The organism is Aquirufa antheringensis (assembly GCF_023921165.1).
Classification (GTDB): Bacteria; Bacteroidota; Bacteroidia; order Cytophagales; family Spirosomataceae; genus Aquirufa; species Aquirufa antheringensis.
The window spans coordinates 272,672-330,342 of record NZ_CP049835.1 but is presented as its reverse complement, the minus strand read 5'-3'; the positions used below and the strand labels follow the sequence as shown (position 1 = coordinate 330,342).

At 43.2% G+C, this 57,671-nt stretch carries 56 protein-coding genes, 1 tRNA gene and 1 riboswitch (2 of these 58 running past the window's edge); of the genes, 31 read left to right on the top strand and 26 right to left on the bottom strand.

What is annotated here, in order from left to right; all coding sequences use genetic code 11:
• Positions 1–654 carry the 3' portion of a mannose-1-phosphate guanylyltransferase gene (locus G9X63_RS01580; protein ID WP_252623557.1) on the top strand. Its footprint begins 408 nt before the window's first position, so 654 of the gene's 1,062 nt are visible here — the last part of the coding sequence; its start codon lies beyond the left edge, outside the window; it ends in the stop codon at positions 652–654.
• On the opposite strand, the gene G9X63_RS01575 is transcribed toward G9X63_RS01580, so the two are convergent.
• The 10 genes from G9X63_RS01575 to G9X63_RS01530 all read right to left on the bottom strand — a co-directional run bounded on the left by G9X63_RS01575 (position 651) and on the right by G9X63_RS01530 (position 8,437).
• Positions 651–1,532, bottom strand: a complete 882-nt coding sequence (locus G9X63_RS01575; protein ID WP_252623555.1) for a MerR family transcriptional regulator — start codon at positions 1,530–1,532, stop codon at positions 651–653. The genes G9X63_RS01580 and G9X63_RS01575 overlap by 4 nt on opposite strands.
• Before the next feature lie 31 nt (positions 1,533–1,563).
• Positions 1,564–2,202, bottom strand: coding sequence for a carotenoid biosynthesis protein (locus tag G9X63_RS01570; protein ID WP_252623552.1), 639 nt, complete (start codon positions 2,200–2,202; stop codon positions 1,564–1,566).
• Positions 2,203–2,211: 9 nt separating this feature from the next.
• Entirely contained in the window at positions 2,212–2,838 is a 627-nt protein-coding gene (locus G9X63_RS01565) for an NYN domain-containing protein (RefSeq protein ID WP_130894856.1), read from the bottom strand.
• Between the two features lie 158 nt (positions 2,839–2,996).
• Positions 2,997–3,070: transfer RNA gene (locus tag G9X63_RS01560), tRNA-His, on the bottom strand.
• Positions 3,071–3,161: 91 nt separating this feature from the next.
• On the bottom strand, positions 3,162–3,773 hold the full coding sequence (locus G9X63_RS01555) for a superoxide dismutase (protein ID WP_252623549.1): 612 nt from the start codon (positions 3,771–3,773) through the stop codon (positions 3,162–3,164).
• Between the two features lie 92 nt (positions 3,774–3,865).
• The gene (locus G9X63_RS01550) at positions 3,866–4,306 is read right to left on the bottom strand and encodes a nucleoside deaminase (RefSeq protein ID WP_130894849.1); all 441 of its coding nucleotides are present in this window, start codon (positions 4,304–4,306) and stop codon (positions 3,866–3,868) included.
• Positions 4,303–5,394, bottom strand: a complete 1,092-nt coding sequence (gene aroC / locus G9X63_RS01545) for a chorismate synthase (RefSeq protein ID WP_252623546.1) — start codon at positions 5,392–5,394, stop codon at positions 4,303–4,305. Before aroC ends, G9X63_RS01550 begins: the two co-directional genes overlap by 4 nt.
• 4 nt (positions 5,395–5,398) lie before the next feature.
• A complete protein-coding gene (locus G9X63_RS01540) occupies positions 5,399–6,772 on the bottom strand; it encodes a BatD family protein (RefSeq protein WP_252623543.1) in 1,374 nt (457 codons plus the stop codon).
• Between the two features lie 36 nt (positions 6,773–6,808).
• Positions 6,809–7,555, bottom strand: coding sequence for a transporter (locus G9X63_RS01535; protein ID WP_130894846.1), 747 nt, complete (start codon positions 7,553–7,555; stop codon positions 6,809–6,811).
• Positions 7,556–7,591: 36 nt separating this feature from the next.
• Positions 7,592–8,437: a hypothetical protein gene (locus G9X63_RS01530; protein WP_252623540.1), complete on the bottom strand. Its 846-nt coding sequence runs from the start codon at positions 8,435–8,437 to the stop codon at positions 7,592–7,594.
• 151 nt (positions 8,438–8,588) lie between these two features.
• Between G9X63_RS01530 and G9X63_RS01525 the strand changes: the two genes are divergently transcribed.
• Positions 8,589–9,416, top strand: a complete 828-nt coding sequence (locus G9X63_RS01525; protein ID WP_252623537.1) for a phytanoyl-CoA dioxygenase family protein — start codon at positions 8,589–8,591, stop codon at positions 9,414–9,416.
• A gap of 34 nt (positions 9,417–9,450) precedes the next feature.
• On the opposite strand, the gene ruvX is transcribed toward G9X63_RS01525, so the two are convergent.
• On the bottom strand, positions 9,451–9,864 hold the full coding sequence (ruvX, locus tag G9X63_RS01520) for a Holliday junction resolvase RuvX (protein ID WP_130894843.1): 414 nt from the start codon (positions 9,862–9,864) through the stop codon (positions 9,451–9,453).
• 1 nt (position 9,865) lies between these two features.
• Entirely contained in the window at positions 9,866–10,414 is a 549-nt protein-coding gene (locus tag G9X63_RS01515) for a YcxB family protein (protein ID WP_252623534.1), read from the bottom strand.
• A gap of 97 nt (positions 10,415–10,511) precedes the next feature.
• Here G9X63_RS01515 and G9X63_RS01510 point away from each other — a divergent pair, with 97 nt between their 5' ends.
• Entirely contained in the window at positions 10,512–11,015 is a 504-nt protein-coding gene (locus G9X63_RS01510) for a phosphoribosyltransferase family protein (RefSeq protein WP_130894842.1), read from the top strand.
• Here the strand turns inward: G9X63_RS01510 and G9X63_RS01505 are convergent.
• Genes G9X63_RS01505 through G9X63_RS01495 form a run of 3 tightly spaced genes read right to left on the bottom strand, consistent with a single transcriptional unit; the run spans position 11,012 to position 13,168 of the window.
• A complete protein-coding gene (locus G9X63_RS01505; RefSeq protein ID WP_252623531.1) occupies positions 11,012–11,770 on the bottom strand; it encodes a shikimate dehydrogenase family protein in 759 nt (252 codons plus the stop codon). The two genes, G9X63_RS01510 and G9X63_RS01505, sit on opposite strands and share 4 nt — an antisense overlap.
• 1 nt (position 11,771) lies before the next feature.
• Positions 11,772–12,401, bottom strand: a complete 630-nt coding sequence (locus G9X63_RS01500) for a VTT domain-containing protein (protein ID WP_252623528.1) — start codon at positions 12,399–12,401, stop codon at positions 11,772–11,774.
• Between the two features lie 5 nt (positions 12,402–12,406).
• Positions 12,407–13,168, bottom strand: a complete 762-nt coding sequence (locus tag G9X63_RS01495; protein WP_130894839.1) for a phosphosulfolactate synthase — start codon at positions 13,166–13,168, stop codon at positions 12,407–12,409.
• A 180-nt stretch (positions 13,169–13,348) separates the two neighbouring features.
• Here G9X63_RS01495 and G9X63_RS01490 point away from each other — a divergent pair, with 180 nt between their 5' ends.
• Both G9X63_RS01490 and G9X63_RS01485 read left to right on the top strand, forming a co-directional pair.
• On the top strand, positions 13,349–13,768 hold the full coding sequence (locus G9X63_RS01490; RefSeq protein WP_130894838.1) for a DUF2147 domain-containing protein: 420 nt from the start codon (positions 13,349–13,351) through the stop codon (positions 13,766–13,768).
• Between the two features lie 19 nt (positions 13,769–13,787).
• On the top strand, positions 13,788–14,237 hold the full coding sequence (locus tag G9X63_RS01485; RefSeq protein ID WP_130894837.1) for a PaaI family thioesterase: 450 nt from the start codon (positions 13,788–13,790) through the stop codon (positions 14,235–14,237).
• Here the strand turns inward: G9X63_RS01485 and feoB are convergent.
• Positions 14,234–16,360, bottom strand: coding sequence for a ferrous iron transport protein B (gene feoB, locus G9X63_RS01480; protein ID WP_130894836.1), 2,127 nt, complete (start codon positions 16,358–16,360; stop codon positions 14,234–14,236). The two genes, G9X63_RS01485 and feoB, sit on opposite strands and share 4 nt — an antisense overlap.
• A gap of 3 nt (positions 16,361–16,363) precedes the next feature.
• A complete protein-coding gene (locus G9X63_RS01475) occupies positions 16,364–16,591 on the bottom strand; it encodes a FeoA family protein (protein ID WP_130894835.1) in 228 nt (75 codons plus the stop codon).
• A 101-nt stretch (positions 16,592–16,692) separates the two neighbouring features.
• Here G9X63_RS01475 and G9X63_RS01470 point away from each other — a divergent pair, with 101 nt between their 5' ends.
• The 7 genes from G9X63_RS01470 to G9X63_RS01440 are packed head-to-tail and all read left to right on the top strand — an operon-like array spanning position 16,693 to position 22,734.
• Positions 16,693–17,361, top strand: a complete 669-nt coding sequence (locus G9X63_RS01470) for a heme exporter protein CcmB (protein WP_130922748.1) — start codon at positions 16,693–16,695, stop codon at positions 17,359–17,361.
• Positions 17,349–18,017, top strand: a complete 669-nt coding sequence (ccsA, locus tag G9X63_RS01465) for a cytochrome c biogenesis protein (RefSeq protein WP_130894833.1) — start codon at positions 17,349–17,351, stop codon at positions 18,015–18,017. Before G9X63_RS01470 ends, ccsA (G9X63_RS01465) begins: the two co-directional genes overlap by 13 nt.
• Complete coding sequence (locus tag G9X63_RS01460) at positions 18,017–18,217, top strand: CcmD family protein (protein WP_130894832.1); 201 nt, start codon at positions 18,017–18,019, stop codon at positions 18,215–18,217. The genes ccsA (G9X63_RS01465) and G9X63_RS01460 overlap by 1 nt, the downstream gene beginning before the upstream one ends.
• Positions 18,214–18,657 (top strand): cytochrome c maturation protein CcmE domain-containing protein, encoded by a 444-nt coding sequence (locus G9X63_RS01455; RefSeq protein WP_130894831.1) that lies wholly within the window; start codon positions 18,214–18,216, stop codon positions 18,655–18,657. The genes G9X63_RS01460 and G9X63_RS01455 overlap by 4 nt, the downstream gene beginning before the upstream one ends.
• 1 nt (position 18,658) lies before the next feature.
• A complete protein-coding gene (gene ccsA / locus G9X63_RS01450) occupies positions 18,659–21,208 on the top strand; it encodes a cytochrome c biogenesis protein CcsA (protein ID WP_252623525.1) in 2,550 nt (849 codons plus the stop codon).
• A 1-nt stretch (position 21,209) separates the two neighbouring features.
• Positions 21,210–21,428 carry a hypothetical protein gene (locus G9X63_RS01445; RefSeq protein WP_130894829.1) on the top strand — a complete coding sequence of 73 codons (219 nt, stop codon included), beginning with the start codon at positions 21,210–21,212 and terminating at the stop codon, positions 21,426–21,428.
• Entirely contained in the window at positions 21,415–22,734 is a 1,320-nt protein-coding gene (locus G9X63_RS01440) for a hemolysin family protein (RefSeq protein ID WP_252623522.1), read from the top strand. The genes G9X63_RS01445 and G9X63_RS01440 overlap by 14 nt, the downstream gene beginning before the upstream one ends.
• Here the strand turns inward: G9X63_RS01440 and G9X63_RS01435 are convergent.
• Positions 22,723–23,811 (bottom strand): chorismate-binding protein, encoded by a 1,089-nt coding sequence (locus tag G9X63_RS01435; protein WP_252623520.1) that lies wholly within the window; start codon positions 23,809–23,811, stop codon positions 22,723–22,725. The two genes, G9X63_RS01440 and G9X63_RS01435, sit on opposite strands and share 12 nt — an antisense overlap.
• Entirely contained in the window at positions 23,811–24,230 is a 420-nt protein-coding gene (locus tag G9X63_RS01430) for a hotdog fold thioesterase (RefSeq protein ID WP_252623517.1), read from the bottom strand. Before G9X63_RS01430 ends, G9X63_RS01435 begins: the two co-directional genes overlap by 1 nt.
• A 45-nt stretch (positions 24,231–24,275) precedes the next feature.
• Here G9X63_RS01430 and G9X63_RS01425 point away from each other — a divergent pair, with 45 nt between their 5' ends.
• From G9X63_RS01425 to G9X63_RS01415, 3 genes are read left to right on the top strand one after another with little or no spacing between them, the layout of a single operon-like run.
• Positions 24,276–24,929 carry a histidine phosphatase family protein gene (locus G9X63_RS01425; RefSeq protein ID WP_130894825.1) on the top strand — a complete coding sequence of 218 codons (654 nt, stop codon included), beginning with the start codon at positions 24,276–24,278 and terminating at the stop codon, positions 24,927–24,929.
• Positions 24,929–25,978, top strand: coding sequence for a sensor histidine kinase (locus G9X63_RS01420; RefSeq protein ID WP_252623515.1), 1,050 nt, complete (start codon positions 24,929–24,931; stop codon positions 25,976–25,978). Before G9X63_RS01425 ends, G9X63_RS01420 begins: the two co-directional genes overlap by 1 nt.
• 7 nt (positions 25,979–25,985) lie before the next feature.
• Positions 25,986–26,723 (top strand): LytR/AlgR family response regulator transcription factor, encoded by a 738-nt coding sequence (locus tag G9X63_RS01415; protein ID WP_130894823.1) that lies wholly within the window; start codon positions 25,986–25,988, stop codon positions 26,721–26,723.
• On the opposite strand, the gene G9X63_RS01410 is transcribed toward G9X63_RS01415, so the two are convergent.
• Complete coding sequence (locus G9X63_RS01410; protein WP_130922742.1) at positions 26,701–27,783, bottom strand: AI-2E family transporter; 1,083 nt, start codon at positions 27,781–27,783, stop codon at positions 26,701–26,703. The genes G9X63_RS01415 and G9X63_RS01410 overlap by 23 nt on opposite strands.
• Before the next feature lie 67 nt (positions 27,784–27,850).
• On the opposite strand from G9X63_RS01410, the gene G9X63_RS01405 reads away from it, so the two are divergent.
• From G9X63_RS01405 to G9X63_RS01385, 5 genes are read left to right on the top strand one after another with little or no spacing between them, the layout of a single operon-like run.
• Complete coding sequence (locus G9X63_RS01405; RefSeq protein ID WP_130922741.1) at positions 27,851–28,552, top strand: response regulator transcription factor; 702 nt, start codon at positions 27,851–27,853, stop codon at positions 28,550–28,552.
• A 30-nt stretch (positions 28,553–28,582) separates the two neighbouring features.
• On the top strand, positions 28,583–30,076 hold the full coding sequence (locus G9X63_RS01400; protein ID WP_252623511.1) for a glycoside hydrolase family 10-like protein: 1,494 nt from the start codon (positions 28,583–28,585) through the stop codon (positions 30,074–30,076).
• Positions 30,024–31,124, top strand: coding sequence for a ferredoxin--NADP reductase (locus G9X63_RS01395; protein ID WP_252623479.1), 1,101 nt, complete (start codon positions 30,024–30,026; stop codon positions 31,122–31,124). The genes G9X63_RS01400 and G9X63_RS01395 overlap by 53 nt, the downstream gene beginning before the upstream one ends.
• A 1-nt stretch (position 31,125) precedes the next feature.
• Positions 31,126–32,829 carry a M3 family oligoendopeptidase gene (locus G9X63_RS01390; protein ID WP_252623476.1) on the top strand — a complete coding sequence of 568 codons (1,704 nt, stop codon included), beginning with the start codon at positions 31,126–31,128 and terminating at the stop codon, positions 32,827–32,829.
• Between the two features lie 51 nt (positions 32,830–32,880).
• Complete coding sequence (locus G9X63_RS01385) at positions 32,881–33,129, top strand: hypothetical protein (RefSeq protein WP_252623474.1); 249 nt, start codon at positions 32,881–32,883, stop codon at positions 33,127–33,129.
• 73 nt (positions 33,130–33,202) lie between these two features.
• Here G9X63_RS01385 and G9X63_RS01380 read toward each other — a convergent pair whose 3' ends face one another.
• Both G9X63_RS01380 and G9X63_RS01375 read right to left on the bottom strand, forming a co-directional pair.
• Positions 33,203–33,649, bottom strand: coding sequence for a hypothetical protein (locus tag G9X63_RS01380; RefSeq protein WP_130922737.1), 447 nt, complete (start codon positions 33,647–33,649; stop codon positions 33,203–33,205).
• A complete protein-coding gene (locus G9X63_RS01375) occupies positions 33,649–35,646 on the bottom strand; it encodes a protein-disulfide reductase DsbD family protein (RefSeq protein ID WP_252623470.1) in 1,998 nt (665 codons plus the stop codon). The genes G9X63_RS01380 and G9X63_RS01375 overlap by 1 nt, the downstream gene beginning before the upstream one ends.
• A gap of 150 nt (positions 35,647–35,796) precedes the next feature.
• Here G9X63_RS01375 and G9X63_RS01370 point away from each other — a divergent pair, with 150 nt between their 5' ends.
• The 6 genes from G9X63_RS01370 (at position 35,797) to G9X63_RS01345 (ending at position 43,024) form a co-directional block, all read left to right on the top strand.
• A complete protein-coding gene (locus G9X63_RS01370; protein ID WP_252623467.1) occupies positions 35,797–37,086 on the top strand; it encodes a serine hydroxymethyltransferase in 1,290 nt (429 codons plus the stop codon).
• Positions 37,087–37,092: 6 nt separating this feature from the next.
• Positions 37,093–37,959 (top strand): twin-arginine translocase subunit TatC, encoded by an 867-nt coding sequence (gene tatC, locus G9X63_RS01365; protein WP_130922734.1) that lies wholly within the window; start codon positions 37,093–37,095, stop codon positions 37,957–37,959.
• A 22-nt stretch (positions 37,960–37,981) separates the two neighbouring features.
• The gene (locus tag G9X63_RS01360) at positions 37,982–39,847 is read left to right on the top strand and encodes an ABC-F family ATP-binding cassette domain-containing protein (protein WP_130894813.1); all 1,866 of its coding nucleotides are present in this window, start codon (positions 37,982–37,984) and stop codon (positions 39,845–39,847) included.
• 377 nt (positions 39,848–40,224) lie between these two features.
• Complete coding sequence (locus G9X63_RS01355; protein WP_130894812.1) at positions 40,225–40,458, top strand: hypothetical protein; 234 nt, start codon at positions 40,225–40,227, stop codon at positions 40,456–40,458.
• 1 nt (position 40,459) lies between these two features.
• Positions 40,460–41,107, top strand: coding sequence for an ATP-binding cassette domain-containing protein (locus tag G9X63_RS01350; RefSeq protein WP_130894811.1), 648 nt, complete (start codon positions 40,460–40,462; stop codon positions 41,105–41,107).
• A gap of 1,377 nt (positions 41,108–42,484) precedes the next feature.
• Positions 42,485–43,024 carry a DUF4199 family protein gene (locus G9X63_RS01345; protein ID WP_252623464.1) on the top strand — a complete coding sequence of 180 codons (540 nt, stop codon included), beginning with the start codon at positions 42,485–42,487 and terminating at the stop codon, positions 43,022–43,024.
• Between the two features lie 88 nt (positions 43,025–43,112).
• Here G9X63_RS01345 and G9X63_RS01340 read toward each other — a convergent pair whose 3' ends face one another.
• A complete protein-coding gene (locus tag G9X63_RS01340; protein ID WP_252623461.1) occupies positions 43,113–46,481 on the bottom strand; it encodes a ThuA domain-containing protein in 3,369 nt (1,122 codons plus the stop codon).
• A gap of 85 nt (positions 46,482–46,566) precedes the next feature.
• Between G9X63_RS01340 and G9X63_RS01335 the strand changes: the two genes are divergently transcribed.
• Entirely contained in the window at positions 46,567–47,403 is an 837-nt protein-coding gene (locus G9X63_RS01335; RefSeq protein ID WP_130894808.1) for a dienelactone hydrolase family protein, read from the top strand.
• A 123-nt stretch (positions 47,404–47,526) separates the two neighbouring features.
• Here G9X63_RS01335 and G9X63_RS01330 read toward each other — a convergent pair whose 3' ends face one another.
• Positions 47,527–48,321, bottom strand: coding sequence for a phytanoyl-CoA dioxygenase family protein (locus tag G9X63_RS01330; protein WP_252623458.1), 795 nt, complete (start codon positions 48,319–48,321; stop codon positions 47,527–47,529).
• Positions 48,322–48,435: 114 nt separating this feature from the next.
• On the opposite strand from G9X63_RS01330, the gene G9X63_RS01325 reads away from it, so the two are divergent.
• Positions 48,436–49,305, top strand: a complete 870-nt coding sequence (locus tag G9X63_RS01325) for an AraC family transcriptional regulator (RefSeq protein WP_130922727.1) — start codon at positions 48,436–48,438, stop codon at positions 49,303–49,305.
• On the opposite strand, the gene G9X63_RS01320 is transcribed toward G9X63_RS01325, so the two are convergent.
• Positions 49,302–50,357, bottom strand: coding sequence for a TerC/Alx family metal homeostasis membrane protein (locus G9X63_RS01320; protein ID WP_130894805.1), 1,056 nt, complete (start codon positions 50,355–50,357; stop codon positions 49,302–49,304). The genes G9X63_RS01325 and G9X63_RS01320 overlap by 4 nt on opposite strands.
• Positions 50,358–50,409: 52 nt before the next feature.
• On the opposite strand from G9X63_RS01320, the gene G9X63_RS01315 reads away from it, so the two are divergent.
• Positions 50,410–51,147: a glycosyltransferase family 2 protein gene (locus G9X63_RS01315; protein ID WP_130894804.1), complete on the top strand. Its 738-nt coding sequence runs from the start codon at positions 50,410–50,412 to the stop codon at positions 51,145–51,147.
• 45 nt (positions 51,148–51,192) lie between these two features.
• Here the strand turns inward: G9X63_RS01315 and G9X63_RS01310 are convergent, their stop codons facing one another.
• The gene (locus G9X63_RS01310; protein WP_252623455.1) at positions 51,193–53,562 is read right to left on the bottom strand and encodes a TonB-dependent receptor; all 2,370 of its coding nucleotides are present in this window, start codon (positions 53,560–53,562) and stop codon (positions 51,193–51,195) included.
• Between the two features lie 94 nt (positions 53,563–53,656).
• Positions 53,657–53,751: riboswitch (TPP riboswitch) on the bottom strand.
• Between the two features lie 67 nt (positions 53,752–53,818).
• Between G9X63_RS01310 and mfd the strand changes: the two genes are divergently transcribed.
• Together mfd and gldJ are read left to right on the top strand one after the other, a co-directional pair.
• Positions 53,819–57,163 (top strand): transcription-repair coupling factor, encoded by a 3,345-nt coding sequence (gene mfd / locus G9X63_RS01305; RefSeq protein WP_252623454.1) that lies wholly within the window; start codon positions 53,819–53,821, stop codon positions 57,161–57,163.
• Between the two features lie 41 nt (positions 57,164–57,204).
• Positions 57,205–57,671, top strand: the 5' end (the start) of a protein-coding gene (gldJ, locus tag G9X63_RS01300; RefSeq protein ID WP_130894801.1) for a gliding motility lipoprotein GldJ. The gene runs 733 nt beyond the window's last position; only the first 467 of its 1,200 coding nucleotides appear in the window; it begins with the start codon at positions 57,205–57,207; the stop codon falls past the right edge of the window.

The window sequence follows — 57,671 nt, the reverse complement described above, 5'->3', positions numbered from 1 at the left end:
CCTGTTTTAGTGACCTTGGGCATCGTTCCTACCCGACCTGACACCGGTTATGGCTACATTCAATACCAAGAGTCGAACGAAACAGCGAAAACGGTGAAAACCTTTACGGAAAAACCTAACGTAGAATTAGCTGAGGCTTTTTTAGAGAGCGGCGATTACGTATGGAACGCTGGATTATTCGTTTTCTCGATTCCTACTTTTAAACACGAGTTAACAAAACACCTTTCCCGCTTAGCAGAGCAATTCGAAGAGGGTCGCGCCTTTTATTATACCGAACAAGAGCCTGAATTTATTCGGAAGGTTTATGCCGTTTGCAAGAGCATTTCGATGGATAACGGCGTGATGGAGAAAGCACGCGAGGTGAAAGTGATTTTAGCGGACATCGGTTGGTCTGATTTAGGCACCTGGAAATCCTTGCACGAAATCAATGAAAAAGATGAGTTGCAAAACGCTGTAGATGCCCAAGTGATGCTATATGAAACGAACGATTGCATCATCAAGGCGCCTAAGGATAAATTAGTGGTGATTCACGGCTTATCGAATTACATCGTAGCGGAACATGGAAATGTGTTGATGATTTGTCCCAAAGATCAGGAGCAGCAAGTGAAACAATTCGTGGAAGATGCGACAAAGCTAGATCCGAACTTCAGCTAGGACTCAATCAACTGAATCAGGGAATTGAAGTCGCTTATCAATTGAATTCTAGCTGGAATGGGCTCAGGTGAATGCAGCACATTATATCCCGTTAACATAATCGTAGCCTCTGGTAGGTGCTTATCTAGGTCTGCCACGTAAGTGGGCAAGACATCTTGGGAAGGTTCGGTCGTAAAAACGCTGAATACATAATCCGGCTGATGTATTTCGTAGGCCAAACACAATTCATCGAAGGGTAAAGATTGTCCTAAATAAACCGCTGAATGCTGTCGTGCACGGATTAAATAACTCGCAAAAAGCAAGCCAATTTCATGCAATTCCCCTTCTGGAAGGTATAGTAAGAATTTCTTGGCATTCGCCTTCGGTTTAGCCATTTGAGAATCGATGGCTGCGATGATTTTTTGGCGAATTAAATGCGTAATGAAGTGCTCTTGCGCTGGACCCACAGAACCAGAAAGCCACAAAGTGCCTAGACGCGTTAAGAACGGGTAAATCACTTTTAGCATGAAGTTCTCAAAACCATAAGCCTTGGTAATGGACTTCGCCAATTCCTGAAAACGGTACTCATCTAAATCCATCATGGCCACCGTAATGGCCTGAATGTGCTCCGGATAATCTAAATCACCCCCTGAAAGCTGTAAAATTTTCTCGGAAATTTCCGCTTCGGATAATTCGGCAATCTTGGAAATCTTGATTCCTCCTTTATTTTGGAGGGTTGCAATATTTAAAATTCGCTTTAACTCTACATCAGAATAGGTCCGTATGCCGGTCTCAGTACGCACAGGACTCAGCAAATGGTAGCGCTGCTCCCAAATACGTATGGTATGGGCCTTGATACCACTGAAATTCTCTAAATCCTTTATGGAGTATACGTTCATTATAGTGGTAACACCAGGTTAATGAAAATGTTTAGAAATTAAATTGCAAAAATAGCCAATGTCCTAAAAAGAACAAAAATTGCAGGGCAGCAATGAGTCTAAATAGGCTAGATTTCGACGGGAAGGGCGTATTTTGATAGGCCAAATGAAAAACAAAAGAGGCAAACCACCAGGCAATAAAATTTTGGGTGGGCACTTGGACTCCAGCCCAGGTCCAAAAGTCAAAATGCACAGCCACTGGCTCAATTAAGAAATCCAAAGCCGTCATTAATCCCGCGCCTAAGGCTGCTTTACTGATTTTCCCGGCTATGTTCCACTCTTCTACCAGCGCATTCGTTGCTACTACCAGCACTAACCAATTCAAACCAATTGTAATAGGCACATTCAATACTTGAAAACCTAAGGTCTTACCATAAGAGTACTGACCAAAAATTTGACCCGTTCTCACACCCTGCACCTCTAAATACCAAGCCGCAATCGCCAATACACCTAGAAAAAGGTAGGCTTGAAAGGAAGGTTTGGGAAAATACACCAGACAAATGAAGGCCGTAAACCAAAGGGTCAATGGAACGAGTGACGTAAACAAGGCCGCTGTTGCATGTAAATGCATCCCGATTAAACCGGCCGCATACAAGACAATCAAAAAACGTTTCAGAAATACAGGATTCATAGGATTAATTTACCAGCCTTCCGGCTTTTCTAAGACATATCCATCTACTTTCACCACTTTAGGGGGAAATTGACTTTCAACTAATTTAGGGCGGCCAATGATTTGATTTGCCCGAGCGACCTCTGCCACTGAATTATTGTGCCGTCCCGGAGGAAAAAATACGACCACCGACTTATCTAAAAAGGTCGTATTCACGGCCTCGATGCAGGGGACAAAGTCACTATCCCCAGAAACAACAATGGCTATATCGTACACATCTAAATGCGCGTCCATGATCAAGTGAGTCGCTAAATTCACGTCCGTCATCTTCTCAGAAGGTACGACCCATTGATGCCCGCATTCCCTGCAATCCTCGAATTTCGCGTGATAAGAACCATAAATCAGCTCTACACCTGTCGATTCAAGCGCTTCTAAGTAAGTGGTTTGACGCTTCTCTTTGGGCGGATTATGGGTAATTCGACTGGTAAAAAACTTCACCCCCACTAGTTCTTGATTCGAACGAACAAAGCTCTTCATCAATTGATAGACATTTAACCACTTGCATTTGCGAGCGCCGGATTCAATCATCCCAAAATACAAGTTAGACCCATCTACATAGGCCATTACTCGTAATTTTTTCTTTTCATCTGCTTGCATTCGCCTGTGCTTAAATTTATCTTTGTGTTGAGCTCCCCCAAAGATAGCATCTTTGGGCCGATGCCCCGCCTCGGTGGGGCATTTACTATTTTAAGAGCATTCTAATATAAGAAAAAAAACCACAAAAAATGCCCCAGTATTTCTACTGAGGCATTCTGGGCGGATGATGGGATTCGAACCCACTACCCCTGGTACCACAAACCAGTGCTCTAACCGAGTGAGCTACAACCGCCATTTGGGACTGCAAAAATACGCAAAGCTTCCAATATTGCAAAAGAAAGCCGAAAAAAACGGGAGAATTTTCATCCTCCCGTCCAATTGTATTATTTCTGAGCCGCTTGGTAACGCGCTTCTGCTTTGTTCCAATCCACTACACTCCAGAATGCATCGATGTAATCAGGACGCTTGTTTTGGAATTTCAAATAGTAAGCATGCTCCCAAACGTCTAATCCAATCACAGGGAAGCCTTTTACATCAGCCACATCCATCAATGGATTGTCTTGGTTAGGCGTGCTTGAAACCGCTACTGAACCATCTTTCTGCGCTACTAACCACGCCCAGCCTGAACCGAAACGCGTTAAACCCGCTTTCTTAAACTCTTCTTTAAAGGCATCAAAAGAACCAAATTTCGCATCAATCGCTTTCGCTAAAGTGCCTACTGGAGCTCCACCACCGTTTGGCGATAAGATATTCCAGAATAAATCGTGGTTAAAGTGACCACCACCGTTGTTACGAACTGCCGGAGATAAGGTAGAGATAGAAGTGAATAATTCTTCCAAAGACTTTCCTTCTAATCCCGTTCCAGCTACCGCTGCGTTCAAATTCGTCACGTACGCATTGTGGTGACGATCATGGTGGATTTCCATGGTTAATGCATCGAAATGCGGCTCTAACGCATTGTTTGCATAAGGTAATGGGGCTAATGTAAATGACATAATAGTATAATTTAAATGGTGAATGGTAAGTGGTAAATGGTGAATGTTTTGGCTTTTTATTTACCATTAACCATTCACCATTTACCATTTTATTAGCGTCGCATCGAAAAGAACTCCTTTAATAGTTGTTCTGATTCGTTTGCCAAAACCCCGCCAACAATCTCTGTCTTCGGGTGTAAAATGCCTGTTCCTAGTTTTTCAAAGCCGCGCTTCTCTTCTGAAGCACCGTACACTAATCGCCCTAACTGTGACCAATAAATGGCCCCTGCACACATGAGGCAAGGTTCCAGGGTCACGTAAAGCGTGCAATCTTTCAAATACTTAGCGCCGATTGTTTGGGCGGCAGAGGTGATCGCAATCATCTCTGCGTGTGCCGTTACGTCGGTCAAAATTTCCGTTTGGTTATAGGCCTTTGCCACAATTTTTCCTTGGCAAACGACCACTGCTCCTACCGGAATTTCTTCGTCCTCTAAAGCCCGCTCCGCTTGTTTCAGCGCAAGGCTCATATAATATTCATCCTCGTTTGGAATCATAAAACGTCCGATAATTTTGTCAAACGATGACGTAAATAGAAATCTAATAATACGATCGCAGACATCGCCTCCACAATAGGCACGGCGCGTGGCACGACACAAGGATCGTGACGACCTTTGCCTGATACAACAATCTTTTCTCCGGAATTGTTCAAACTATCCTGATCCTGCATAATCGTAGCCACCGGCTTGAATCCTACGCGGAAATAGATGGGCTCGCCATTCGAAATCCCTCCTTGAATACCGCCTGAATGGTTGGTAACCGTGCTTACTTTTCCGGCTTCGTCTTTGACGATGATATCGTTGTGCTGAGATCCGCGGAGTTCAACTCCATCAAATCCAGAACCGTATTCAAAGCCTTTTACGGCATTTATGCTTAACATCGCCTTGCCTAATTCAGCGTGTAATTTATCGAAAACAGGTTCGCCTAAACCCACCGGGCAACCCGTGATGTAGGCAGAAACGACACCTCCCACGGAATCCCCTTGCTTGCGGATTTCATCGATATAGGAGAACATTTCTTCGGCTAATTGGGTGTCAGGACAACGCACGGCGTTTGTTTCTGCAACCGCTAAATCCAGTTGCTCTACAGGCGTTGCTAATTTTAAGGTTCCTACTTGTGAAACGTAGGCGGTAATTTTAACCCCTAATTGGTTTAATACTAATTTTGCCAAAGCCCCAGCAGCCACCCGCGCCACCGTTTCTCTCGCCGAGCTACGGCCGCCTCCACGGTAATCGCGAACACCATATTTTTCTTGGTAGGTAAAATCGGCGTGCGAAGGACGGAACTGATCCGCGATGTGCGAATAGTCCTTCGAACGCTGGTCTCCATTCCAAACGAGCATCGCGATGGGCGTACCCGTCGTTTTACCTTCGAATACACCAGAAACTACTTCCACTGAGTCCGCTTCTTTACGTTGCGTCGTGATGCGCGATTGACCCGGTTTGCGGCGATCTAATTCCGATTGAATAAAATCCAAATCGAAATCAACTCCCGCCGGACAACCTGTCACTACCACTCCTACCGCGGCGCCATGCGACTCACCAAAGGTGCTAATTTGAAATATCTTACCGTATATACTGCCCATACTATTATTTTTTGGCCTTAATTATCAAAATAAGAAGCCAGAGTAAAACCAGCCCTAAAAAAGCATTAAAAATCTGTTTCCAATCAATCCAGCGATAGCCAATCACTTTGTCTGCCGCTAATTTCTCTAGTCCCCGATACAACAACATCGTTTCCGATTGTGTATTTAAAAGGCGATCCGAAGGTTGACCACTCACCGCAAGCGTAATGCCAGAGCGCAAGGTATCATAGCTCGCCGTCCGCGTGTTAAAATAGATCCATTTAAAATAGGATTTAAATGCAAATTTACCCGGTTGCGATGGAATAATCAGTATTTTCTCTGTTTTATTGCCTAACATTTTATCGCCATAGGGATAAACGGAACTTTGAGTCCCCACGGGAAAGAAATTCAAGAAATAATCGGACTCGATTAACTTCGAATCCCACAGAATACTATTCCCATCACCCACCACACTCGAAACATAAACAACCGTGTCTCCTGTCTGAACCTGCTCCCGTGATAAGGTTTCGATTAATCGAAAATCCCCCACAGGTACCTTTCCCTTTAAGGGATGGTTAGGCAATTCTTTAGGCATAATAACGATAGGCTTCGAGCTAAAAACAACCTTATCCGCATTTTTTAACAGCTGCAAACTCACCGATGGAATCACTCTTTTTTGATTGTCTAAAGCGAAATAGGTCGATTGAAAGAATCGGTATTCCGTATATTTTTTATTCTTATAAACCACTTTCGAAACCTTCACTTCTTGCAAGCCAAAACTCTCTTCCCAGCAGTTTTTAGGGCGAATTTTCTGAATTAAGGCTGGAATTTGAATATCATTTCGATCAAAGCTATAGCGTGTCGAATTATCGTCTGGAATAAATAGGGAGAACTTAAGGGTAAACCCTTGGCCCACGAAAGGCTGTAACTGAGTGGAGGTTAATGCCAAAAATACAGAGTTTTGACCCTTAAAAAGTTCTTCAATTTGCGCTTTAGTTTCTTCAACAATCTCTTCTTTTTGTTCTGAAGCACTCACTTGCAGCGCAAAACCATCCATTTTTAAGGACTGCTGATTCACAATGATTTCGGCTGCAGGAATAAGTAGGGTCCCCGGATTAGAGGCTTGGTAATATTGCGAGAAGGTAAAAGAATACACCGGTTCTCCGTTTTGAATATCGGTAGCTTTCGAACGAGAAACCCCTAGTTTTCGCAGACCTGGAAGTTCTGGGAATTTATAAGTAGGCGTTTCCACATTTGCATTAGCTGATTTGAGCACAAAGGATAAAGCGAAATTCTCCTCTAGGGTGATGCTTTTCTCCCCCACTAGTAAGCTAGCTTGTGCGCGCAACTCGGTGAAGGCGAGTAAAAAGACCCAAAAGAAAATGAAAATCCGTCTCATTACTGCAATTTAAGAAATCCTGATTCATTGACCGCATTATCGGGCAATTCGAAGTCGAAAAGATAAGCCAATCGCTATATACTGATCTTCGGGGTGGAGAAAACTTTGGCCTGCCGATATATCTAATTTCAAGTCATCGTTTACATAATAGGCAAAACCGGCATCATAGGAATGATCCGCAAATTCTGACGCAGGAAATCTTCCAAAAACCTCTACATAGGCATAACCCCTCTTACCAATCAACACATTGGGTGCTACCCGATATATCCCTTCAAATGATCCATTCGAATGCATTTCTGTTCCAATATTGTACCCTATGCCGGAACGCTCATTGAAATCATTTTGCATCGTAAAAACCACGTCACCTATCGAGTGTCCACGCAAATTTTTCTCGGAGAAATCCCGATTTTGGTGATCCCAGTTATAATGAACAATCACCGAGGTGCGGGGGATCCAACCTGATGACTGAACTCCGGAAGGCTGAAATATAGCCCATTTAAATCCAAAAGCCTCGGTCTGAAAACGGGTTTCCATCCCTGGCTCTTTCGCTAAAACAGAAACATAGCGCAATTCCAATCGCTTACTTAGTCCATATTTTACTAAGGAAGTGGGAAATAAATATTCTCGGCTTGAGCGATTAAAGCCTAATTCAGCCTGCAAATATCCTTTTTTCACGATGAAGGGACATTCTGTTTGATCCGGGCGATCTGTTTCGATACGACCCTCGCTCTGCGAAAAAGCTGCGAAAGAAATCAAGAATAGGATTAACACTCGTGTAAACATACACGAAGATAGCAATTTTTAGCCTAGTCTAAAAAATTATTTAGAAGAACCTTTAATTGTAAATCCTAAAGCCCCGTAAAACTCCGCAAAATAGATGCTCTGTTCCGCATGATCTACCGGGCGTCCTGTAGTACGAATATCCCATAATTTAGTAGCTCCTGTCTTTATGGTCGTTTCGAAAAACAAAAGTTTGCTTAAATTAAACTTCAATCCCGTCTTCAAGGAAGCTCCTCCGCCGGCTAGGTTCCAGAAATTATTTTGGCCTACTCCGAAAACATGTACATCTGAACGTGGCACTAAGGCTCCTATTCCGACGCCTTGCATCCAATCAATAGCAAAACGACTTTTAGGACTTTGATAAACCGAATTATAGTGCTCTAGTTCAATAGAGGCATAATTATAGCCATCTGTATGCTCTAAATGAACGAATTTCTCTGGGTTTAAAACTAAAGGTGTTTGATTAAAGGTCCCCACATAAGCAGGGTCCACCGAAATGGCTGGAGCAGATGTTTGTGGATTAATATAGCCATTCACTTTGACGGTTTGGCCGTCAGTCACCACATATTTCATATGATCCCAACCAATACTAATAGAAAGATTATCCCTAATGAAGTAACCCGCGTGGAAATTGAACTGCGGAATCGACAATAAACCGGGATCTACATAAGTTTTAAACTCACTTAAAGGCGTGGGTGCATCTAATGCCTCCGCATTTAATAAGGTAAAGTCATATCCTGGACCTATAAAACGAATATCCGAATTAGCATAACTAGACCGATTATACCCCCAGGTGATGTAATAGGCACCCTTTTTATTCGTTTGTTGTGAAAATGCTGACAGATTAATGAGGCTAAACAATGCAATTAATAGGATTTTTTTCATGGGACGGATCTTACATTCGAGCCACAAAGTTCGGCATTTTTTGACGCTTTTATATATCAAAAACTTGATTTTCATCAGAAATCAAGAAGGCGATAACTATAATTCATTCATATTGCCGTAAATTGCATCCCGAATTCATTACCATTACCTTATGAAAAAAACATCTGCGAAATTTGAATACAAAACCTTTGCGTTAGGCGAAAAGCTGACGGAAGAGCAGAAAGAATACTTCAAGAAGTATGGAGTAATTCACTTTAAGAAGTTTATTGAGCCAGAAACAGCGGAACTTTTCATTTCGGAATTAGCGAAAATCGAGAAGCAATGGCTGGAAGAAGGCATTGAAAAGGTAAAAGGGATTCCTTTAAAGTTTGGCAAAGACCACGAAGGAAATCCGATGATTCAACGCATGTGCTTTACGAATCAGTTTAGCCCTGTTTTAGCCGAATTAATCAAAGATCCTCGCTTGCAATTATTAATCGAATTGCTAGCTCCTTACGAGGGACGTATTAGCGAAGATGAGAAAGATGGATTAGTCTTTAATCACTATATCAATCAACCGAATTCGAAGTTCAGCCAAATGGGCTGGCACACGGATAGCCCGCGTGATTTGTTCTTAGGGCAAAAAATCCTTCCGATGTTAAACGTAGGAATTCACCTAGATAACTGCCCTTCTTCGAATGGTGGCCTTCGTGTTTTACCGGGAACACACACACAAGGGGTGTTGAAATTATTGTTTGGGAAGAAGCAATTCATCGACCATAAACCAGATCCAAGAGAAGCGGCATTCGAAATCGAACGTGGCGATTTAACCATTCACGATGGCCGCTTATGGCACCGCGTGGAGGTTTCTCCTAATGTGGGAGAAAAATCCCGTCGTCGCGTGATGTATGTTCCGATTATTACGGGTAAATACAAACCGAAAACAGATCAAAGTAAGACTCCATTCTACCATCGATTTGCAAAGGTGGTAACGAAATAAAAAAAAGCGGCTCTTTTCGAAGGGCCGCTTTTTTTTATGACTTTGATTCTAAATAAGATTGTAAGATGATCGTGGCCGAGACCCGATCGACAGTTCCTTTTTCTCTTCGATCCTTCTTCGACATCCCTCCTGCTATCATTGCTTGCATGGCAAGCTTAGAGGTAAAACGCTCGTCATGTTCTTCTAAAGGAATCAAGGGAAACTTCTTGCGAAAGCTTTTGATAAAAATGCGAACACCGGCAGTGGAATCTGTATCAGTATTGTCTAGATTTTTAGGCATTCCGATCACTACTTGATCCACCGTTTCCTTCGCGAAATAGGTTTGTAAAAATACTAATAAAGTATGGGTAGGGACGGTGTCTAGCCCATTTGCAATAATCTGCAAAGGATCCGTGACCGCGATGCCCGTTCGTTTTAACCCAAAATCAATCGCTAGAATGCGCCCCATCTTAGGAATTTAAATACCCTTTGTCGCGCAAAATCTTATCGAGTAATTTCTTGTCATTATCGTTATTAAACACGCTGAATGGCAAGTGCAAGAATTGGTATTTACCCATCTCAAGAACGTAGGCGTCCTTATCTTTGTATGCACCTAAAATCATATCCCATTTGATCATTCCACCTTCTTTATCAGAAAGCTTCATGAAGATTTGGCGGCTATCGATTTCGTAGCGGTATTTATCAAAAAGTTGCTTGTATTGCGCTAATTGTGTGATTCCGGTAAACTGAATTAACCAGAAAAGAATATATCCAATCACACCGATGGCGATGAAAATATAAATCCAATAGTTTTTATACGTCCCTGTTAAGTTCAAAGCCACATTTCCTAAAACAAGAGCTAAAGGGATAAACGCAAACTTCCACTGGTTAGAGAAAAGCTGACGCATACACAAACCCACAAACTTGTTTTTTTCTAAGGCGAATTTCTTCGTTTTGATCGCTAAGGGATTCGAAGGTACTTGCATTTGGCGCTGTTGAGCACCGTACATTTTAGACATATGGAATGATTTTTAAACGCTAATTAAGGCGTAAAGGTACGAAAATTGGATAATTTTGGTAATTTTAAATCGCACTATTTGAATTAAAGCAATACCTATGTCTGCTAAACAAGTTCTTGATGGCCCTGCCCTCCTCCAAAAAATCCGACGAATTGCCTTTCAAATCTATGAGAATAACTTCGAAGAGTCCGAAATTGTTATCGCAGGGATCGTAGGCGAGGGATTCGCTTTTGCCGAACTATTGTGCGAAGAGATCAAAAGTATCTCTAAAATCAAGGCGATTCCGGTGAAGATTGATTTAAATAAAGCGCAACCATACGATCATCCAGTGAAATTCGAAGGAGGGACGGATGCCTTGGAAAACAAGGTTATCATCGTGGTAGACGACGTGTTGAATACAGGCCGCACCTTCTCCTATAGTTTGGCTCCCTTCTTGAGCATGCACGTTAAGCGGATTCAGGTCGCAGTTATTGTGGATCGCAACTACAAGCGTTTCCCTATTTCAGCAGATTACAAAGGATACGAGCTTTCTACCACGCTTTCAGAGCATGTACAAGTGATCTTATCAGATCCCGCAAAAAGAGGAGTTTATTTAGCCTAGTTTTTCTGCCAAATTTCCCAAGCCTTATCGGCTTGGCCTTGCAACATCTCCAATCCGGCATAGATGCCTCCCACCTTGTGTTCTAGACCCGCCTTCAAGAAAGCAGTTTCCAATGGGTTATAGACGATGTCGTATAAATAATGTTGCTTGTTCAGTAATTCATAAGGGATAGGGGGCTTTTCATCCACCTTCGGGAACATACCCAGCGGTGTCGTATTCACGATCAAACCAATTTCCTCCATTAACTCGGGCATTTGTTCGTAGGTTACCGTTTCATCTGATGCTTGACGGGAAACCTTAATCACCTCGAATCCCATATCTTCTAAAGCCACAATGATCGCTTTCGCAGCGCCACCTTGACCTAATACACAGGCCTTCAGAGATCCGAAATTTTTGAATTTGTCCCAAAACTCCACCGTCGTACGAAACCCCCAATAATCGGTATTATAACCGCGGGTATAGCCATCAGAGGCGATTTTAATCGTATTAACAGCGCCTATTTGCGCGGCGGCTAAATCGATCTCATCGAGCAAAGGCATCACCAATTGCTTGTAAGGAATCGTTACATTCAACCCTTTTAGATTTGGATTCGCCGCTAAAATGGCTTTAAACTCGTCAATACTAGGGATAGGAAATTGCTCGTAAGCATGGGTTTCTGAGAGACCTAGCTTTTCAAATTTTTCCGTGAAATACGCTTTGGAAAAAGAATGACCTAAAGGATACCCAATCAGACCATATAAGTGCGAGATAGCCATCTTATTTGCGTTTTGAAATCAATCCCCAAAGAATGGGAAGAACAGATACTCCCACAATTCCTAAAACGACTTTCTCAAAATTTGCTTTCACAAATTCGTTATCTCCTAAGAAATAACCCGCCGCCGAAATGCTGCTTACCCAGAGGGTCGCCCCTAAAAAGCCGTATAACAAATAGACCGAATAAGACATTCGACCCGCTCCTGCCACAAAGGGCGCTACGGTACGAACGATCGGGATGAATCGGGCCAGGATAACGGTTTTGGGACCATATTTGGCATAAAATGCTTCTGTCTCTTCTATGTGCTTGCGCTTCAAAAACAAGACCTGTTCGCGCTCCCGAATGATATTACTGAAATATTTACCGATAAAATAATTGACTTGATCCCCTAAAAGCGCCGCCCCAATTAACAAGGGAATCACCGTTCCAAGAGATAATTCTCCACTAGCCGCAGCTAATAAACCCACCGAGAACAACAAGGAATCGCCCGGCAAAAAAGGCATCACTACGAGCCCCGTTTCTACAAAAACGATCAGAAACAGGAGACCATAAGTCAATGCGCCATGAGCGGCAATGAATTCTGATAAAAACGTCAAAGGATCCTTTAAGAGATCTAACAAAAGCTGTAGCATCCGAACTATTTCGTTAAGAAGTGGTCAAATGTATCGCCACGTAATCCTAAACGAATTGTTTCAAGTGAAACTACTTCTTGCGGTGCAATATTTCCTACGTTCACGTTCGCTCCTACCAGTTTCACGAACCAAACTTGTTGCGACTTCTGCGGTGCTTCCCAGATGATTTTCTCCTCTGGAATCTCCGTTAAAATTTCTTCTACTAAGCCTTGACGCACTTCTCCAGACGAACGGAACAAACCCACATTACCCCCCTCACGCGCCTCTCCGATCACCTTCCAGGCACCCGCCTCTAATTCCATGCGCATCAATTTGATCCACTTGTAGGGAGGAATAATTTTAGCTTCATCCTTCGAACCCACTTCAGAAAGAACGGTTACTTGCGTGGCTAAGGTGCGAATTAATTCACATTTGATATCAGACTCCATTTCGATTGAACCGTCCGAAACTTCGGCATATTCCATCCCATATTCGTCTAATACGCGACGGTAATCATCAAATTGCCCGCGAATATAAAACGCCTCAAATAAGGTTCCTCCAAAATAGACAGGAATTCCAGCGGACTTATATAAAGCTAACTTTTCCTTCAAATTAGGGGTCACATAGGAAGTAGCCCAACCTAATTTGACGATATCTGTATAATCTGCGCCAGTTTCCAAGAAATCCTCCACTTGACGTAGACTTAGTCCTTTATCCATGACCATGGTTAAGCCTTTCTGACGAGGTTTAGCCGTGCGATCTGGAATTTGATTTAAATGATAATTCATATAGTTTATTAATGGATTGGTACGGTTTTGTGCCAAATATCCACAAAAATAAGCATTCCAAACGAGAGCCACAATTTTCCCTCGATTTCTACCTTAAAAAATAAACTTTTGGGGTCACGATTTGTTTAGTATTTTTGATCTTAAATTAGTGCTCTTCACCATCACAAAAAATACAAACGAATGAAAAAGTTTAGCTTAACTTTCCTTACACTGTTATTCGTATCTGTTTCTATTTTCGCTAATACGGCTTCTGATGCCATTCTAGGCGAATGGATTTCCCAAGATAAAGACGGGAAAATCATTATTTACAAACAAGGGGATCAATACCATGGAAAAATTTCCTGGGGTAAGACACCCGGAAGAAGAGATGGTAAAAATCCAGACGAAAAATTACGTAGTAGAGAACTACTAGGTGCCGTGATTTTAAAGAACTTCAAATTCACCGGTTCTGCCTGGGAAAACGGGACGATTTACGATCCTAACTCTGGAAAGACCTACGATTGCATCCTAAAAATAAAAGACGGGAACAAAACATTAGATATTCGCGGTTTTGTGGGTATCTCGATGTTTGGTAGAACTTCTACCTGGACACGCTCTTAATCTAATCATCCCGCCTAACATGGAACCAAACGAACAAGTTTTAGCCTACCTGAATCAAAATTTACACAAAAAAATCGCTGACGGAAATCCAGCTCCCATTGGAAAATGGTTAGACGGGACCTTAGTGAAAGCCGAAGCAGGTAAATTAACCGCTGAATTTGTGGTTAGACCAGATCAATTAAACCATGCAGGAGTTATCCATGGCGGTGTGATTTCTGCCATGTTAGATGAGATGATGGGAATGACACTGATTACCGCGAAGATCGACCACCTCTATGTGACGATTAATTTGTACATCGACTTTTTATACGGTGCAAAGGCGAACGAGGTTATTACTGTCACCACCGAGATTCACCGCGTGGGTAAGAAGATTGCTAATGTAGAAGCTAAATTGCATAATGCCCAAGGCAAACTGCTCGCAAAAGGAGTAAGTAACTTAGCAGCAACTTCGATTCCTTTTTCTTTCTAAGACAATAATTGGTAGACGGCGAAGGCTGATAAGTAGGCCAAAGCCGTCATATAGCCAAACTGAATCAAAGGATACTTCCACGACTTCGTCTCGCGGTAAGTCGTGGCAAGCGTACTCATACATTGCATCGCAAAAGCGTAGAAAATCAACAACGAGAAACCTAAGGCCGCATCGTACATGGGCTTGCCTGTCGCCGGATTAATTTCTGCGCGCATCCGGTTTTTAATCGTTGCATTTTCATCATCCACTTCCCCTCCCATACTGTAGATGGTAGACATGGTTCCCACGAAGACTTCGCGGGCAGCAAAAGAAGTGATTAACGCAATCCCGATTTTCCAGTCATAGCCTAAAGGACGAATCACCGGCTCCACAAAGTGACCAAAATGCCCCGCATACGAGTTCTCTAATTTCTCTGCTGAGATTTTATTTTGCAGTTTAACTCCTTGCAAAGTTGGATTTTCCTGGCGAACCCGAGCCTCTGCTTCGGCAATTTTATCACCTGGGCCGTAGCTCGCTAACACCCAAAGAACAATCGAGATGGCCACAATAATCTTACCCGCTTCGAACACAAAAGCATTGACCGAATTAAAAATGGTCATCGCCACGTGCTTGAATCGAGGCCCCTTGTAGGTGGGCAATTCCATGATGAAATAGCTCTTTTCTTTGGCCTTTAAAATAACCTTCATCACCCAAGCAGAAACCAATGCCATGAAGAAGCCCAACAAATACAGCCCAAATAAAGCCAAGCCTTGCAAATTAAATAAGCCAAATAGCGTATTTTTCTCCGGCACGACTAGGGCAATCAATACCGTATAAATGGGTAGACGTGCCGAGCATGACATCAAAGGAGTCACTAAAATAGTGATCAAACGATCCTTCCAAGAACCGATCGATCGCGTACTCATAATCGCCGGCACCGCACAAGCTACCCCAGAAATCAAGGGCACTACGGACTTTCCATTTAACCCAAATCGACGCATCAACTTGTCCATAATGAACATTACCCGTGACATATACCCCGTCTCCTCTAAGAGGGAAATGAACAAAAACAAAAAGGCGATTTGCGGAATGAAGATTAAAACGCCACCGATACCCGCTATCAAACCATCCGTTAATAAGGCGGTCAAAGCAGAATCAGGCAACACGCCTTTCAACCAATCATTCAACGCAGCCACTCCCCCGTCGATGGCGTCCATCGGATAGGTAGCCCACGTAAAAATGGCCTGGAACATCACGAAAAGAATAGCTAAAAAGAATACATAACCTCCCACCGGATGTAAAAAGAATTTATCCAATCGATCCGTCCAGGTCCGAACAGGTGCGGCATCCCATTGGCGATTTAAATTAATCACACAACGATCTACCACCTCCGTAATTTGCTCGTAACGCTTGACCGTCTCTTCCGATTGGTATTTCTTTGACGAAAAATGGTGCTTGTTTTGAATAGCATCGAACGATTCTCGCTGCTGTTTAGAGAACATTTTCATCCGATCATGTTCCATTAACCACAAAAGCGAACGATAAGTCTCCCCGTCCCCAAACTTTGCCTGCACCTCTTGAATGAGCTCCTCTGCGACCGGTAATGGAAGCGCATCGTTCGAAGCATAGCGATTTGCAAGCGACTTTACGACGGCTAGTTTCAGGCCATTTAAACCAATCCCTCGTTTAGCATTCACCTCTGCCACCTCCACATTTAGTTCACGTGCCAGCTTGATCGAGTTAATGACGTAGCCCTCATTTTCCGCGACATCAATCATGTTTAAGGCCAAAACCGTAGGTATACCTAGGTCTCGTACCTGCGAGAACAGCAATAAATTACGTTTTAAATTAGAGGCATCCGCCACCACGATGGCCATATCCGGAAAATCTGGATGGGTGGGATCCCCTAAGATATTGATCACTAATTCCTCGTCGATTGACTTCGGATAAATACTGTAGATACCTGGCAAATCTAAAATTTCTACCGGTCGCTTAGGCTCTAATTCCCAAATTCCCGTCAACTTTTCCATGGTCACCCCCGGAAAATTACCCGTCTTCTGATTCAATCCTGTTAAGGAATTGAATAGAGAGGATTTTCCTGCATTGGGATTTCCAATCAGTGCTATTTTAGGTGTTTTTGCCAAAATTTATGTTCGTTTAATCAGCATCGTTTCCGCTTCCTCCCGCCGCATAGACAGCGTGTAAGAACCAGAAACACGTATAGCGATCGGATCGCCGAAAGGTGCCAGATGGGTCAATACAACCTCCGTTCCCGGCAAACATCCCATTTCTAATAGCTTTAACGAAAGTGACTCGTCCGTGAAGCCCACTATCTCCCCCTTTTCTCCAATCTTCAAGTCGGCCAAGTTTACCATTCTCACTATTTAGAATAATTCAAAATTAGACACAAATGTACTAAGTATTTCTGAGCTAAAAAATGATACAAATAGTTTTTTCTGTCGTAAATTGCAGGTTCATGGCATTAACAGAAATTTTCGTGTTGATTCGCAAAGAAATGCAATTAGAGTGGCGCAACAAATATGCGATCCACGGGCTAGTGCTGTATTTAGCGGCGACCATTTTCATCTGCTATTTATCCTTTAAAGCCAAACAACAGTCTATCCATCCGATCATGTGGAATACGTTGTTTTGGATCATCCTTTTGTTCTCCGCCGTGAATGCGGTGGGCAAGAGTTTTACCCAAGAATCCGCGAACCGAAACATCTTCTATTATACGTTTGCGAAGCCTGAATCGGTTATTTTCAGTAAAATCATCTACAACACGTTAGTGATGCTGGGCGTATCCTTAATCGGCATTTTCTTTTATTCCTGGGTCATGGGGAATCCGGTGGGAAATATGCCACTGTACCTTCTTTCCCTGCTTTTAGGTGCGATTGGGTTTGCATCTACTCTTTCTTTAGTGGCTGGAATCGCGGCACAGGGAGAAAATTCAGCCACTTTGATGGCGGTGATGAGCTTTCCGCTGATCATTCCGTTGCTTTTGTTATTATTAAAATTATCCAAAAGTGCCCTTGACGGTATTTCACTCTCAGAAAACTGGGATGAGATCGCCATTTTAGGCGCTTTAGATATCATCGTTATTGTATTTTCTGGGATCCTTTTCCCGTATATATGGAAACAGTAAAACGCCAATATTGGAAGATTTTGTCGATCATTTTATTGATCTACACCGTCTATGCCGGTTTTAACGGACAAGTGCCGCGCCAACCGATCTTGAACGAGACGATCCGCAACCTGTATTTTCACGTGACGATGTGGTTCACGATGATTTTCCTGCTAGGAACATCTGTGTATCATTCGATTCAATATTTGCGCAAATCAGATTTGAAATCTGATCTGATTTCGAGTGCATATGTGGAGGTGGGAATGGTTTTCGCCATTTTAGGCTTGATTACGGGAAGTGTTTGGGCGAAGTTTACGTGGGGAGATTGGTGGACAAACGACCCAAAATTAAATTCCGTCGCGATCGGTTTATTAATCTACCTAGCTTATTCGCTCGTACGTTCTTCGATGCCAGATGAGATGCAGAAAGCACGAATTTCGTCGGTTTACAACATCTTTGCGTTCGTCATCTTTATGGTGTTGATTTGGATTTTGCCACGCATGACCGATTCCTTGCATCCAGGAAATGGCGGAAACCCGGCTTTTTCTAAAATGGACTTAGATAACCGCATGCGAATGGTTTTTTATCCAGCGATTATTGGCTGGACTTTATTGGGTTTTTGGATCGCGCAATTGCGTATCCGTATTAAAAACATAGAACAACAAAACGAGTTATAATGAAAGCTTTCCTTTTACTCTTATTATTAAGTTTCACGGCCAGCGCTCAAGCGAGCGATATTGAAATGGCTGATCAATTCCGTGCAGACGGGAAAATATATGTGGTGATTGCCGTTGTCAGCGTTGTGTTGATGGGGTTATTTGCCTATTTATTTCGTTTAGAGAGAAAAGTCACTGATTTAGAAAAACGCAGCAAATGAAAAAGACACACATCATTGGATTAATTTTAATTGCCGTTGCTATTGGAATCATCCTGATTACAACGGGTGACGCGAGTACCTATGTGGGCTTTGATGAGGCTGAACGTATTTCCCAGCAGGATCCGAATCAGAAAGTACACGTCGTAGGAACTTTGAGAAAAGACGCAGCAGGCCAAATCGTGGGCTTAAATTACAACCCTGCCTTAGATGCGAATCGTTTAGAGTTTTTAGTGCAAGACAGTTTAGGCCGGGAAAACCAAGTGATTTATGCCGCTCCTAAGCCGCAGGATTTTGAGAAATCTGAGAAGATTGTACTCGTAGGCAGCATGCATTCTGACAAGGTTTTCTATTGCGATAAAATTCTATTAAAGTGCCCTTCTAAGTACCAAGAAGGTAAAATTTCAGCAGACTCAAGCGCCTCAGTAGCAGCAAAAAATTAATATGATACACGAAACCATCGGTTCGGTCGGACATTTATTTGTTATTATTTCATTCGTAACAGCGCTACTTGCGACTTTTGCGTACTTTAAATCGACTCAGTCAGCGAATGAATTAGAGAATGATTGGAAGATGACGGCGCGCGTTTTATTCGGGCTGCATTTCATCGCGGTGATTGTGGTGGCGGCAAGTCTTTTCGTCATCATTTATAACCATTATTTCGAATACCATTACGCCTTTACGCACTCCTCCTTGCAATTGCCTACCATGTTCATGATTTCCTGTTATTGGGAGGGACAAGAGGGGTCGTTTTTGCTGTGGATTTTTTGGCAAGCGGTTTTAGGACTGTTATTGATGATCAAAAATCCAAAGTGGGAGTCTCCTGTCATGACCGTTTTCGCACTAGTGCAGACGTTCTTGACTTCGATGATTTTAGGAGTCATTATTCCTTGGATTGATTTAAAAATAGGCTCCTCACCGTTCTTGTTGTTGCGCGAGGCACAGCCGGATCTTCCGGTTTGGAGTATGCAACCGAATTTTATCCCTAAAGACGGACGCGGCCTGAATCCATTGCTTCAAAACTATTGGATGGTGATTCACCCGCCTACCTTGTTCTTAGGATTTGCGTTAACCTTGGTTCCATTCGCGTATTTGATCGCAGGATTGTGGAAGAAGAAATTAACGGAATGGGTGATGCCCGCTTTGCCTTGGGCTTTATTTAGCGCCGGTGTTCTAGGGATAGGGATTATGATGGGTGCGTATTGGGCCTATGAGACTTTGAACTTTGGGGGCTATTGGAACTGGGATCCGGTAGAAAATGCGTCGTTCGTACCTTGGCTAGTCTTATTAGGGGCTATCCACACGATGATTGCCCACAAGACCTCTAGCTCAGCGTTAAAGACGTCGATCATTTTAGTGATTGCGACCTTCATTTTGGTCTTGTATTCGACCTTCTTAAATCGTTCTGGAATCTTAGGAAATGCCTCTGTACACTCCTTTACGGATTTAGGGCTTTCTGGACAACTGTTATTGTACATGGGAACCTTCCTTTTAGTGGCGATCGGCATGTCGATTTACCGTTGGAAGGATTTACCTAAGGACCAAAAAGAACTGGGGACGTATAACCGCGAGTTTTGGGTTTTCGTAGGAGCAGCGGTTTTAGGCTTATCGGCTTTCCAATTAACGTTCACCACTTCGATTCCCGTTTATAATAAGATTGCCGAGGCCTTTGGCGTTCTTTCAAACATCGCCTTACCGGCAGATCAAGCGGAACACTATAGCAAGATCCAAATTTGGATTTTCTTAGCGGTGGCCATCTTAAGTGGCATCGGACAATATGTATGGTGGGGAAAAATCAAACAAAGCACCACTTTCAAACCCTTGGTAAGTCCAGCGTTAGCGGCGACTTTATTGAGCGTGGTCTTCATTAACATTGGCAAGATTTATACGTTTTCGTACATCGCCTTATTATGGAGTAGTTTATTCGCGGTTTTGGCGAACTTCAAAATCTTATGGTTCCTGATTCGCGAGAAATTCTCATTAGTAGGTGGAGCGCTGGCGCACGTAGGATTAGCGATTATGTTAATCGGAATTTTATTCTCCGCGGGTTATTCTAAAGTCGTATCGCTCAACCGCTCGGGTTTCGCGATCAGCACGAAAGTGGAAGAGTTCACGAAGGATAACAATAAGGAAAACAAGGAGAACTTGCCGCTTTGGTTAGGTCAAGGAGCCCAAATGCAGGACTACCTAGTAACCTATAAAGGACGCCGCATCGAGGTGCGCGGACACAAAGGCTACTTCAACAAGAACGATTTTGAGATTATTGAAGGGGATTTCCACGCGGTGGCTTTGAAAAACATCGAACGCGATGGCGTAAAAATCGCGACTAAAGGCGACACGGTAACGGTAGAACCAGAGAATACCTATTACGAATTAGAATTCAAGAACGAGGAAGGAAAAGCAGTTTCGCTCTTCCCGAGATGGCAAGTAAATCCGAAAATGGGCACGGCCATTTCCCCAGACGTGAAACACGCCTGGAACCACGATATTTATACCTACGTTTCACTTGATCCACGCTTAGCGGCAGAGGCAGGTTCTGAGAAACAATGGTCTCAGACAGAAGCTCAAACGGTCACAACTGGCGACACGCTTTTCATCAATGACTTCGTGGCGATCCTAAAGGATGTAACGCGTGTAACGAATGTGGATGGCGTAGAATTAGCGGAGAACGATGCGGCGGTTCAAGCGAACTTCCAAGTATTAGGCAAAAACTCACAGCAATTTACCTTAAGCCCTATCTTCGTAATTAAAGGGGGAATGGTCGCGATGCCCGCCTTCGAAAGTGAGGAAACAGGCATTAAGATTAAATTCACAGGTATTAACCCGCAAGCGCAGGAGTTTGGTTTTGCTTGGAATACCACCCAACAGGAATTAATCGTCGTGAAAGCCTTAGAGAAACCCTACATTAATTTAGTGTGGATCGGATCTATCTTGATTTTCATCGGTTTATTTATTGCGACGTATCGCCGTTTAAAACCCGCGACCGCGGCTTAATATGGGAAAGAAAGAAATCTTAAGTTTAGCTGCCGCTGTTGGATTCATCCTGATTTGGATCATCGATTTAAATAGTCCTACACCCGCGGAAGTAAAGGGACAGTTCTGGGGAGAGATTTTCTACCACTATGGCTGGTTAATGTATGGCGTAGGCTGCTTGTTCTATTACCAATTCGCAAAGAACGAACGGATCAAAAAAGAGAAAGATGGAAACAAGTAATATCAGTTTGGATAATGCTCAAATCATCGGCATCATCGCCTCCATGGTCTTTTCTGCCTTTTTTTCTGGCGTCGAGATGGCCTTCGTATCTTCGAACAAATTGTATTTCGAACTCAAGGCGAAGCAGGATATTTTAAGTGCTAAAATCATTGCTAATTTCAACCAGCAGCCCTCCCGTTTTATCGGTACCATGCTCATCGGAAATACCTTGTCACTCGTGGCCTACGGTATTTTTATGGAGGAGTTTTTACACCATGTTGTCTTGCATTTTCTGTCGTTAAATGAAATTTTGGCGCGTTTGATTGCGACCATCGTGGCGACCATCCTCATTTTGATGACTTCAGAATTTACCCCTAAAAGTGTCTTCTTAATTAATCCTGATGCCATTTTAGAATTTTTAGCTGTACCTATTTGGGTGATTTACACCTTGATGTTTCCCTTAGTTTGGGTGACCGTGGGTCTTTCTAAATGGTTCATCACGAAAGTTCTTCGATTAAGTTATTCAGAGGAGAAACCGGCCTTCGGTTTGACGGATTTAAACCATTACCTCCAAAACCTAAACCGCAAAGTCTCCACCGAACAGGAAGCCGAAGTGGACCACAAAATCTTCCACAATGCCCTCGAATTTAAGCAGGTAAAAGTGCGGGATTGTATGATTCCGAGAACGGAGATTACAGCCATTGATGTAGAGGATGGCATCGAGAAGTTAAAAGAAGTATTCTTAGAAAGTGGTCACTCGAAAGTTTTAGTATTCAAAGAAACTTTAGAAGAAGTGTTGGGCTATTGCCATTCTTTGGCCCTATTCAAAAAACCTAAAGACCTGCAATCCATCCTGACCAGCATTCCGATTGTTCCAGAGGCGATGCCAGCGAATGATTTAATGATCAAGTTCTCGAAAGAACGGAAGTCGCTTGCCTTAGTAGTGGACGAATTCGGCTCTACGAGTGGATTAGTGAGTATGGAAGATGTGATGGAACAGATTTTTGGGGAGATTCAAGATGAATACGATGACTCGGAGGACTGGATCGAAAAGCAAATCGATGAGACGACTTTCGTCCTCTCTGGCCGTCACGAGATTGACTATTTGAATGAAAAATACGAATGGAATCTACCTGAAGGGGATTACGAAACTTTAGGAGGAATGCTAATTAGCTTATATGAGGATATTCCACAAGTCAATGAGTTGATTACCTTAGCGCCGTTCCAATTCCAAATCTTAACGACCACAGACGCGCGCATCGATACGGTGAAAGTCATGATTACGGGAAAGATCACTCCGGCGCCTTCTTCGGAATTATTGCATTAATACCCGCTGCAAGGTCTGGCATTTCATTTGTGTTTCCTGCCATTCTTTCGCTGGATTAGAGTCTTCCGTGATCCCACATCCGGCATAGAACACCGCGTGGTTTTCTTTGATCTCTACCGTGCGCAAATTCACGAATAAATGCGTCGCTTTTCCAAGATTCACTGGCCCTAAATAGCCTGAATACATCGAGCGATCGTGACTTTCCGTCGCGGAGATAAAATCAACGGCCTCCTGTTTAGGGGTTCCACAAACCGCAGAAGTCGGATGCAATAAACCCAGCATCAAACCGGGCAACTGCGGAAAATCCATCGCTTTCGTATCGACAATATATTCCGTTTTCAAGTGCAATAAATTCCCGGTAGAAATAGTCTTAGGACCTATTTCTATATATTCTCTTAAACGAATCATCTTAAAACAATCGATGATATAGCGACTGACGAAAGCCTGCTCTTCGATCTCTTTTGTAGACCAACGCGCCTGGGAAGGGGCTATCGCAAACCCATCCGCATCTACTCCAGATTGTGTACCCGCTAATGAAATCGTACGGAAAATCCCCTCCGCATTTTGTTCTACTAAAATCTCTGGGGTCGCACACATCCAAACTCCCCCTAAAGCCGGAATAGACAAGGCGCAAACAAAGGCCGTGGGATAGGCTGCACCTAATTCTTCAAGCGCCGTCATCACATCGAAGGAGGCTGGTAATTCTTGCTCGTCCGTTCTAGATAACACGACTTTCTGCAAGGGTCCCTTTTTAATCGCTTGAATGGCCTCCGCCACCCAGCCCATAAATTCGGTTTTCTTGACTGGATTTTCTGGGGGTGCTACGTAAGGTGTAGGAAGTTCTCTTGCTTGAAGCGTAAAAGAGCTTAAAGAATCCGCTCGTAAAAAATAAGGTAAACCAATGAAAGGTGCAGCTAAGAAGCCAGAGGACAACTCGTCGAGATTCCAGCCCTCCTGTAGTCGTGTTCCTCCTGAAAAATCTTGTACTAAAAAGGCCTCCGCGCAATGCGGCAAGCGCCAAGCAGCCATCGCTGCCCCTTTAGCTATTCCTTCCTCCCAAGCGAATCCATCTTTCATTATAAGGGTATAATCGCCACCGTCAAACGGCTAGCACAAATCAAATTTTCTTCCTCGTCGTGAATCTTAATCTCATACACATGAATCTTATGACCGATACGCAATGGAATACACGTCCCAATCACATAACCACCCCGCGCAGACTTCAAATGGTTCGCATTAATCTCCACGCCTACTCCCGTTTCCGCCTTCGGATCCTGAACGGCTAAAACGACCGCCACACTTCCTAAGGTTTCCGCTAATACCACGGATGCTCCCCCATGTAACAAACCGAGTGGCTGTTTTGTTCGGTGATCGACCGGCATTTTGGCCTTAATAAACCCAGGCTGAATTTCAATAAACTCAATACCCAAATGCTCGATCATATTTCCCTTCGACATCGAATTCAATGTGTCTAGGGAGATGGAAGTATTAAACATATATTTCGTAATTTTGGCTAAAATTCGGAATAAAATACGATTAATATGCAAGCTCGGCCTGATTTAGTGAAAGATATTTACCTGATTCGCCACGGCGAAACGGAATACAATCGCAAGGGGGTCGTGCAGGGCAGTGGGATTGATGCAGATTTAAATGAGTTAGGCCAAAAACAGGCTGCCGCTTTTTTTGCGCACTACAAAGATCTCCCGATTGATAAAATCTATACTTCAGCTTTGCGCAGAACGCATCAATCGGTGAAAGGGTTTATCGACAAAGGTTTGCCATGGGAGCAACACGCAGGCTTAAACGAAATTTCTTGGGGAAATAAGGAAGGTAAATCACCTAATACGGAGGATGATTTATACTATAAAAACCTAACGAAGACCTGGCGCGAGGGCAATGTCCACGTTCAATCCGAAGAGGGGGAAAGTCCAGTGGAAGTTTTAGAACGCCAAAAGCCAGTGGTCGACCTTCTCCTGTCTAGACCGGAAGAAAAAGCTATTTTAATCGCGATGCACGGACGTGCGATGCGGGTTTTATTAACCCATTTATTTAACGCGCCACTCCACCATATGGATCAGTATGCGCACCAAAACCTGTGCCTCTACCACCTGCAATACGATTATACTGCGCAGGAATTTAGGCTATTAAAAGGTAACTGCGTCATTCACCTAGAGGATTTACCGCAATCAATGTAATGATATTACGACAACGAATGTATTGGGCGTTGCAATCCGGCGGGTGGTTCGCTTGGATGCTCAATGAAGCGGTGTTATACACGAATCAATACGGCTGGCACTGGGCGTGGTTGTATGCGTCTCTAGCAAACATCTCCTTAGCCATCTTGCTTACCCATCAATACAAGCGAATAACAAAGCAGTTTGCTTGGCAGGATTTGCCTCTTTTTGCCATGTTGCGTAATCATTTCATCGCCCTTTGTGTGATGGCGACTTGCCTGGTTGCGTTGAATTTGCCCATCGATCAATACTTATTAGGAGAGAATTTTGAAGTCCAAATGAGCCCCTTCATCATCACGCAGTACCTCTTTAACTTTATGAAGCCGCTCGCGATTTGGATGTTAATCTACTTCTTCTTCCAATATTCCAAGAAACAGCTCGTGATGGAACGGGAGAATAACCAACTCGAACGCGCCATTCAAGAAACGGAGGGCAAGGTCTTGCGCGCGCAGATGAATCCCCATTTCGTATTCAATGCTCTCAATAGCATTCGTGCCTTAATCACAGAGGATCCGGCTAAGGCCAAAAAAGGGATCAACCAACTCTCCAAACTACTCCGCAGCTCCCTGTTAACGGAGCGCAAGAAAACCATTTCCATCGCGGAAGAATTAGACACGATTATCGACTATTTGAACCTAGAAAAGATCCGCTATGAAGAACGCCTGACCTGGAAAGTAGACGTTGCGAAGGAAATAAATCAAGCCCAGATTCCGCCTATGTTATTGCAGACTTTGGTGGAGAATGCGATCAAACACGGGATTGCTCATTCTTCAAAGGAAGGATTAATCGAAATTAAGGGTGAGGTGATTGGTGATCAAATTCAATTACAAGTGATTAATCCGGGTCATTTGAAAATTCGTGGGGAATCAACGGGCATCGGTTTAATAAACTCCCAAAACAGACTCACTTTATTGTTCGGTGAGACCGCTCATATTGACTTAAAACCTTTGGACAAAAATCGCGTCCTCGCTTCCGTAACGATTCCGTATCTTGCTGAAACAATAGCCTAAATCCCCTATGAAAGCCATCATTGTAGACGACGAGCGCCTTGCCAGAAATGAACTGAAACGTTTATTAGAGAATTTTCCGTCCATCGAGGTAATCGGTGAAGCGGCGAATACGGATGAGGCGAGTCAACTCATCGAAGAATTACAACCCGATGTGGTCTTTTTAGACATCCAAATGCCGGGCAAAACAGGTTTTGAATGGCTGGAGGAATGGGATGGTTTTCTACCGGAGATTATTTTCACAACCGCTTTTGACGAATATGCGTTGAAGGCATTTGAGGTAAATGCCTTAGATTATGTCTTAAAACCGATCGAGTTAGCGCGATTAAGTGAAAGTATTCAAAAATTAGAATCCCGTTTTCAGCGTCCAGCTTCCACAGAAAAATCGGTTACAGCCAATCACGTATTAGGCGGTAATGACCAGATTTTTGTGAAAGACGGGGAGAAATGTTGGTTTGTGCGTTTGGATCGCGTGCGCTTGTGTGAATCGATGGGGAATTATGTTCGTTTGTTTTTTGACGACCAAAAACCCCTCGTCCTCAAATCCCTCAACTCTTTAGAGGAGCGTTTAGATCCGAAATTATTTTTCCGTTGCAACCGCAAACACATTGTGAACCTGAACTTCATTGAGAAGATTGAACCTTGGTTTTCCGGTGGACTACAAGTAACCTTAAAAGGCGAAAAAGCAGAGAAAATAGAAATTTCCCGCCGGCAATCGATCCGGTTTAAGGAGCTTTTGTCTCTTTAGTACTTTTAGTAGTTCGCGCTGGTGCTTCCCCTAACAAGAATCCATAGGGTGCTAGATTAGGGATGGAATCAAAAATCACTTTCATCACAGCCGTGAGTGGAAGTGCTAAAATCAATCCTGGAATTCCCCATAGTAATTCTCCACATAACAAGGCCAGCATCGCCACCATCGGGTTCATACTCACTTTCGATCCCACCACAAGAGGCGTGATAAAATTCGCTTCAATAAACTGAGCCGCCGCTACCCACGCCACCACGGCTAACGCATGCGATGGACTCAAGGTCACCAAGCTCAATAAAATAGGCAACAAAGCACCCATCCAAATGCCGATGTAGGGGATCAACAATAAGACACCCGTCAAAAATCCGAAAAACACCGGATATTCCACTCCAATCCACCAAAATCCGACCGAATTCAACACGCCTACAATTAACATAACAACCAGCAATCCGACTAAATAACCTTGCACCACGGATCCCGTTTTTTCCATCACTTTCGTTAAGACTTGTGCTTCCGTCTTAGGAAACACTTTCTGCAAAAAGCTTTCAAAAAAATCGCGGTAAAACAAAAAGAAAAAGGTGAAAACCGGCACTAAAATGAGGGCCGTTACTGTATGCAGAGCGGTCGAAAATGTGGTGCTAATAATCACTCCAGAGTTTTTCAACAAGGCCATCAACTCATTACTCAGCTCTAGCATTTGCTTCCGACGCGAGATATTGAAATTAGCTGAAATAAAGGACTGCAAGCTGGAGATCCACTTTTCGGCTTTTTTTGCGAAGAGAGGAAACTCAGAGGAGAATTCCATGATTTGCATTCCTGCGACAAAAAGCAAAGAGGAAATCAGAGCAAAGGTCAGCAAGATGGCGATGAAGATGGACAGGGCGCGGGGAAAACCTTTGGCCTCCATCCACTTACTCGCAGGCAATAACAAAAGGGAGAGAACGAGCGCAAAAGAAAGTAAAATCAACAAGTCCTGAAGTAGATAAGCCGCAGCAATAATCAAAGCCATCGATAAGAGGGCGTTGGATAAACGGGACGAATAAGCGGTGTTGTTTGACATATCTAATAAATTAACAATTACATAACATACGACTTCCTATATTTGTGTCGTAATCCGTTCACAACCTATGGCACAAGCTTCACCCGCATACAAAATTCTACTCGTAGATGATGATGCAGACATTTTGGAGTTATTGGAATACAATTTACTAAAAGAAAACTTTCTTTTAGCAAAAGCAACAAATGGAAAAGAGGCCATCGCTGCCGCTAAATCTTTCCAACCTCATTTAATCATCATGGATGTCATGATGCCAGAAATGGATGGCATCGAAGCAGCCCGCCAAATCAAATCAAATCCCGAATTCAAAAATACACTCATCCTGTTCCTTACGGCACGTGGTGAAGAGTACACCGAAATCGCTGCTTTTGAAAGTGGAGCCACAGATTATGTCGTAAAACCGATCAAATTACGTGCCTTAATTAGCCGAATCAACGCCTTACTAACACGTGAAGTAGCTGTTCCTGAGTCGAAAAACGACGTTATTTCCATCGGAGATTTAGTCATTGACCGCGTGCAATATGCAGCCACATTCCAAGGAAGAGCCTTGATTTTACCTAAAAAGGAATTTGAATTGCTTTCTTTCTTAGCCAAGAACCCGAATAAGGTATTTAACCGTGATGAGTTATTAGAAAAGGTTTGGGGATCAGATGTATTCGTAGTGGAACGCACGGTGGATGTACATATCCGTAAATTGCGCGAAAAAATCCCAGAATATTACATCAAAACATTGAAGGGGGTAGGCTATTTATTTTCAATCGACAAAGCCTAATTGCCCATTTTTAGGTAAATTGCATCCTGAATGATGCGCCTAATTTCAACCCTTATTTTTTGTCTTTTATTTACCTGTGTGCTAGCGCAGGGACCTAAGCGTGAGTTGAGGGGAGTTTGGGTGGCGACAGTCCAAAACATCGACTGGCCCAGCCCGCACAATTACGACGGCGCGAAACAAAAATCCGAATTTATTGATCTATTGAATTCCCACCAGAAAACAGGAATCAATGCCCTTTTTGTCCAAATTCGAACCGCCTCTGATGCGCTTTATGCGAAAAGTGCTGAACCTTGGACGACCTACCTTTCTGGGAAACAGGGGCAGGCGCCTAGCCCCTATTACGATCCTTTGGAATTTATGATCAATCAGACGCATGCCCGTGGGATGGAATTTCACGCCTGGTTAAACCTGAACCGTGCTTCCATGTCATCGCGAGCGCTATTAAGTTCAGAACACGTCGCTAGAAAACACCCAGAATGGCTTTTGTCTTATGGGGGACAGTTGCTGTTTGATTTTGGTATTCCTGCAGTACGCCATTACATCGCAGGACTCGTACGTAATATCATTTTGAATTATGATGTGGATGGAATCCACTTTGACGATTATTTTTATCCGTATCCAGATCCGAAATCAAAATTAAATGACGAGGATACCTATCTAAAATACCGGCTTTCGGGTGAATCTAGGGCAGACTGGAGGCGTCGTAATACGAGTGCGTTAATTCAGGAAATCTCCGAGACCATTCGCAAGACCAATCCGAAAATGAAGTTTGGGATAAGTCCATTTGGGATTTGGCGACATAAAACATCTGATCCCGTGAAAGGATCGCCTACGGTGAAAGGTTTGCAATCTTATGACGATTTATATGCGGATACAGATTATTGGTTAAAGCAGGGCTGGTTAGATTATATCGCGCCACAATTGTATTGGGATACGGCACACCGAGTGGCGCCTTTTAAGCCATTAGCCGAGTGGTGGAATGCGCATTCCTATGGGAAACCGGTGTATTTTGGGATGGCATCGTATCATTTAGGGGATGTGTGGACGAATAAGGAAATGAAAAAGCAGGTGGAAATTAGCCGAAGTATGTCTCAAGGTCAAGGATTGATTTTTTATAGTTCGACTTCTTTGACGAAAAATACAAAGGGCTTTAGGGATACGTTGCGTGCTCATTATTTTGTGCATCCGGCTTTAGTCCCTACAACGCCGTGGCTCGATAGTATTGCGCCGCATGCGCCTACTCAGGTATTTTTAGCCAATAAAAAGCTTAAATGGCAAGCCGGCGAGGAATCGGATGATAAAGATCCGGTAGCCTATTATGTGGTGTACCGAATCCCGAAACAGGACAAAAAGTACTTGGAAGATCCAAGCAACATTATCTACAAAGGGAAGGCAACGGAAGTATTTTTGGAACAAGATGACCTTAAACCGGGTTATGGATTTACGGTGACCGCCCTCGATCGTCTGCACAATGAAAGCAGGCCGAGCGCTATCGCCTGGATTAAACCCGTTAGCAGCGATTAATATGCATTTAAAAATTAAAGAAATTACGGAAGAGACGATCGATACGAAGACGATCCATTTTTGGCAACCGATTCACGATGCTTTGCATTATCTATCGGGTCAGTTTTTAACCGTCATCCCCGAAATCGAGGGCAAAAAAGTCCGCAGAAGTTATAGCTTATCGTCTTCCTCGAAGACCGATATGTCCCCTGCCATCACGGTAAAACGCATCGATGGAGGCTTAGTATCGAACTTTCTTTGCGATACTTTGAAAGAGGGTGATAGCCTAGAGGTATTGGAGCCGATGGGAAATTTTACATTGGAAGCCGAGGCGTCTGCTTCAAAAAATTATGTATTCGTGGGCGCAGGTTCAGGGATCACGCCTTTGTTGTCGATGATCAAAACGATCTTACATGGCGAACCGTTGTCTAAAATTCACTTAATCTACGGTTCTCGTCACGAGGATCAAATTATCTTCAAAAAGATCTTGGATGCATTAGAGTCCTCGCACTCCAATCGCTTCAAAGTATTGCACGTTATCTCTCAACCCGCTGCGAATTGGCCAGGATTGAAAGGCCGAATCAACCAGGCTTCGATTGTGTATTATTTAAAACAAGAACTAGGCCTAGACATCGCATCTGCCCATTATTATTTGTGCGGTCCGCAAGGAATGATGACGGAAGTGCAATCGTCTTTAGCGATGTTTGATGTGCCGGCAGGTCAAATTCACCAGGAATCTTTCGGAGTGGTGGCCAGCGAAGAGATGGAGCAAGCCGAAGAGGATGGCACGTTGCAAACGCAAGAAGTGACCCTGATTTACGAAGGAAAAGAACATAAAATTACCGTTCAACCGAGCGAAACCATTTTAGAGGCGGCTTTAGAGGCTGACTTAGACATCCCCTATTCATGCCAAGCAGGCATGTGTACGGCTTGTATGGGTCTATGTTCGAGCGGAAAAGTGGGGATGGACGAGGAAGACGGCTTAACCCCAGGCGAGATCGCGAAGGGCTATATTTTAACTTGCGTGGCGCATCCATTGAGCGCTGGCGTAGTGATTGACTTAGATTAATATGAAACAGAGAACATTTTTACCGGCAGATTTTCAATTAAGTACCTGGGAATCGGTGTTGCCTTATTTTGAGCAATTGAGTGCGACGGAAATCTCCAGCATTGCTGATTTACGGGATTTTTGCACGAACCGCTCCGAATTAGAATCCTACTTATCAGAAAACTTCGCGTGGCGCTACATCAAAATGTCATGCGATAACCAAAACGAAACGTTACAAACGAGCTACGCTCAGTTTGTGAACGAAATTATGCCCAATGCCTCTGTTTTCGATGACGCTTGGAATAAGAAAGTGATCGAAAGTCCGTTCGTAAACGAACTAACAGAAACGGGATTCCCGGTGATGTTACGCGGCATGAAGAAGGCGATCGAAATCTTCCGCGAGGAAAATATTCCCTTGTTCACGGAATTACAGAATTTAGAAACCAATTATGGGGCCTTAACCGGCGCCTTAATGGTGACGATTAAAGGCGAAGAAAAAACTTTACAACAGGCGGGGGCATTGTTGGAATCTACAGATCGCGCGGAACGCGAAGAAGTGTACCAAACGATGGTGCAAAAACGTTTGACGATCAAAAATGAGTTAAACGATTTGTATACTTCGCTTATTGAAAAACGCCATCAAGTAGCTTTGAACGCGGGTTTTGAAAACTACCGCGATTATGCTTTCGCGAGCTTAGGCCGTTTTGATTACGGTCCTGCGGAATGTTTTGAATTCCACGAGGCGGTAGCCGAAACAGTTGTCCCTTTATTGAATGAAGCGGCGGCGAAGCGCAAGGAGGAGATGGGGCTGGATGCATTGAAACCTTTTGATAAGGCGGTAGATCCATTAGGTCGCGGACCTTTGAAACCATTCGAGACAGGAGAAGAATTATTGACCAAAACGATCGGCGTTTTCAACGAGATGGATCCGTTCTTGGGCAATTGCCTGAAAGAAATGGTGACATTGGATCGATTCGATTTAGACTCACGCAAGGGCAAGAATCCAGGCGGCTACAACTATCCATTAGAGGAAACGGGCTACCCATTCATCTTTATGAACGCGGCAGGAACCGTGCGTGATGTGGTGACTTTGTTACACGAAGGCGGGCATGCGGTGCACAGTATTTTGACCAAAGACCTAGCCTTAAATTCCTTCCGTAATTTCCCCTCTGAAGTGGCTGAGCTGGCTTCGATGAGTATGGAATTGATGACAATGGACCTTTGGGGACATTATTTTACGAATCCCGAAGAGGCGAAACGTGCCAAAATCAAACACCTAGAAGATATCTTAGAAACACTTCCTTGGGTGGCGACCATCGATGCTTTCCAGCATTGGGTGTATGAGAACCCAACACATTCTGTGGCACAACGCGAAGAAAAGTGGAATGAAATCGTTTCGAAATTCTCGGATACGGTGACGGATTGGACGGGATTAGCGGAGGTGCGGTCGAATATTTGGCAAAAACAATTGCACCTGTTCGAAGTGCCTTTCTATTACATCGAGTATGCGATTGCGCAATTAGGAGCGCTGGCGGTTTGGCGTAATTATTGCCAAAATCCGAAAAAAGCCCTCGAGCAATACATCGCCGCCCTTTCACTAGGATATACGCAACCGATGAAAACGATTTATGCCACAGCCGGTATCGAATTCAATTTCAGTAAGCCGTATATCCAGGAATTAATGGACTTTTTAGCGGATCAACTTAAAAAAATTGCCGAAAGTTAGGCGAACGATGACCTATTCCTTATTTTTGCAAATAATTATTGACACAGCCTTATGAAATTAACGAATTTACTTTCTTTAGTAGCCATTTTAGTGGTAGCGACTTCTTGTGATTACCAAAAAAACAACACAATTAAACAAAAAGACGTGCGCAAAGGCGATGAGTATGTGTACGGTGTTCACCCAGACAGTGCAGCGGTTCAATCGAAATTAACCTACGATGCAAATCCTGAACTAGAAGTGAAAGCGAATGCCATCCGCGAGAAATTATTCAAAGGAAAAGCAATTAATCAAGGAAACTAATTCCTGATCACATAGATTTTAAAGAAGCCGGTTTATCCGGCTTTTTTTATGCTCTTTCGCGAGAGCCGTACGATTAATGCACCAGCATATCACGCAAGAAAGTCAATTGGTAAATTCCAGCCACATAGATGAGTGCCCAAATCAGCGAGGAGATTCCCATAAAAAATAAGATGCGCGCAGTAGGTACTTTGAACGAAAGCGCTAGTAAACTTCCTCCTATCGGAGTAAAAATCAACGGTGTTAACGCTGCAATTCCTTTAATTCCAAAGCGTTGCCAGATATCCACCGCGTAACGAATTCGTTTGGAGAATAGTTTGGGTTTTGAGCTGCGGTACTTGGCAACCAATCCTAAGATGGCTTTTCCGGCTGTGATGATAATCGTTACCGTAGCCATCGCGCCTAACCACGTAAATAGTACAGTCTCATACCAAGTCAAGCCTAGGCTAAAACCCGTGATGGGCCCAGCGATAAACTTCAATCCCGTGGCGATCATTACACCAGAATAGGCTCCCCAAGACATTATTTCGCAGATTGATAGATGGATTTACCTTCGTCTAAGAAGCTAACAAAGTGAGAGACATTGGCGTCGAAAGCGACCGGTTGAACCATAGGCTTATCATCCTTACGAGGATCTAATAAAACGTAATGCGGTTGCGCGTTTGAGTTGAAGCGAGAAATTTGAAAGTCGAGGTTTTGGTCCCCTAAAGTCCTCTTCTCCTGCCCGTCTACTTTAGATGTATACCACTTGTCTGCCGGCAATTCCGTTTTGTCGTCGCAATACAAGGCCACCACCACATAATCGTTTTTTAGTCGCTGTAAAACGGAAGGATCAGACCAAACATATTCCTCCATCTTCCGACAATTCACACAACCATGTCCCGTGAAGTCGATAAACAAGGGTTTATTTGCCTTCAACGCAGCGGCTTTCGCCTGCTCAAAATCGAAATAGCCATCGAGACCCAATGGCAACTCTAAGAAATCGCTATATAATGCGCCGGTTTTTTGCGCAACAGGCTCAACGGCTTGCGATCCTTTGAAATCCTGCGAATTCATCGGTGGCAACCAGCCAGAAAGCCCTTTCAACGGCGCTCCGAACATCCCCGGAACCAAGTAAATAACAAAGGCTAAAACCGCCGTCGCAAACAAGGTACGTGGAACTGACAGATTCTTCGCAGGACCATCGTGTGGCAAGGAAATCTTACCGAATAAATACAAAGTCAAGGCCGTAAAGATCGCAATCCAAATCGCTAGGAAGATCTCACGATCCAATAGATGCCAGTGGTAAACCTGATCCGCTACACTTAAGAATTTAAATGCAAGCGCAATTTCTAAGAAGCCCAAAACGACTTTCACCTCGTTCATCCAATTGCCGGATTTAGGCAATTTCTGCATAAAGCCCGGGAAGATCGCAAACAAGGTAAACGGAATCGCAAAGGCTAAGGAGAAACCTAACATCCCGATGATTGGTTTCAAGAAGGCACCTTGGGAAGCCGCAATTAAAATGGATCCAGCAAGCGGACCGGTGCAAGAAAAGGAAACTAATACAAGCGTGAAGGCCATAAAGAACACGCCGATGAATCCACCTTTATCCGACTTCGCATCCACCGTGTTCACTAAGTTCGATGGCAACACAATTTCAAACGCACCCAAGAACGAAATACCGAACAAGATAAATATCGTAAAGAAGAGCATATTCGGGATCCAGTGTGTACTCAAGAAGTTCGCAAAACTAGCTCCCGCGAAGAAGGCTAATAGCGTTCCGAAAAACACATAAATCAACACAATAAATCCACCATATAAAAAGGCTAATCCTTTACCGCCTTTTTGTTTCGTGAAGAAACTCACGGTCATCGGAATTAATGGATAAACGCAAGGTGTTAATAAAGCCAAGAATCCGGCACCTAGGGCGATCCAAAAGAAAGCGAAAAGGGAGTCATCTGCGGGTGCTTCAGTAGGTGTGGCCGCAACAGTAGGTTTTGCCACTACGGAGTCCACAGTCACCGGCTCGATAACGGGAACGGCAGCTGTGTCAGCCGTAACCGCCATCTCCGCCTTTCCACTTAAAGCGAAAACGCCTCTAATAGGCACACAAAGTCCAGAAACGTTCGAGCAAGATTGGGAATCGTAGGAACCCTCAATCGTGTAAGCCGAGGCGGTAATTTTGATTTTTTGGCGAAATTCGGCTTGACCAGTAAAATAAGTATAGGTACCATTCCAAATCTCGGTATCCGTTTTCGAATGGGGATTGATGGCTTTTAGGCCGCCCACTGTTTGAAAACCAACTCCTGGTTTAAAGGTAACCGTTGTCACGACCGGCCCTAAATCTTTGTCGAAATCAGACGAGTAAAGGTACCAATCTTTTTCAATGGCGACTTTAAAAATGACCTCTGCTTGCTCCCCTACTTTCGGGTTTGCAGGCTTGATAGACCAAGACCATTTAGCGGGGGTAATCTTTTGGGCAATGGCCGGGATGGCCAAGAAAGCGAACAAAAGAAAGGCGATATATTTTAATTTCATGTTTGTCTCAAAATGCAAAGTCAAAATTAAGAAAAAAGCGCAGAAACGTGCGTGATATTTGTCTTATTATAGGCTCTTTTCGTTTTTCAATTTGGAGAAAAAAACGTATTTTTGACCTTTCAAATTGTAATCCAGAACCCATTTCTTTTTATGGCATCCACTTTCCCTACACAACGAGACAAAGAAATTTTTGACCTGATTAACCAGGAGGCACATCGCCAAGAATTTGGCATTGAATTAATCGCCTCTGAAAACTTCACCTCTCCTCAGGTGATGGAAGCACAGGGAAGTGTTTTAACGAATAAATACGCGGAAGGTCTTCCAGGAAAGCGTTATTATGGTGGTTGTGAAGTAGTGGATGAAGTAGAGACCTTAGCGATTGAACGTGCAAAGAAATTATTCGGAGCAACGTGGGCAAACGTTCAACCTCACTCTGGTGCGCAAGCGAATGCGGCGGTATTCTTATCTTTCTTAAACCCAGGCGATAAAATCTTAGGATTTGATTTGTCTCACGGTGGTCACCTTTCACACGGTTCTCCAGTGAATTTCTCGGGTAAATATTTCCAAGCGTTCTTCTACGGTGTAGAGAAAGAAACGGGATTGATCGATTGGGACAAAGTAGAAGCAACTGCCCTTAAAGAAAAACCAAGATTGATCATTTGTGGAGCGTCTGCTTATTCTCGTGATTGGGATTATGCCCGTCTACGCGCGATCGCTGACCAAGTAGGAGCGATTTTATTAGCTGATATTTCACACCCATCTGCGTTAATCGCGAAGGGTTTATTAAATAACCCGGTTCAACATTGCCATATTATCACGACTACGACGCACAAAACGCTTCGTGGACCACGTGGTGGTTTGATTATGATGGGGAATGATTTTGAGAATCCATTTGGCTTTAAAACCTTAAAAGGAGAATTGAAAATGATGTCTGCGTGTTTAGATGGCGCCGTGTTCCCAGGAACGCAGGGTGGTCCTTTAGAGCACGTGATTGCGGCGAAAGCGATTGCTTTTGGCGAGGCATTAACTCCTACATTCGAGGCATATGCGAAGCAGGTGCAGACGAATGCGCAAGCGATGGCGAAGGCCTTTTTAGCGAAAGGATACGATATCATCTCAGGCGGCACAGATAATCACTTGATGTTAATTGACTTACGTCCGAAAGGATTGAGTGGTAAATTAGCAGAGAATACGTTGATTCAAGCCGATATTACAATCAACAAAAACATGGTTCCATTCGACGACAAGTCTCCATTCGTTACTTCAGGTATGCGTGTGGGAACGGCGGCGATGACGACACGTGGTTTGAAAGAAACGGATATGGCTCAAATCGTGGAGATGGTCGACAAGGCCTTGATGAACCACGATAATGAGGCGGTATTGAAATCTATCAAAGGAGAAGTAAATGAGTGGGTGAAGCAATTCCCATTATACCTATAATAACACATGGCAACAGATCAAGATTTTGACGATTTCGACGACGATGACGCATCGGATGGCACAGAGATGTCCTTCCTAGGTCATTTAGAAGAATTAAGATGGCATATTCTGCGATCTGTTGCTTCCTTTTTTATTTTCGCAGTGGCCGCTTGGTTCTTCCGTGAATTCATTTTCAGTTCGATCATTTTAGGTCCCACGAAAACGGATTTTTATACGAACCAAATCCTGTGTCAAGCCGCTGACCTCTTCAACATGCCTAGTTTGTGCATGCAGAAGGCTGATTTTATACTTCAAAGTAGAGAGGTTTCAGGTCAATTCATGATGGCCCTAACACAGTCGATCATCGTAGGTCTTTTATTTGCGTTCCCTTACATGTTCCACGAATTGTGGCGCTTCATCAAACCAGGCTTAAAAAGCAAGGAGTTGAAAGCAGCGCGTGGGGCGGTATTTTGGGTTTCTGTATTGTTTTTTAGTGGGGTTGCTTTCGGGTATTTTGTGGTGGCACCTATGGCCATTAATTTCCTTGCGAACTTTAAATTAGATCCGAGCATCCAAAACCAATTTGACATCAACGATTACATTTCCTTGTTATCTATGTTGACGTTAGCTTGCGGAATCACCTTCCAATTACCGATGATAGCCTTTGTGCTATCTCAAGTAGGCATTTTAACCCCATCCTTCATGCGGGAATATCGCAGACATGCCCTTATTGTCATTTTTATCGTGGCGGCGATCATCACCCCTTCTCCAGATGTGATTTCACAGCTTTTAGTGGCGTTCCCACTTTTAGGCTTATATGAAATCAGTATTGGCGTTTCAGGCCGCGTCTTGAAGCGTAAAATGAGAGAAGAAGAGATGGAATCGAATTCTTAATCGAATTCTCAACAACAAACGAATGAATTATTTATCGGCGGAGAACATATCACGCAACCTAGGCGAAAGATGGGTGTTTAAAGGTTTATTTTTTGGCCTCCAAAAAGGCGAAAAAGTAGCCCTCATCGGGAAAAACGGCACAGGTAAAACCACCTTAATGGAATCCCTCATGGGGATGCAAACGCCAGACGAGGGAAAAATCTCCATCCGCAAAGGAATTCGCGTAGGTTACCTACCTCAGAATCCGATTTTCGCTGAAAACGAACAAGTCCTTAATTACCTGTTCTCGGACGATTTACCTAGCGCAGTTGCCATCAAATCCTACGAGAAAGCGATGCTGTCTGGCGATTCGAAAGAATTAGAAGACGCCTTCGCCTTAATGGAAGCCCACAACGCATGGGATTACGAGGCACGTGCGAAACAAATTATCAGCCGCTTAGGCATTCCAGATGGCGACCAAAAGGTTTCTACTTTATCCGGAGGCCAAAAGAAACGCCTTTCCCTCGCTAAACTACTTATCGAGAGTCCAGACATTATGATTCTGGATGAGCCGACTAACCATTTGGACATCGAAACCATCGAATGGCTGGAAGGAATCATGTCCGGCCCTAACGTAACCGTTTTAGTCGTCTCCCACGACCGTTATTTCCTAGACAAGGTCTGCAATAAGATGATGGAATTAGCCGACGGCTCCATCTATACCTACGAAGGAAACTACGCCTATTTTTTAGAGAAAAAAGCCGAGCGCGAAGCATCGGATGCCAGCAGCGTTTCGAAGGCAAAAAACCTCTACCGTAAAGAACTCGAGTGGATGCGCAAGCAACCCAAAGCGCGTGGAACAAAATCCCAATCTCGCATCGATGCCTTCTACGAAACCGAAGAAAAAGCAAACAAAAAACTAGACGACAGCAAACTGGAACTCAACATCCAAATGTCCCGCCTAGGTAACAAGATCATCGAAATCAACCACCTGAAAAAGGCATGGGGAGACAAGAAGATCATCAACGATTTTACGTATACGTTTAAGAAGAAGGACCGCATCGGTATCGTAGGCAAAAACGGCGCCGGCAAAACGACGTTCTTACAACTCTTAACTGGTTTAGAACAACCGGATTCAGGCACCATCGATCCCGGCGAAACGCTAGTGGTGGGCTATTATACCCAAATTCCCTTCGATTTCCGCCCAGAACAACGCGTCATCGACACCATCACCGAAATCGCTGAAGTCATCCCTTACGGAAAGAACGAATCACTCAGCCCAAGCCAGTTTTTGAGCAAATTCCTCTTCCCTACTGCTCAGCAATATACTCCGGTGGAAAAGCTGTCAGGTGGCGAAAAGAAGCGTCTACAATTAATGCGCGTACTCGTAAAGAATCCGAATTTCTTGATTCTCGATGAGCCGACGAATGATTTGGACTTAGACACCTTACAGTTACTAGAAGACTTTTTAAGTGAGTTCCAAGGGTGTCTTTTATTAGTTTCCCATGATCGCTATTTCATGGACAATCTAGTAGACCAGTTAATTCTAGTAGAAGGTGAAGGCGAAGTGAACTTCTTTAATGGAAACTACACGGATTACCGCACGGCTTTAGAAAACAAGGAAGATGAGCCGGCTGCCAAGCAAAGTCCCGTAAAAGCTCCATCGACATCGGCTCCCGTAGCGGCAGCACCTAAAGGACCTAAGCTTAGCTTCAAGGAACAAAAAGAGTTCGAGGAACTTGAAAAAGAAATGGCGGCTTTAGAAATCGAAAAAGATTCCTTCGTCGAAAAACTCAACCAGGGCTCGGAAGACTTTCAATTGTTAACCGATTGGGCGAAAGCTATCGAGGACATCAAGAATAAGCTGGAAGAGAAGGAGCTGAGGTGGCTCGAGTTATCGGATAGATAAGCTAGCTGAATTTACAAAGACCGAAGAAAGTTATTCTTCGGTCTTTTTTTTTAAATTGTTTATTCGTTTTAATACGCTACATTTAAATCGTGGTTTAGATGAAATCGAATTCTCCGACCACTTATATCCCTTTGTATTATTGACTCTTTTCTGCTTCAATAATCCTGTTCTCCCCCTTAATAATTTGTTTTAATCATACTTGCTGTAGATGATTAGGGCCTTGTATACTGATTATTTCGGTACCCAAAGCCAAGGAATTACCTGTGAAATAACTTATCAGAATAGGATAATAAAGACTACGTTTCCATCGAAATCAAGTGTGTTGGTGAAACCCGAAAAACCAATCAAGAGTAGGGATGAAAAAAAACTCAATTTTTATGAAAAAGTTAATCTTTAGTATAGCGATGTTAGCTACAATTATATCGCCGATTAATTCTCGAGCACAAACTACCATTGATAGGGGTGAACTACCTGATGTTTCAATTATTTGTAAGCTGTCCTATTATACAGTTGAAATAGATTTAAAAATTATTACATTTACCTATCAAGTGTCTGTTATTGAGTGCAATAACGGTTTTCGTCAAGCGGTAGATAATTTTTGGCCAAACTAAAATGAATATTTCTATAAGTCATTTAATAGCTGGTTACATTAAAGGTGAACCAGCTATTAAAATCCCTCATCTAGAATTAACTCATGAAGACAAAGTTGTATTCATTAAAGGGAGTAATGGTTCAGGTAAAACTTCATTTTTAAAAGTATTTTATAATGGTATTCGTACGATCGAGGGCCAAGTGCTGATTGATCAAAATGAGCTAAACGAAAAAACGAGAACAAATTGGCTAAGTAAGATAGGCGTTTGTCTTCATAACGGCCTTTCTTACAACCATCTAAGCGTTGAAGAAAACAAACGCCTTATCAGTTATTTATATCCATTAGCCCCCCATGATTATCGTAGTTCATTATTTAATTCCTTGAATTTAGCTGAGATTTCTACTAAAAAAGCGAATGAACTATCGGTCGGTCAAAGAAAGCGACTTGACCTATTTTTGGCTATGCAACATAAGCCCCAACTTGTTCTTTTAGATGAACCCACATCGAATTTAGATTCTGAGAATGCCGCATTAATTCATTCTATTATTCGAGATTATTCTCAGTATAAAAACATGCAATTTATCATTGCTTCGAATAACGAGAAGGAAATTGCCCTTTTCGACACAAAAGTCGTCCAAATTACGAACGGGGAAATACTAGTAAACTAGAAAATATTACCTAAACAGGAATAAATTTGACGGTCCTAACTTATATCAAATTCGAACTAATAAAGTCCTCGTTCAAAAGAAACGCAATCATTGCCATGCTCCTAGTCCTATTGATTCAGCTGGCTGCCTTTTTACATTTTAAATCAAACTCTGTGCTACTTTTTGAATATGTAGACAAACCGAACTGCAGCTATACGACTTACTGTTTTTATAAATTAAGTGTCATACATAAAAATGTTGTCTTGCTTTTAATAGCTGTCTTTTATTTTGATCTGTTTTTATCTCAAAACGTTAATAGTAAAAACCTGAAACTTTTACCAATAAACAAGAGGAATGAGCTTATTGGAAACCTACTAGTTAACACGCTGCTATTATCATTATTCACGTTAGTCCTTAGCATATTGTTAAACAAAGAATTCGACTCTTATATTCCGATTCACTATTGGGAGAATAGCCCTATTACTAAAACAAACTATTTCTACCAAATGACAATAGAAGCACTAGTAGTGCTACCTCTTGTCGTTTTTGTTGCGAATTATTGTTACAAACTGAACAAGACCATTATCCTATTAATTGGATCAATTCTATTACTTCTTTTGAATTCCACAAACCATGCAATTGGCAGTGAAAATGTTCAATTTTTAAAAACTGTTACCTACAAATAGATGCAAAATCTTTTAAAATATAATCTCTATCTCTATTTCAAAAGCAAAAAGCTTCTGTTAGCAACGGGTGGTATTCTATTTTCCTTCATTTTACTGCTCCTTAATTTTAATATCACTTCAGAAGGAAGCCTTATTAATCAATTGTATTTACAAGAAGTTTCTTTCAGCTTTAAAGTTTTAAATTTTTGTTTATTAATTATCTACCCTTTTGTATTTATATCCTATTTACAAGTAGATCTGGAAAATGATTTCCGAAACAGAATTGAAATAATTCCTCCTAGCAAACTTTCTCAAATACACTCAAAAACTATACTATTCTTGCTGATTGAAAGTACTTTTTCAATCATGTATATTTTCTTCATGGAGTTGAAATTACCTAATTCGCCCATAGATTCAAGATCGTTTATTATTCAAAATCTGATTACCTACCTCCTTTTTTCTATTCCCTATATTTATATAATAACTTCCTTTTTTTACTACTTTAAAAACACAACCTACTTATACCTAATACACTTTTTCTTTTCCATTTTAAGCTATTTTGATTCTTTCTTCTGGCTTCCTACTAGTTGGGGCAAATTGATTTTATCATACAATATTTATACCAAGCAAAACATCATCCTTTCATTTTATGAAAACCACCCTATCAAATACTTTTATTTATATTTTATATTTTCTACCCTGTTGGTTCTGTTTTTAAATAGAAAATTCCAAAATGAAAACAAGTAAAATACTTCAGTCAACTATTCAATTAGGACTTATTTTGGGTCTGATTGGAATCATCCTAATTTTAGCAGACACTTTCAGTGATAGTACAGGTATCATCACTATTCTGAGAATTTGTTTTTTAATTGCTTTTATCGCTATCCCAATCTATTTATTAAAAAAGATCTTAGACTCTTATTCAAGCTATTACAAAAATCGCTTTATCTATTACTTACATATTTTTCTAACTGCTCACTCACTGATATTTGCCTTCAATCTAGCTTTTTACAATTACTTCTTCCCGGAGTATAAAGTAATTTACGCTGAGAAAAAAACTCAAAACTCGAGGGATAGAATAGAAGAAGTAGAAGCAAAGAATAGCTTAACAATTGAGAATAAGGTATCCTCTTTACAGAAAAGACAGGAGGAAATAACAAAAAAATTTGAAAGCGCAAAAATGACTAAAGATTACGCAAAAACGGTAGCAATCAATCTTTTCCTAGCCTTAGCATTGAGCGCCTTCTATAAAAATTCATCAAAAGAAGAGTAAGTAACATCTAGTGATGACTTTTTTACCGTGAATAAAAAAAGTGAAGACCTAAGCCCTCACTTTTTTAAATTCTGATTATTGCAATGGACTAATTCTGGAAATTCAAATTCATTAACGCATACAGCGCTCCTTCTTTCACTTTGTCATTCACAAATACCAAATAGATATCGTGAACACCTGAAGTGTTCAGAGGGAAATTGTATGCTTTAGTTGCGTTTACTTCAACAGAACCCAACAATGGACCTGTTACGCTACCTGTTCTGAGCTCTAATTGACCTCCTACCGTTTGACCCGCCATATAAGTAGCCATAACAGAGAGGTTCTTGATACCCGTTAAGTCGATCGCATCGTAACGAGCATATCCGCCCGAAGCAGTTGCTACTAAGATTTCACCAATTCCATCTACTTTAAACTTCATCGTTTTAGCTGTTGCATCTGCGCTTACTGCAGGGAACTTCGCATCGCGTAAAGTCACGACTTTAGAACCTGTTACCGGCGCAATTTTACCCGCTCCTTTGTCAGTATACATCGCACGGAAGATAAACGTTCCTGGCTTTCCTTTGTCTTGTGGGACATATTGGCCAGCCACTGGCTTAGATGCTTTTTTCTTGTCTGCTAAACCTAAGATGTATTTCACCATCTCACGTGCATCCGCAACGGAAACTTGTGGGTGAGCTGCCATCGCATTCTCTCCCCAAACTCCACCACCACCAGAGATGATCTTCTTCGATAACTCATCAATGTTTTGTGAGCTCGCACGGTATTTCTTACTTACGTCTGTATAAGAAGGTCCTACTGACTTCTTATCGATCGCGTGACACGTCTTGCAATCCGATAAATCGATCAAACGCTTACCTGCAGAGAAGGAGGTATTCGCTTGGTGACCTTGTGCAATCACGGTCTTGTCAAATCCTTCTAAATAATCGATTTGCATAATAACATCATCTTCTGCAATTTTCTTATTTGCTAAGCTTCCATCCTCTTTATCCTGAACCGAAACCTTATACGTTACCGGCTTGTCATTCCAATAGAATGATTTGTTACCTTCAATCGCTACGTCTACCGCTGGTACTTCATTACCCGCTGTGATTTTAATCACCTCAGAATTTGAATTGCCCGCTGCATCTTTCACCGTCAATCTCACATTGTAAACACCTGCTTTCGCGAAAACGTGTAGTGGATTCGCCGCTGTACTCGTACCTCCATCGCCAAAATTCCAAGCATATTTAATGGCATCACCATCAAAATCTACCGTTCCTGCTGAAGAGAACTTCGCTTTCAAAGGTAAAGCACCTACCGCTTTATCTACAGCCACCTTCACTTTAGGCGTTCTGTTTCCTGCGTTGTATTCAATCTTGTAAAGAGCTGCCTCTTCGCTAGCCGCAAACCAGTTAGGTCCATACTCTAAACCGTACATCGTACCGTTTTTGTCAAACTCTAAATCCATCGGATGAGAGAAAGTCGTGTTAGGCAAGAAGCGCTCCATTTGAACGAAATCACCTTTCGCATTCATCGAAACCGTATAGATCATATCACGCGACCAATCGTATGCGAAGAATTTACCGTCATAATAAGCCGGGAATTTCGTCTTCGATGTAGCTGGGAAATCATCACGGTAATAGATTGGACCAGCCATGGCGTTACGAGAACCTTTTGAAATAACAGGGCCAAATTCAGGTGAATCTACATAGGGGTAGTAGATGAACGCTTTTTGAGCCGCTGGTAAATGCGAGAATCCTGTGTTGTGAGGAGAGTTGTTGATAGGCGCTTTGGGATTATACGTAGCCCAAGTGCTATCCTTCGCAAAATCACGCTGGTTGTAAGGACGGTTATCCGCTACAAATAATGGCCAACCGAAATAGCCCGCCTGACGTGCTTGATTCACTTCATCGTGTCCACGTGGACCATATTTCTTCGAATCTTCACCCGCATCCGGACCTACTTCACCCCAATACAAGAAACCGGTACGCTTATCCACCGAAATACGGTAAGGATTACGGTTACCCATTACATAGATTTCTGGTTTTGCATGGTAAATACCCGACGGGAATAAATTACCCTCTGGAATCGTATAACCTCCTTCTGGAGTGGGTTTAATACGTAAAATCTTTCCTCTTAAATCATTCGTGTTAGAAGAAGTAGCACGTGCATCCCAGCCCGCACGACCTGGACGGTTATCCATGGGTCCAAACCCATTTGAATCAAATGGATTCGTGTCATCCCCTGTAGAAAGGAATAAATTACCCGATTTGTCCCAAGCGATTGAACCGCCTGTATGACAACATCCGTCACGTTTAACAGGCACCTTTAAAAGTACTTTTTCAGAACTCATAATCAAGGTGTCTTTTACGTCATCATACGTAAAACGAGACAAGTGTTGTGCCGTATCCGCTTTGCCTGTTTGAGGAGAATAGAACAAATACAACCAGTGATTCTTGTTGTAATCAGGGTCGATATTCACACCCATTAAACCATATTCGAATTTAGAGAATACGTCCAAATCAGCTACGACCTTCGTCTTTCCCTTTTTAGGGTCATACATCTTTAATTTACCCTTGCGCTCTCCGAAAAAGATTTTTCCTCCGTCAGTTACGGCTAATTCAGTAGGCTCGTCCAAATTGCGATCTAAAACCACTTTCGTGAAACGATTCTCCTCTGGAGGCAATTCTGAACGTAGTTTCTTCGTATAATCCTGAGCTGGACCTGAGGCTAACCATTGTAAAGCACCCCATAAATGTTGTACCACAATCGGCTCTTCAAATGACTCGTGCGTGTGTCCCCAGTTCGTATAGAACGCACGGCCACCGTCGAATTCGTGGTACCAAGCCATTGGGTGGAAATCCCCCATTTTACCATCTGTATATGATTTCTCATCTAAGGTAATTAACACTTTAACGTCTTTGTTAAAGTTCTTTGTGTCATAAAATTCATCCGTGCGATCAAACGTCTCAGGCATGTGCGCCGTCGAAATGTGTGTGCGATCTACTGCGGTAAATTTTCCTTTTTGTACATTCGGACGACCTGGGTGCGAAGCAAATTGGCCACCGGCTAATTTTGTATACCAAGCCCAATCGTATTCGGTATCTGTTGCTGCGTGAATACCTAAATAGGCTCCACCTGCTTGAATGTAGCGCTCAAATGCAATTTGTTGCACATCGTTTAATACGTTAGAAGTCGTGTTTAAGAACACTACCACGCGGTATTGTTTCAAGTTTTTCTCTGTGAAGTTCGCTGCGTTTTCAGTCGTATCGACAGAAAAGCCTTTCTCTTTGGCCATCTTAAACAAGGCAACTTGACCCGGTTTAATAGACGAGTGGCGGAAACCTTTCGTAGAAGAGAAAACTAAGATTTTCTTGCCTGCTAATGGATTAGCCGCCTGTGCAAATACAGAAAGCGTAGAAACCAATATGGCAAAAATGAGAGTGATTCGGAGGATCCCGAACGAGGAATTTTTCATGTTTAAAATAAATAGGTTTGGGACAAAGTTAGGGCAAAACAGAAATTTTCGGCTACATTTAAGAAAAAATTTATCAAATCAAGCTATGAAAAAATATATCGCAACCTTGGCGCTCGTTTTCGCCTCGTTTTTCGCCTATTCTCAGGTCTCTTGCTGCTTCGTAAAGAAGGATGGAATGCAGCTTTTGGCATCCAATAAAACATTCATCAAATCTCACGCACTACCTAAGCCTTATCACCATGTAAGTAAAGCAGGTGGCGTGATGGTCGAATTTAAGACGCCGGATGATCAGATGGCCAAAGGTTTCTATATCCCAGCAGACAAACCCACGGAATATACACTCCTCGTTTTCCAAGAATGGTGGGGCCTAAACGACCACATCAAAAGAGAAGCCGAACATTTCTACAGCACTTTAGGTAATGTGAACGTCTTAGCGGTGGATATGTATGACGGGAAAGTCGCAACCACTCGGGAAGATGCCGCTAAATATATGGGCGGTGCGAATCCAGCTCGTCTGGAAGCCATCATCAAAGGTGCCATTGCTTTCGCTGGACCGAAAGCGAAGATTGCGACGGTGGGCTGGTGTTTTGGCGGATCTTTATCGTTAAAAGCTTCCATCTTAGCGGGCAAACAAGCCGCTGCTTGCGTAATGTACTACGGTATGCCAGTGAAGGAAGTAGAGCAGTTAAAATTATTACAAACAGACGTCTTAGGTCTTTTTGCGGGTAAGGAACAATTCATTAACCCGACGGTAGTGAAGGAATTTGAGGCCAATATGAAGACGGCTGGCAAAGGCATTCAAACGAAAATCTTCGATGCTCAACACGCCTTTGCGAATCCTTCGAACCCGGCTTTTGATAAAGCGGCTACGGAGGAAGCTTGGGGAATGGCGATCAATTACTTCAAAGCTCGATTAAAATAATGCGCTATATACTTCTTCTTTTGTGTGTTTCCATGTTAGCTAGCTCGTGTGCGAGCCGTCGCTACCAAGCGAAGCCTTACAAGAAAAAATGGTCCTTATTTAAGAAAAATGCCTGCGACTGTCCTAATCTCCGATAAGGGGATTTAGGGCAGAAGCTGCGGGCGATCCGGGTGCTAAACCTTGCAACCAGTGCTGGCGATCTGCCTCTTGGTTCGGATTTTGTGGCTCCATTACCCGAGCCTCCGCATCCATATAGATAATGGTCATCACCTCTCGCATTTTATTCGATTGATTTCCGGGCGCATGGTGCAATGTCCAACCTAAATGAAAGGTGGCATCACCCGCTTTCATAGATTTTTGGGCCACAATTTCATAGCCTTGATTAGCCACGTAATCCCCGATTAAAGCTTCAGATGCATCAGAAATCTCCAGCTTAGGTAGATCAGCACCGGATGATTTCGAGGCAAACGTTAGCATTCCCATCCCCTCTTCGATGTCCACCAGAGGCATCCACATCGTCACCGTTTTAGGCGTATCCAGTGGCCAATAATATTGATCCTGGTGCCAAGGGGTATGACCTCCGCCAGGTTCTTTGAACAAGGCTTGATCGTGGTATAAACGGACCTGTTGAACGCCTAATAATTGGGCAGCCGCCGAGGCGAAACGTTTTGCCAGCGTGAACTCCTTCACTGTTTCAGAACTCTCCCACAGATTCATCATCTGCAAAAAGGCCTTTCCGTACGTATCACGTTCTTCCATCGGCTTTTGCTGCGCCCTAAAATCAGCTGCCCAGTCCAAAATCGCCTGACGATAGGGCTGTAATTCAGCGCCAGAGATTAATCCAGGAATGTAGGCGTGGCCATTCGCAGTGAAATAGGCTCTTTGCTCAGGCGAGACAGAAAAAGGTTGGTTTAGCATCTTTTTTCTGGCAAAGATTTCAGAAAATATTTTAGCGGGCTACCTTTATTTTGGCCAAAAAAGATGCAATTTTACCTTTTTACGAATCCCCACACTCCGAAAGGCTAAAATTAAATGAAAGCACAGCGCGAACACCTCACCTCTGGATTTCAAATCAAACATGTGAAACAGGCCCGTTTTGACGCACCCTACCATTTCCACCCTGAATTAGAATTAACACTCATTATCGCAGGCGAAGGCAAGCGTTTCATTGGAAACCAGATTACGGATTTTAGACCGGGCGATCTCGTTTTACTAGGCGAAAACCTACCCCATTGCTGGCAGAACCACCAGAAAGATTGGCTTTTAGCAGATCCAGATCCGGAAGGGGCGCAGGCTTTGGTTATCCACTTTAGGAAAGATTTTCTGGGAGAGGAATTTCTCAGCCATGAAGCCTGTGCCGGCTTGAAAAATTTGTTCGAAAAAGCGAAAACGGGATTCTCCATCGTGGGACCTACGCAAGATAAAATTGCGCGAAATATGCTGGCTCTGGCAGAGATGGCGCCGTTTCCGCGACTTTTGGCTTTCTTACAAATCCTACATACCATCGGAATTTCCACCGCGGATGTGCAGGCCATCGATACAACAGAAGGAAATTATGCCATCGCGGAAGGGGATCTTGAGCGGATCAATCGAGTTTATGCCTATGTCATCGCAAATTATACCCAAGAAGTGCATTTAGACGAAGTGGCCCATTTAGCGAACATGACGGAAACGGCTTTTTGCCGTTATTTCAAGAAAGTGACGAACAAAACCTTTGTTGAATTAGTGACGGAATTTCGGGTGAAACACGCTTGCACCCTATTGCGCACGACGAATAAACCCATGATTGAGGTGTGCTTTGAGAGCGGTTTTGGCAACATTTCCCATTTTAATAAGCAGTTCAAAGCCTGGATGAATACGCCTCCACTGCAATACCGTAAAATGGTGAACGAATGGCATTAAGCCTCCTTTTTCGCAGGAAATAAAACACTCAACAGAATACTGATCGTCAAGATTCCGATGATCACCCCTAAGGAAGATAGCGTCCCAAAACCCCATTCTTCCAGCTTCGAATGCGCTAACATTTTGCCTCCCACGAAGCTCAATAAAACGCCCAAACCCATAGGCAAGAAACGGAACAAGCCCATCAAACTAGAGAGAAAAAAGAAAAGGGAACGAAGTCCCATCACGGCGAAAACGTTAGAAAAGAAGACGATATAGGGATCTTTCGAGATCGAGAAAATCGCTGGAATAGAATCCACTGCGAATAAAATATCGGTAAAGGCAATGACAACCACGATCACAAAAATGGGAGTCATAAATAATTTCCCTGTCTTCATGCGCACAAAGAATCGCCCAATCACATTACGCTTATACACATTAAAATACTTCGATAAGATCTTTACAACCGGATGTTCACCCGGTTCGATGTGCTCTTCCTCTCCAGAAGAGAAAAGAATTTTCACCCCTGTATACACTAAAAACGCCCCAAAAACGTAAATAATCCAATCAAATTTCTGTAATAAGGCCGCGCCCAAGAAGATAAAAATCAAGCGCAAAATAATGGCTCCCAAAATACCCCACACCAGGATTTTCTTGTAATACCGCTTTTGAACCCCAAAGGAATTAAAGATCAAAATGAACACGAATACATTGTCAGCAGATAAAGAGTATTCGACTAAATACCCCGTAATAAATTCCAACGACAAGTTATCCTGAAAAATCGTTAAAGCCTCCGCGTACGAACCCGTCCCTAAATGAATGTGACTAGCGTAAGCCTGCTGCACGGCTTTCAAACTAGCCATATCGGTAATCCCGTGAACCATCGCCCCGTTATACCCTAAGAAAAAGTAAAAGATAATCGCTAATAAAACCCACATGCCGGTCCAAAAACCCGCCTCCTTAAAAGTCACTTCCTCCGCCGTATCCTTTTTGAATACGCCTAAGTCAATCAACATCACGGCCATCACACCCACTGAAAAAAGAAGAAAAAATAGCGTTTCGCTCATAAATATTTAATTTTACACTTTGGCCAAACAAAGGTCGCAAAAATAGCTTAGAAAAAATATGTACGAAGGTAAAAAGGTCATTGTCGTTATGCCCGCTTACAAGGCAGCGCTAACCCTGGAAAAAACATACCATGAAATCCCGCACGATTGGGTGGACGAGGTCATTTTAGTCGATGACCACAGCCCTGATAATACGGTAGAAGTGGCGAAAGCGGTAGGCATTAAGCACGTGATTCGACACGATAAAAACTTGGGTTATGGAGGAAATCAAAAGACTTGTTACACGAAGGCTCTCGAGTTAGGTGGTGACATCGTTATCATGCTGCACCCGGATTACCAATACACTCCCATGCTATTAAAAGCGATGATTTCGATCATTGGAAATGGCTTATATCCGGTGGTTTTCGCATCGCGCATCCTAGGAAAAGGGGCCTTAAAGGGCGGCATGCCGATGTACAAATACATCGCGAATCGCTTGCTGACCTTGTTTCAGAACATCATGATCGACCAAAAGCTTTCCGAATACCACACGGGATACCGCGCATTTTCGAAAGAAGCTTTGGAGGCTGTAAAATTCACGAAATGCGACGATGATTTCATCTTCGATAACCAAATGGTCTTGCAACTTTTCTGGAAAGGTTTCGAGGTGGGTGAAGTGACTTGCCCTACGAAGTATTTTGACGAAGCCTCTTCGATTAATTTCAAACGGAGTTCCATCTATGGATTGGGCGTACTTTGGTACTCTGTCCGATACCGCCTCGCGAAATGGGGATGGAAATGGGATTTAATGAACTAAATAAAAAAGCCTCAGATTTTACGGTCTGAGGCTTTTTTGTGCTTATTAGAATCGAATACTAGCTCCCAGCAAGAAATTAAATCCGGCTTGCGGATAGTAGAAATTCTCGGTCGTCGTTGCTCCCGCATAACGATACGAGTAGGTGTATCCATTCGAAGAGTATAGCTCGTTCAATACATTGTTCAATAACAACGTAAAGGCTGGGCCTTTCTTCATCGTGTATTTCAAGCGAATGTCTTGAGTCGCGTAGGCCTTGATTGAACGCGCCTCATCTGAGGTATTGTCCAAATACTGTTTTCCCACATACTTGCTCAACAAACTCGCTTCGAAAGCGCCTACCATGTAGGTCAGCGTATTTCCTGCGATAAAAGAGGGCGAATACGCGATATCTGTATTTTCGTGATGTATTATAGGCAAATCATAGGTATCATAATCGACTATTTCCTCTTTGAACTGGCGAATACGGTTTTGGCTTAGCGTCACATTTCCATTCCAAAGCAAACGCTTCGTGATTTGATAATTCAAGGAAGCCTCAACCCCTAAACGATAACTTTCATCCACGTTCTTGCGGATGGCATCCCCGGTGGAATTGACGGCACCCGTTAAAACAAGCTGATCTTGGTAATTCATGAAATAACCATTCAATTGGAATCCATATTTAGTACCAGAACGCTGGTAGCCTAGTTCATAATCTTGCAAATATTCTGCACGAGGCGCGGCTCCTGGATTGTCCACAAAATCCTGACGACTCGGCTCTTTACTTCCAGCAGAAACAGAGGCATACACTTTAGCTTGTTCTGAAATTTGATGTGTTAGGCCAAATTTGGGATTAAAAAAGTCATAGGTATTGTCCGCATCTAGGGCCAAAAACTTATCAGCCGTTCCCTTCATCCGGTAACCCACCGTGCGGTATTGCAAATCTAAGTAGGCATTCCAGTGATCTGATAAAACCACATTCGTCTTTGCATACAGGTTTATATCCGTTTTTTGCGAGCGACTTCTGTACCACTCTACTCCTGGCAATGGATCAACTAACACTCCAAAATGACGCCCAACATAGCGATTCCATGCTCCACCAAACGTGAATTTGAATTTCTGAGAACCTGTATAATGTAAGGCAAACGTCGAACCGTAAAAGTCATTGTCTAGCCATTTGCGGCGGATGACATCTGCTGCTACAATAGAAGTCACTCCATAATTCACCATTGCCGCATCGGGCTTAAACTCCTCATAATACCCTCTTCCATAGGTATAATGTCCATTAAGGTCTAAGTTCCAAACCTCCGACAAACGGTGATTTGTGATTAATTGGTAGTGGTCCTGTGCATAATTATCCGTCTGATTGTCATAGGTATAATAATTATAGGTACGGCCACTATTCACTAAATTATCAGCCTCCGCAGCAGTTAGATAATTTCGATCAATGTAGGCCTGCATCTCAGAAACTGACCCGTTAATCCTGCTTTCAGGAGTCCCGTACCAAGATTGGTAGGTCTTCTCTTTCCCGGTGAAGTAGTTCAATCGAATGAAACTTTTAGCACCAAAATAGCCCGCAGAAAAATAAGCCGACAATAAATTAGAGGAAGACCTGTCGATAAAACCATCCGAAACAATTCGAGACAAACGGCCATCGATGGTGAATTTTCCTCCTAATAGACCAGAACCGGCTTTGAGCGTGGTTTTTAGTGTTCCAAAAGATCCGCCAGACGCATTCACTTCGCCATAAGCCTTAGGCTCAAACGTATTTGTCTGCATATTCACCGAACCCCCAAAGGCCCCAGCCCCATTAGTAGAAGTTCCCACGCCGCGCTGGATTTGGACTGAATTCACCGAACTAGCAAAATCCGGCATATTCACCCAGAAGGTCCCTTGAGATTCCGAATCGTTGATTGGAATTCCATTCACCGTCACGTTCACCCTTGTCGCATCGGAACCACGAATACGGATTCCCGTGTAACCCACACTAGCTCCTGCATCTGACGTGGTAACAACCGACGGCGTGAAATTGAGTAATTGAGGCATGTCTTGCCCTAGATTACTTTTGCCTAATTCTGAAGCCGAGACATTCGAATAGGCCATCGCTGAATTTTCATCCGCCCGAGTCGCTCGAACCACGACTTCATCTTGTAAGAAATTGGATTTTTTCAGCGCGATTTGGCTGGCTTTATCGGCAGCGATTTCTAGTGGATCATAGCCCACAAAACGCACGACTAAAACGGCCTGAGAAGAGACGGTTAGATAGAAATGCCCTTTCGCATCCGTCACATTTCCTTTCTGACTTCCTTTCACTGAAACGGAAGCACCCCATAAAGGAGCTTTGGTATCCTGATCAAAAACGGTTCCCTGTACTTTTTGTGCAAATACACTTTGCACACACAAAATAAGCGTAATAATAAGCGTTGTTGCCTTTTTCATTTTTTTGAATTTTAGCAACAGGTAAAGGAGCCAAATCCTGTTATGATTTAACTTTTTAACCCTTACATTGACGATTTTTTCTGAGTTTTCAGCGCTAAAAACTCGACAAAATCCCTTCGACGGCACTACCCGCATCAGGTTCAATGGGTATAATCTCAGCCTTTTTTAGGGGCACCCCTTTTTGTAGATGCACAAAGATACAAAATTTCCTACCTTTGCAAGCCCTACGTAAAATTTGTAGGGGATTTTTGCACGTATGATCGTCAAAGAATTTCTCAGTATCTACCAGAGCGACGGAATTGTCCAAAGCATTTCTGACAAGATAGCTACGTCCAAACCGGGCGAATCCATCCACCTAAAAGGCCTTTGCGGCTCCCTAGACACCGTTTTGATGTCTGCCTTTCTAAAAGAGAAGCAACCTTTCCTCATCATCTGTGAAGAAAAGGAAGAGGCACAATACGTCTACAATGACCTGCAGGCCCTCATAGGCGACACGGCCGTCATCTTGTTTCCGATGTCCCACAAGAAACCCTACGAATGGGAAGAAGTGGACAATGCGAATGTCCTTTTACGCGCGGAAGTACTCAATATTTTAAGTAATTATTCGGGCCAAAGTCTCGCCATTGTTTCCTATCCGGCGGCGATGACTGAGAAGGTGATTAACCGAAAGTCTTTGGTCAAAAACACCTTATCCATCCGGGTAGGAGATAAAATAGATCGCAATTTCGTAGCCGAAACGCTGAACGAATATGATTTCGAACGAACGGATTTCGTCTACGAAGCGGGACAATATTCCGTTCGCGGAGGTATTTTAGACGTCTTCTCATACGCCGCGGAATATCCTTACCGCCTCGATTTTTTCGGAGATGAAGTAGACAGTATTCGTACTTTCCACCCAGAAACCCAGCTTTCCATTCAATCCGTTTCTGCGATGCACCTCATCCCCGATGTGCAAACAAAACTGATCCAGGAGACGCGGGAATCCTTTTTCACGTTCTTACCAGAAAACACAAAAATCTGGATCAAAGACCTGAGCCTATTGAGCGATGTATTGACAGAGAATTTTGAAAAAGGGACAATGGTCTACGAGGTTAATTCCTCGTCTGACATCAATCTGTTAAACAAACCTGAAGAACGTTGGGAAACCGCAAAGACGATTAAAAAGTCGTTGCAGGGATTTGGCTGTGTAGAATATGGCAAGCGGTCACACTTGAAAAACTCGGAAACGATCGTGTTTCCAGCTAAGAATCCTGGCGCATTCCAAAAAGATTTTGAGCGTTTAGCGACCACCCTTTTAGACAACCAAACCCATGGTTTTCACAATATCATCAGTTCAGAATCCCCGCGGCAATTAGAACGGCTCGAGGTGATTTTTAACGAAATCAACACGAGTATTCAGTTCAAACCCTTGCAGATTTCGCTTCGCGAAGGTTTTGTGGACGAGCAAACCAAAGTGGCCTTTTACCCGGACCACCAGCTGTTTGAGCGCTACCACCGCTATAAGGAAAAGAATAAGTTCTCGAAGAACAAGGCCTTAACCCTAAAGGAACTGAGATCTTTACAAGTGGGTGATTTCGTCACACACATTGATTATGGAATTGGTCGATTTGCGGGATTAAATTTGGTAGAAACCGCGAACGGAGAACAAGAGGTTATTCGCCTAATTTACCGCGACGACGACGTCTTATCCGTTTCGATTCATTCCCTGCATAAAATTTCGAAATATTCCGGCAAAGAAGGAGCGCCTCCTTCGATGTCGAAACTAGGTTCACCGGATTGGGATAACAAAAAATCTCGGGTGAAGAAGCAGGTAAAGGATATTGCCAAAGAGCTCATTTCCCTTTATGCCAAACGCAAAAACGCGCCAGGCTTTGCCTTCTCCCCAGACACGTATTTACAAGCCGAGCTAGAATCCTCGTTCTTATATGAGGATACGCCGGATCAAGCGAAAGCGACCATTGACGTGAAAGCGGATATGGAGAAACCGCATCCGATGGATCGGTTGGTGTGTGGAGATGTGGGATTTGGGAAAACGGAAATCGCGATTCGCGCTGCCTTCAAGGCTGTGGCGGATTCGAAACAAGTGGCCGTCCTCGTGCCCACAACGGTATTAGCGATGCAACATTACCGCACCTTCCACGACCGTTTAGCCGCGTTCCCCTGCAAAGTGGAATACGTGAACCGATTCAAATCAACCAAACAAATCAACGAAACCCTAGCCCGCGTGGCGAGTGGCGAAACCGATATTTTGATCGGAACACACCGTCTCGTAAACAAGGACGTGCATTTCAAGCAATTGGGCTTGATGATTATCGATGAGGAACAGAAGTTCGGGGTGAAAGTAAAAGACCGTTTGAAAGAAATGCGGGTAGATGTGGATGTGTTGACTTTGACAGCCACTCCTATTCCTAGAACACTCCATTTCTCTCTAATGGGAGCGCGGGATTTAAGTATCATCGCCACACCTCCGCCCAACCGCCAGCCGGTTGAAACGAAATTAGTTGTCTTGTCTGACGAAATCTTGCGTGATGGAGTAAGGGAAGAAATTAGTCGTGGGGGCCAAGTCTTCGTGGTCTACAACCGTATTGGTGAATTGGAAAGCATTGCGAACCGCATTTTGCGTTTAGTCCCAGATGCTAAAATCGCCGTTGCGCACGGCCAAATGGAAGGCGATCAGCTCGAGAAAATTATGATGGGCTTCATCGAAGGCCACTACGATGTACTCGTTGCGACGAACATCATCGAATCCGGATTAGATATTCCGAATGCGAATACGATCTTCATTTTAAATGCGAATAACTTTGGTCTGTCAGACCTCCACCAAATGCGGGGTCGCGTAGGTAGATCAAACAAAAAGGCCTATTGCTATCTAGCAACGCCATCTTTAGCGAATTTAACTAGCGATGCGCGCAAGCGTTTGAGTGCCTTAGAGGAATTCTCGGATCTGGGCGATGGCATCAAAGTGGCCATGCGCGACTTGGATATTCGCGGTGCGGGAAACCTACTAGGCGCAGAACAGAGTGGCTTTATCAATGATTTGGGATACGACATGTACCACAAAATCCTGGATGAGGCGGTGCAAGAGTTAAAGGAAAATGAGTTCAGAAAACTGTTCGAAGTCGATTTAGAACAGGTGGCAGAAATGCTCAAAGTGGATTGCACGATCGAAACGGATTTGCGCGTATTGATTCCAGAAGAATATGTCCAAAGCATCTCCGAACGCCTCGCCCTCTACACACGTCTAGACGAAATCGAAGACGAAGAAACGCTGGCCGCCTTTATTAAGGAAATCAAAGACCGTTTTGGTGATTTACCAAACGAAGTTCAGGATATGATTGAACTGGTGAAGTGTCGTTGGAAGGCTCAGGTTTTGGGAATTGAAAAAATCCTCTTAAAAAACAATAACCTAAAGTTCCATTTCGTTTCATCAGAGTCCGCTCGACCGCTCGACCAAAGCCTCATTGTAAAGGTTATTTCGTTTGTCAATAACAAAAAGGGGCAATGTCAATTAAGAGAAAAAGCAGGAAAAATGATTCTCCAAATCGACAAGGTGAGTAGTATTCAAGAATTAAATATTATTTTAGTGGATATTTTAGGGTAATTAATACCTTTGTTAATTGATTCTATATTAAAGGAATATAAATGAGTACGAAATTAAGATTGATCCTAGGAGTGCTTAGCTGTGTGTTTTTACTCACTTCTTGCCCTAGCGGACTAAAGAACGGTAATCCGAACAGCCTGAAGGTGGGTAAGAAATCCACTGTAACGGGTTTGGCCTACAACAACAAAAAAGGCGGATTCCAAGTCAACAAATCCTATAAAGGACCTATTGTAGGGCCTAATTTGGTCTTCATCGAAGGAGGTCGCGTTACCCTAGGTGGTGGCGAGGAAGACGTGATGAAGCGCAATGACAACCGCCAGCGCACAGTCACGATCCAATCCTTCTACATGGATGAAACGGAGATCTCGAACCTACACTATTTAGAGTATTTAGACGCAATCAAGCGTGATTCAACCCTAAATGCGTACACCGCAGCCTTGCCGGATACGACGGTTTGGTTAGATGAATTAGCCTTCAACGATCCCTATGTAACGCATTATCTTCGTCA

Coding starts and splice junctions, on each gene's coding strand:
- G9X63_RS01375 (WP_252623470.1), bottom strand. CDS start 35,646: ATGAAATTAAAATATATCGCCTTTCTTTTGTTCGCTTTCTTGGCCATC.
- G9X63_RS01380 (WP_130922737.1), bottom strand. CDS start 33,649: ATGTCTTGGGGAGCCTATTCTGGTGTAATGATCGCCACGGGATTGAAG.
- G9X63_RS01535 (WP_130894846.1), bottom strand. CDS start 7,555: ATGTTTACACGAGTGTTAATCCTATTCTTGATTTCTTTCGCAGCTTTT.
- G9X63_RS01430 (WP_252623517.1), bottom strand. CDS start 24,230: ATGTTTAATACTTCCATCTCCCTAGACACATTGAATTCGATGTCGAAG.
- G9X63_RS01515 (WP_252623534.1), bottom strand. CDS start 10,414: ATGTCTAAAATGTACGGTGCTCAACAGCGCCAAATGCAAGTACCTTCG.
- ccsA (WP_252623525.1), top strand. CDS start 18,659: ATGATACACGAAACCATCGGTTCGGTCGGACATTTATTTGTTATTATT.
- G9X63_RS01390 (WP_252623476.1), top strand. CDS start 31,126: ATGAAACAGAGAACATTTTTACCGGCAGATTTTCAATTAAGTACCTGG.
- G9X63_RS01505 (WP_252623531.1), bottom strand. CDS start 11,770: ATGGCTATCTCGCACTTATATGGTCTGATTGGGTATCCTTTAGGTCAT.
- G9X63_RS01530 (WP_252623540.1), bottom strand. CDS start 8,437: ATGAAAAAAATCCTATTAATTGCATTGTTTAGCCTCATTAATCTGTCA.
- G9X63_RS01460 (WP_130894832.1), top strand. CDS start 18,017: ATGAAAGCTTTCCTTTTACTCTTATTATTAAGTTTCACGGCCAGCGCT.
- G9X63_RS01395 (WP_252623479.1), top strand. CDS start 30,024: ATGAAAGCAGGCCGAGCGCTATCGCCTGGATTAAACCCGTTAGCAGCG.
- G9X63_RS01500 (WP_252623528.1), bottom strand. CDS start 12,401: ATGCTACAGCTTTTGTTAGATCTCTTAAAGGATCCTTTGACGTTTTTA.
- G9X63_RS01470 (WP_130922748.1), top strand. CDS start 16,693: ATGGCATTAACAGAAATTTTCGTGTTGATTCGCAAAGAAATGCAATTA.
- G9X63_RS01440 (WP_252623522.1), top strand. CDS start 21,415: ATGGAAACAAGTAATATCAGTTTGGATAATGCTCAAATCATCGGCATC.
- G9X63_RS01405 (WP_130922741.1), top strand. CDS start 27,851: ATGGCACAAGCTTCACCCGCATACAAAATTCTACTCGTAGATGATGAT.
- G9X63_RS01435 (WP_252623520.1), bottom strand. CDS start 23,811: ATGAAAGATGGATTCGCTTGGGAGGAAGGAATAGCTAAAGGGGCAGCG.
- G9X63_RS01345 (WP_252623464.1), top strand. CDS start 42,485: ATGAAAACAAGTAAAATACTTCAGTCAACTATTCAATTAGGACTTATT.
- ruvX (WP_130894843.1), bottom strand. CDS start 9,864: ATGGGGCGCATTCTAGCGATTGATTTTGGGTTAAAACGAACGGGCATC.
- G9X63_RS01455 (WP_130894831.1), top strand. CDS start 18,214: ATGAAAAAGACACACATCATTGGATTAATTTTAATTGCCGTTGCTATT.
- G9X63_RS01510 (WP_130894842.1), top strand. CDS start 10,512: ATGTCTGCTAAACAAGTTCTTGATGGCCCTGCCCTCCTCCAAAAAATC.
- G9X63_RS01415 (WP_130894823.1), top strand. CDS start 25,986: ATGAAAGCCATCATTGTAGACGACGAGCGCCTTGCCAGAAATGAACTG.
- G9X63_RS01385 (WP_252623474.1), top strand. CDS start 32,881: ATGAAATTAACGAATTTACTTTCTTTAGTAGCCATTTTAGTGGTAGCG.
- G9X63_RS01425 (WP_130894825.1), top strand. CDS start 24,276: ATGCAAGCTCGGCCTGATTTAGTGAAAGATATTTACCTGATTCGCCAC.
- ccsA (WP_130894833.1), top strand. CDS start 17,349: ATGGAAACAGTAAAACGCCAATATTGGAAGATTTTGTCGATCATTTTA.
- G9X63_RS01310 (WP_252623455.1), bottom strand. CDS start 53,562: ATGAAAAAGGCAACAACGCTTATTATTACGCTTATTTTGTGTGTGCAA.
- mfd (WP_252623454.1), top strand. CDS start 53,819: ATGATCGTCAAAGAATTTCTCAGTATCTACCAGAGCGACGGAATTGTC.
- G9X63_RS01490 (WP_130894838.1), top strand. CDS start 13,349: ATGAAAAAGTTTAGCTTAACTTTCCTTACACTGTTATTCGTATCTGTT.
- G9X63_RS01475 (WP_130894835.1), bottom strand. CDS start 16,591: ATGGTAAACTTGGCCGACTTGAAGATTGGAGAAAAGGGGGAGATAGTG.
- G9X63_RS01565 (WP_130894856.1), bottom strand. CDS start 2,838: ATGCAAGCAGATGAAAAGAAAAAATTACGAGTAATGGCCTATGTAGAT.
- G9X63_RS01410 (WP_130922742.1), bottom strand. CDS start 27,783: ATGTCAAACAACACCGCTTATTCGTCCCGTTTATCCAACGCCCTCTTA.
- G9X63_RS01330 (WP_252623458.1), bottom strand. CDS start 48,321: ATGCTAAACCAACCTTTTTCTGTCTCGCCTGAGCAAAGAGCCTATTTC.
- G9X63_RS01400 (WP_252623511.1), top strand. CDS start 28,583: ATGATGCGCCTAATTTCAACCCTTATTTTTTGTCTTTTATTTACCTGT.
- G9X63_RS01315 (WP_130894804.1), top strand. CDS start 50,410: ATGTACGAAGGTAAAAAGGTCATTGTCGTTATGCCCGCTTACAAGGCA.
- G9X63_RS01540 (WP_252623543.1), bottom strand. CDS start 6,772: ATGAGACGGATTTTCATTTTCTTTTGGGTCTTTTTACTCGCCTTCACC.
- G9X63_RS01555 (WP_252623549.1), bottom strand. CDS start 3,773: ATGTCATTTACATTAGCCCCATTACCTTATGCAAACAATGCGTTAGAG.
- G9X63_RS01335 (WP_130894808.1), top strand. CDS start 46,567: ATGAAAAAATATATCGCAACCTTGGCGCTCGTTTTCGCCTCGTTTTTC.
- G9X63_RS01445 (WP_130894829.1), top strand. CDS start 21,210: ATGGGAAAGAAAGAAATCTTAAGTTTAGCTGCCGCTGTTGGATTCATC.
- G9X63_RS01485 (WP_130894837.1), top strand. CDS start 13,788: ATGGAACCAAACGAACAAGTTTTAGCCTACCTGAATCAAAATTTACAC.
- G9X63_RS01340 (WP_252623461.1), bottom strand. CDS start 46,481: ATGAAAAATTCCTCGTTCGGGATCCTCCGAATCACTCTCATTTTTGCC.
- G9X63_RS01495 (WP_130894839.1), bottom strand. CDS start 13,168: ATGAATTATCATTTAAATCAAATTCCAGATCGCACGGCTAAACCTCGT.
- G9X63_RS01550 (WP_130894849.1), bottom strand. CDS start 4,306: ATGATTCCAAACGAGGATGAATATTATATGAGCCTTGCGCTGAAACAA.
- G9X63_RS01355 (WP_130894812.1), top strand. CDS start 40,225: ATGAAAAAGTTAATCTTTAGTATAGCGATGTTAGCTACAATTATATCG.
- tatC (WP_130922734.1), top strand. CDS start 37,093: ATGGCAACAGATCAAGATTTTGACGATTTCGACGACGATGACGCATCG.
- G9X63_RS01575 (WP_252623555.1), bottom strand. CDS start 1,532: ATGAACGTATACTCCATAAAGGATTTAGAGAATTTCAGTGGTATCAAG.
- aroC (WP_252623546.1), bottom strand. CDS start 5,394: ATGGGCAGTATATACGGTAAGATATTTCAAATTAGCACCTTTGGTGAG.
- G9X63_RS01360 (WP_130894813.1), top strand. CDS start 37,982: ATGAATTATTTATCGGCGGAGAACATATCACGCAACCTAGGCGAAAGA.
- G9X63_RS01370 (WP_252623467.1), top strand. CDS start 35,797: ATGGCATCCACTTTCCCTACACAACGAGACAAAGAAATTTTTGACCTG.
- G9X63_RS01570 (WP_252623552.1), bottom strand. CDS start 2,202: ATGAATCCTGTATTTCTGAAACGTTTTTTGATTGTCTTGTATGCGGCC.
- G9X63_RS01325 (WP_130922727.1), top strand. CDS start 48,436: ATGAAAGCACAGCGCGAACACCTCACCTCTGGATTTCAAATCAAACAT.
- G9X63_RS01420 (WP_252623515.1), top strand. CDS start 24,929: ATGATATTACGACAACGAATGTATTGGGCGTTGCAATCCGGCGGGTGG.
- G9X63_RS01525 (WP_252623537.1), top strand. CDS start 8,589: ATGAAAAAAACATCTGCGAAATTTGAATACAAAACCTTTGCGTTAGGC.
- G9X63_RS01350 (WP_130894811.1), top strand. CDS start 40,460: ATGAATATTTCTATAAGTCATTTAATAGCTGGTTACATTAAAGGTGAA.